Origin of the sequence: Halorubrum coriense DSM 10284, from assembly GCF_000337035.1 — an archaeon.
Lineage (GTDB): Archaea > Halobacteriota > Halobacteria > Halobacteriales > Haloferacaceae > Halorubrum > Halorubrum coriense.
On record NZ_AOJL01000043.1, the window covers coordinates 1 to 57,205 of the forward strand.

General features: G+C 70.1%; 54 protein-coding genes (1 of these 54 cut by a window edge). 26 read left to right on the plus strand and 28 right to left on the minus strand.

The genetic code is table 11. The features are described 5' to 3' along the window. Both C464_RS10560 and C464_RS10565 read left to right on the plus strand, forming a co-directional pair. On the plus strand, nt 1-2,168 hold a 2,168-nt coding region (locus tag C464_RS10560), incomplete at its 5' end, for an ATP-dependent helicase (protein ID WP_006113685.1). 1 nt (nt 2,169) lies between these two features. After that, nucleotides 2,170-2,958, plus strand: coding sequence for a CDP-alcohol phosphatidyltransferase family protein (locus C464_RS10565; protein ID WP_006113686.1), 789 nt, complete (start codon nt 2,170-2,172; stop codon nt 2,956-2,958). 107 nt (nt 2,959-3,065) lie between these two features. On the opposite strand, the gene C464_RS10570 is transcribed toward C464_RS10565, so the two are convergent. Next, nucleotides 3,066-3,446 (minus strand): hypothetical protein, encoded by a 381-nt coding sequence (locus C464_RS10570; RefSeq protein ID WP_006113687.1) that lies wholly within the window; start codon nt 3,444-3,446, stop codon nt 3,066-3,068. 166 nt (nt 3,447-3,612) lie between these two features. Here C464_RS10570 and C464_RS10575 point away from each other — a divergent pair, with 166 nt between their 5' ends. Genes C464_RS10575 through C464_RS10590 form a run of 4 tightly spaced genes read left to right on the plus strand, consistent with a single transcriptional unit; the run spans nt 3,613 to nt 7,019 of the window. After that, entirely contained in the window at nt 3,613-4,671 is a 1,059-nt protein-coding gene (locus C464_RS10575) for a zinc-dependent alcohol dehydrogenase (protein ID WP_006113688.1), read from the plus strand. Then, complete coding sequence (locus tag C464_RS10580; protein WP_006113689.1) at nt 4,659-5,030, plus strand: 6-pyruvoyl trahydropterin synthase family protein; 372 nt, start codon at nt 4,659-4,661, stop codon at nt 5,028-5,030. Before C464_RS10575 ends, C464_RS10580 begins: the two co-directional genes overlap by 13 nt. A gap of 7 nt (nt 5,031-5,037) precedes the next feature. Continuing rightward, a complete protein-coding gene (locus C464_RS10585) occupies nt 5,038-6,249 on the plus strand; it encodes a glycosyltransferase family 4 protein (RefSeq protein ID WP_006113690.1) in 1,212 nt (403 codons plus the stop codon). Then, nucleotides 6,246-7,019, plus strand: a complete 774-nt coding sequence (locus tag C464_RS10590) for a class I SAM-dependent methyltransferase (RefSeq protein WP_006113691.1) — start codon at nt 6,246-6,248, stop codon at nt 7,017-7,019. The genes C464_RS10585 and C464_RS10590 overlap by 4 nt, the downstream gene beginning before the upstream one ends. A 58-nt stretch (nt 7,020-7,077) precedes the next feature. On the opposite strand, the gene C464_RS10595 is transcribed toward C464_RS10590, so the two are convergent. Next, the gene (locus C464_RS10595) at nt 7,078-7,266 is read right to left on the minus strand and encodes a hypothetical protein (RefSeq protein ID WP_006113692.1); all 189 of its coding nucleotides are present in this window, start codon (nt 7,264-7,266) and stop codon (nt 7,078-7,080) included. Between the two features lie 68 nt (nt 7,267-7,334). Next, a complete protein-coding gene (locus tag C464_RS10600; protein ID WP_006113693.1) occupies nt 7,335-8,315 on the minus strand; it encodes a formyltetrahydrofolate deformylase in 981 nt (326 codons plus the stop codon). 180 nt (nt 8,316-8,495) lie between these two features. Here C464_RS10600 and purS point away from each other — a divergent pair, with 180 nt between their 5' ends. Further along, on the plus strand, nt 8,496-8,747 hold the full coding sequence (gene purS / locus C464_RS10605) for a phosphoribosylformylglycinamidine synthase subunit PurS (RefSeq protein ID WP_004595793.1): 252 nt from the start codon (nt 8,496-8,498) through the stop codon (nt 8,745-8,747). An 88-nt stretch (nt 8,748-8,835) separates the two neighbouring features. Continuing rightward, the gene (gene purQ, locus C464_RS10610) at nt 8,836-9,513 is read left to right on the plus strand and encodes a phosphoribosylformylglycinamidine synthase I (protein WP_006113694.1); all 678 of its coding nucleotides are present in this window, start codon (nt 8,836-8,838) and stop codon (nt 9,511-9,513) included. A 14-nt stretch (nt 9,514-9,527) separates the two neighbouring features. On the opposite strand, the gene C464_RS10615 is transcribed toward purQ, so the two are convergent. After that, nucleotides 9,528-9,899, minus strand: a complete 372-nt coding sequence (locus C464_RS10615; RefSeq protein WP_006113695.1) for an SHOCT domain-containing protein — start codon at nt 9,897-9,899, stop codon at nt 9,528-9,530. A gap of 153 nt (nt 9,900-10,052) precedes the next feature. Between C464_RS10615 and C464_RS10620 the strand changes: the two genes are divergently transcribed. Beyond that, nucleotides 10,053-10,445, plus strand: coding sequence for a VOC family protein (locus C464_RS10620; RefSeq protein WP_006113696.1), 393 nt, complete (start codon nt 10,053-10,055; stop codon nt 10,443-10,445). 32 nt (nt 10,446-10,477) lie between these two features. On the opposite strand, the gene aglF is transcribed toward C464_RS10620, so the two are convergent. Beyond that, a complete protein-coding gene (gene aglF / locus C464_RS10625) occupies nt 10,478-11,230 on the minus strand; it encodes a UTP--glucose-1-phosphate uridylyltransferase AglF (RefSeq protein ID WP_006113697.1) in 753 nt (250 codons plus the stop codon). Between the two features lie 193 nt (nt 11,231-11,423). After that, nucleotides 11,424-12,176, minus strand: coding sequence for a glycosyltransferase family 2 protein (locus C464_RS10630; protein ID WP_049911069.1), 753 nt, complete (start codon nt 12,174-12,176; stop codon nt 11,424-11,426). 382 nt (nt 12,177-12,558) lie between these two features. Here C464_RS10630 and C464_RS10635 point away from each other — a divergent pair, with 382 nt between their 5' ends. The 4 genes from C464_RS10635 (at nt 12,559) to C464_RS10650 (ending at nt 15,905) form a co-directional block, all read left to right on the plus strand. Then, a complete protein-coding gene (locus C464_RS10635) occupies nt 12,559-13,377 on the plus strand; it encodes an AAC(3) family N-acetyltransferase (RefSeq protein WP_006113699.1) in 819 nt (272 codons plus the stop codon). 178 nt (nt 13,378-13,555) lie between these two features. Next, nucleotides 13,556-14,740, plus strand: coding sequence for a glycosyltransferase family 4 protein (locus tag C464_RS10640; RefSeq protein WP_006113700.1), 1,185 nt, complete (start codon nt 13,556-13,558; stop codon nt 14,738-14,740). Nucleotides 14,741-14,850: 110 nt separating this feature from the next. Further along, nucleotides 14,851-15,378 carry an NUDIX hydrolase gene (locus C464_RS10645; protein WP_006113701.1) on the plus strand — a complete coding sequence of 176 codons (528 nt, stop codon included), beginning with the start codon at nt 14,851-14,853 and terminating at the stop codon, nt 15,376-15,378. Nucleotides 15,379-15,398: 20 nt separating this feature from the next. Further along, entirely contained in the window at nt 15,399-15,905 is a 507-nt protein-coding gene (locus C464_RS10650) for a DUF7344 domain-containing protein (protein WP_239640224.1), read from the plus strand. Nucleotides 15,906-15,966: 61 nt separating this feature from the next. On the opposite strand, the gene C464_RS10655 is transcribed toward C464_RS10650, so the two are convergent. Both C464_RS10655 and C464_RS10660 read right to left on the minus strand, forming a co-directional pair. Beyond that, nucleotides 15,967-16,536 (minus strand): metal-dependent hydrolase, encoded by a 570-nt coding sequence (locus tag C464_RS10655; protein WP_006113703.1) that lies wholly within the window; start codon nt 16,534-16,536, stop codon nt 15,967-15,969. Nucleotides 16,537-16,539: 3 nt separating this feature from the next. Continuing rightward, nucleotides 16,540-17,499, minus strand: coding sequence for a DUF1616 domain-containing protein (locus tag C464_RS10660; protein WP_006113704.1), 960 nt, complete (start codon nt 17,497-17,499; stop codon nt 16,540-16,542). 367 nt (nt 17,500-17,866) lie between these two features. Here C464_RS10660 and C464_RS10665 point away from each other — a divergent pair, with 367 nt between their 5' ends. Then, complete coding sequence (locus tag C464_RS10665) at nt 17,867-18,166, plus strand: helix-turn-helix domain-containing protein (protein ID WP_006113705.1); 300 nt, start codon at nt 17,867-17,869, stop codon at nt 18,164-18,166. On the opposite strand, the gene C464_RS10670 is transcribed toward C464_RS10665, so the two are convergent. Continuing rightward, on the minus strand, nt 18,100-20,280 hold the full coding sequence (locus C464_RS10670; RefSeq protein ID WP_006113706.1) for a hypothetical protein: 2,181 nt from the start codon (nt 20,278-20,280) through the stop codon (nt 18,100-18,102). The genes C464_RS10665 and C464_RS10670 overlap by 67 nt on opposite strands. Before the next feature lie 216 nt (nt 20,281-20,496). Between C464_RS10670 and C464_RS10675 the strand changes: the two genes are divergently transcribed. Continuing rightward, nucleotides 20,497-21,621: a DUF354 domain-containing protein gene (locus tag C464_RS10675; RefSeq protein WP_006113707.1), complete on the plus strand. Its 1,125-nt coding sequence runs from the start codon at nt 20,497-20,499 to the stop codon at nt 21,619-21,621. 281 nt (nt 21,622-21,902) lie between these two features. On the opposite strand, the gene wecB is transcribed toward C464_RS10675, so the two are convergent. Genes wecB through C464_RS10705 form a run of 6 tightly spaced genes read right to left on the minus strand, consistent with a single transcriptional unit; the run spans nt 21,903 to nt 28,404 of the window. After that, nucleotides 21,903-22,985 carry a non-hydrolyzing UDP-N-acetylglucosamine 2-epimerase gene (gene wecB, locus C464_RS10680; protein WP_006113708.1) on the minus strand — a complete coding sequence of 361 codons (1,083 nt, stop codon included), beginning with the start codon at nt 22,983-22,985 and terminating at the stop codon, nt 21,903-21,905. 3 nt (nt 22,986-22,988) lie between these two features. Next, nucleotides 22,989-24,290 carry a glycosyltransferase family 2 protein gene (locus tag C464_RS10685; RefSeq protein ID WP_006113709.1) on the minus strand — a complete coding sequence of 434 codons (1,302 nt, stop codon included), beginning with the start codon at nt 24,288-24,290 and terminating at the stop codon, nt 22,989-22,991. After that, on the minus strand, nt 24,290-25,684 hold the full coding sequence (locus C464_RS10690) for a nucleotide sugar dehydrogenase (RefSeq protein ID WP_006113710.1): 1,395 nt from the start codon (nt 25,682-25,684) through the stop codon (nt 24,290-24,292). The genes C464_RS10685 and C464_RS10690 overlap by 1 nt, the downstream gene beginning before the upstream one ends. Then, nucleotides 25,681-26,667, minus strand: a complete 987-nt coding sequence (locus C464_RS10695) for a Gfo/Idh/MocA family protein (protein WP_006113711.1) — start codon at nt 26,665-26,667, stop codon at nt 25,681-25,683. The genes C464_RS10690 and C464_RS10695 overlap by 4 nt, the downstream gene beginning before the upstream one ends. After that, complete coding sequence (locus C464_RS10700) at nt 26,660-27,787, minus strand: DegT/DnrJ/EryC1/StrS family aminotransferase (RefSeq protein ID WP_006113712.1); 1,128 nt, start codon at nt 27,785-27,787, stop codon at nt 26,660-26,662. The genes C464_RS10695 and C464_RS10700 overlap by 8 nt, the downstream gene beginning before the upstream one ends. Beyond that, nucleotides 27,784-28,404, minus strand: a complete 621-nt coding sequence (locus C464_RS10705) for an acyltransferase (RefSeq protein ID WP_006113713.1) — start codon at nt 28,402-28,404, stop codon at nt 27,784-27,786. Before C464_RS10705 ends, C464_RS10700 begins: the two co-directional genes overlap by 4 nt. A 345-nt stretch (nt 28,405-28,749) precedes the next feature. On the opposite strand from C464_RS10705, the gene C464_RS10710 reads away from it, so the two are divergent. Beyond that, nucleotides 28,750-30,522, plus strand: a complete 1,773-nt coding sequence (locus C464_RS10710; protein WP_006113714.1) for a COG1361 family protein — start codon at nt 28,750-28,752, stop codon at nt 30,520-30,522. Nucleotides 30,523-30,587: 65 nt separating this feature from the next. Here the strand turns inward: C464_RS10710 and C464_RS10715 are convergent, their stop codons facing one another. From C464_RS10715 to C464_RS10725, 3 genes are all read right to left on the minus strand, one after another. Further along, complete coding sequence (locus tag C464_RS10715) at nt 30,588-30,872, minus strand: hypothetical protein (RefSeq protein ID WP_006113715.1); 285 nt, start codon at nt 30,870-30,872, stop codon at nt 30,588-30,590. A 164-nt stretch (nt 30,873-31,036) separates the two neighbouring features. Continuing rightward, nucleotides 31,037-32,254: a hypothetical protein gene (locus tag C464_RS10720; RefSeq protein ID WP_006113716.1), complete on the minus strand. Its 1,218-nt coding sequence runs from the start codon at nt 32,252-32,254 to the stop codon at nt 31,037-31,039. A gap of 10 nt (nt 32,255-32,264) precedes the next feature. Further along, on the minus strand, nt 32,265-33,473 hold the full coding sequence (locus tag C464_RS10725) for a Gfo/Idh/MocA family protein (protein ID WP_006113717.1): 1,209 nt from the start codon (nt 33,471-33,473) through the stop codon (nt 32,265-32,267). Between the two features lie 170 nt (nt 33,474-33,643). On the opposite strand from C464_RS10725, the gene C464_RS10730 reads away from it, so the two are divergent. Then, nucleotides 33,644-34,654, plus strand: a complete 1,011-nt coding sequence (locus C464_RS10730) for a glycosyltransferase (RefSeq protein ID WP_006113718.1) — start codon at nt 33,644-33,646, stop codon at nt 34,652-34,654. A gap of 41 nt (nt 34,655-34,695) precedes the next feature. On the opposite strand, the gene C464_RS10735 is transcribed toward C464_RS10730, so the two are convergent. The 7 genes from C464_RS10735 to C464_RS10775 form a co-directional block, all read right to left on the minus strand. Continuing rightward, nucleotides 34,696-34,923, minus strand: a complete 228-nt coding sequence (locus C464_RS10735) for a hypothetical protein (protein ID WP_006113719.1) — start codon at nt 34,921-34,923, stop codon at nt 34,696-34,698. An 86-nt stretch (nt 34,924-35,009) separates the two neighbouring features. After that, complete coding sequence (locus tag C464_RS10740; RefSeq protein ID WP_006113720.1) at nt 35,010-35,228, minus strand: hypothetical protein; 219 nt, start codon at nt 35,226-35,228, stop codon at nt 35,010-35,012. A 3,212-nt stretch (nt 35,229-38,440) separates the two neighbouring features. Next, nucleotides 38,441-39,436 carry a hypothetical protein gene (locus tag C464_RS10750; protein ID WP_006113722.1) on the minus strand — a complete coding sequence of 332 codons (996 nt, stop codon included), beginning with the start codon at nt 39,434-39,436 and terminating at the stop codon, nt 38,441-38,443. A 955-nt stretch (nt 39,437-40,391) separates the two neighbouring features. Then, on the minus strand, nt 40,392-41,996 hold the full coding sequence (locus C464_RS10760) for an alkaline phosphatase family protein (protein ID WP_006113724.1): 1,605 nt from the start codon (nt 41,994-41,996) through the stop codon (nt 40,392-40,394). Between the two features lie 116 nt (nt 41,997-42,112). Further along, nucleotides 42,113-43,387, minus strand: a complete 1,275-nt coding sequence (locus C464_RS10765) for an alginate lyase family protein (RefSeq protein WP_006113725.1) — start codon at nt 43,385-43,387, stop codon at nt 42,113-42,115. Continuing rightward, nucleotides 43,384-44,556 carry an FG-GAP repeat domain-containing protein gene (locus C464_RS10770; protein ID WP_006113726.1) on the minus strand — a complete coding sequence of 391 codons (1,173 nt, stop codon included), beginning with the start codon at nt 44,554-44,556 and terminating at the stop codon, nt 43,384-43,386. The genes C464_RS10765 and C464_RS10770 overlap by 4 nt, the downstream gene beginning before the upstream one ends. 60 nt (nt 44,557-44,616) lie before the next feature. Next, a complete protein-coding gene (locus C464_RS10775) occupies nt 44,617-46,167 on the minus strand; it encodes a lipopolysaccharide biosynthesis protein (protein ID WP_006113727.1) in 1,551 nt (516 codons plus the stop codon). A 166-nt stretch (nt 46,168-46,333) separates the two neighbouring features. Between C464_RS10775 and C464_RS10780 the strand changes: the two genes are divergently transcribed. Then, nucleotides 46,334-47,320 (plus strand): glycosyltransferase family 2 protein, encoded by a 987-nt coding sequence (locus C464_RS10780; protein ID WP_006113728.1) that lies wholly within the window; start codon nt 46,334-46,336, stop codon nt 47,318-47,320. 11 nt (nt 47,321-47,331) lie between these two features. Here C464_RS10780 and glmS read toward each other — a convergent pair whose 3' ends face one another. After that, nucleotides 47,332-49,146: a glutamine--fructose-6-phosphate transaminase (isomerizing) gene (gene glmS / locus C464_RS10785; RefSeq protein ID WP_006113729.1), complete on the minus strand. Its 1,815-nt coding sequence runs from the start codon at nt 49,144-49,146 to the stop codon at nt 47,332-47,334. 516 nt (nt 49,147-49,662) lie between these two features. Between glmS and C464_RS10790 the strand changes: the two genes are divergently transcribed. The 6 genes from C464_RS10790 to C464_RS18965 all read left to right on the plus strand — a co-directional run bounded on the left by C464_RS10790 (nt 49,663) and on the right by C464_RS18965 (nt 52,558). Beyond that, nucleotides 49,663-50,244 (plus strand): DUF7344 domain-containing protein, encoded by a 582-nt coding sequence (locus tag C464_RS10790; protein WP_006113730.1) that lies wholly within the window; start codon nt 49,663-49,665, stop codon nt 50,242-50,244. 186 nt (nt 50,245-50,430) lie between these two features. Further along, nucleotides 50,431-50,985 carry a DUF7344 domain-containing protein gene (locus C464_RS10795; RefSeq protein ID WP_006113732.1) on the plus strand — a complete coding sequence of 185 codons (555 nt, stop codon included), beginning with the start codon at nt 50,431-50,433 and terminating at the stop codon, nt 50,983-50,985. A 185-nt stretch (nt 50,986-51,170) separates the two neighbouring features. Further along, nucleotides 51,171-51,434, plus strand: coding sequence for a HalOD1 output domain-containing protein (locus C464_RS10800; protein WP_049911075.1), 264 nt, complete (start codon nt 51,171-51,173; stop codon nt 51,432-51,434). Nucleotides 51,435-51,504: 70 nt separating this feature from the next. Beyond that, complete coding sequence (locus tag C464_RS10805; protein ID WP_049911077.1) at nt 51,505-51,816, plus strand: HalOD1 output domain-containing protein; 312 nt, start codon at nt 51,505-51,507, stop codon at nt 51,814-51,816. 176 nt (nt 51,817-51,992) lie between these two features. Further along, nucleotides 51,993-52,298, plus strand: coding sequence for a HalOD1 output domain-containing protein (locus C464_RS10810; RefSeq protein ID WP_006113735.1), 306 nt, complete (start codon nt 51,993-51,995; stop codon nt 52,296-52,298). Between the two features lie 83 nt (nt 52,299-52,381). Continuing rightward, nucleotides 52,382-52,558 (plus strand): DUF7511 domain-containing protein, encoded by a 177-nt coding sequence (locus C464_RS18965; protein WP_161781676.1) that lies wholly within the window; start codon nt 52,382-52,384, stop codon nt 52,556-52,558. A 393-nt stretch (nt 52,559-52,951) separates the two neighbouring features. On the opposite strand, the gene C464_RS10815 is transcribed toward C464_RS18965, so the two are convergent. Next, entirely contained in the window at nt 52,952-53,188 is a 237-nt protein-coding gene (locus tag C464_RS10815; protein ID WP_152420930.1) for a HalOD1 output domain-containing protein, read from the minus strand. 83 nt (nt 53,189-53,271) lie between these two features. Continuing rightward, nucleotides 53,272-54,069 (minus strand): TrmB family transcriptional regulator, encoded by a 798-nt coding sequence (locus C464_RS10820; protein WP_006113738.1) that lies wholly within the window; start codon nt 54,067-54,069, stop codon nt 53,272-53,274. Nucleotides 54,070-54,449: 380 nt separating this feature from the next. Between C464_RS10820 and C464_RS10825 the strand changes: the two genes are divergently transcribed. Together C464_RS10825 and ilvD are read left to right on the plus strand one after the other, a co-directional pair. Further along, entirely contained in the window at nt 54,450-55,250 is an 801-nt protein-coding gene (locus tag C464_RS10825; protein ID WP_006113739.1) for a TrmB family transcriptional regulator, read from the plus strand. 305 nt (nt 55,251-55,555) lie between these two features. Next, on the plus strand, nt 55,556-57,205 hold the 5' portion of the coding sequence (gene ilvD, locus C464_RS10830) for a dihydroxy-acid dehydratase (RefSeq protein WP_006113740.1). 138 nt of this gene lie beyond the right edge of the window; only the first 1,650 of its 1,788 coding nucleotides appear in the window; it begins with the start codon at nt 55,556-55,558; its stop codon lies off the right edge, out of view.

Consider the following 57,205-nt stretch of genomic DNA (forward strand, 5'->3'; position numbering starts at 1 on the left):
CCCGGATCGGCTGCTCGGCCACCGTCGAACCGCTCGATGGGATCGCCTCGTTCCTCGTGGGACGCGAGCGCGACGCGGGCGCGGTCGGCGAGTTCGAGGGGTTCGAGACGCGCCCCTGCGAGGTGGTCGACGCCCGGTTCGCCCGCGAGTTCGACCTCGAACTCCGGACGCCCGCGGCCGACCTCGTCCACACCCCGCGGTCGACGGTGACCGACCGGTTCTACGAGTCGCTTCACGACCTCGTCGAGGCCCACGAGAACACGCTCGTGTTCACCAACTCCCGGTCGGGGGCCGAGCGCACGCTCCAGGAGCTCCGCCGGCGGTTCGACTACGACGAGTCGGACTCGGGCGTCCACCACGGGAGCCTCGGCGAGGCGCAGCGAACGCGCGTCGAGGAGGGGCTGAAGTCGGGCGCGCTCGACGTGGTCACCACGTCAACGAGCCTCGAGCTCGGCATCGACATGCCCCACCTCGATCTGGTGGTCCAGGTCGGCTCGCCGAAGTCGGTCGCGGCGCTGCTCCAGCGCGTCGGCCGCGCGGGCCACAGCCCGGGCGAGACCGTCGAGGGGCGGGTGTTCGCGCTCGACCGCGACGAGCTGATCGAGTGCGCGACGCTGCTCGCCCGCGCCGAGGAGGGGTTCGTCGATCGGGTGTTCCCGCCCGAGGGGGCGTACGACGTCGCCGCCCAGCAGGTGTACGGGATGGCGATAAACCGGATCCGCCCCGACCGCGAGGTCCGGGAGGTGTTGCGCCGCGCGCACCCGTACCGCGGCTTCGACGACGAGGCGTACGAGCGGCTGTTCAGGTACCTCACCGGCGACTACGACGGTCTGGAGGAGAAGAACGTCTACCCGAAGGTGTGGCGCGACGACAACGACCCGCCCGACGGCGAGCACCACCACTCGGAGTTCCCGGTCGGCGAGACGCTCGTCGGGAAGCGCGGGCGGCTCGCGCGGGTCATCTACATGACGAACGTGGGGACGATCCCCGACTCGTTCACCTGCGACGTGTTCACGCGGAACGACGAGTGGGTCGGGACCCTCGACGAGTCGTACCTCGACACGCTGGAGTCGGGCGACGTGTTCGCGCTCGGCGGCGAGCGGTTCGCGTTCCGCTACCGCCGCGGCTCGAAGGTGTACGCCGACCGGACGAGCGAGCGCCCCACGGTCCCCTCGTGGTTCGCCGAGCGCCTCCCGCTCTCCGCGGACCTCGCCCGCGAGGTGTTGGCGTTCCAGGCCGAGCTGCTCGACCGGCTGGCCGGCGACGATCCGAGCGCCGGCCCCGCCGCGGTCCGCGCGTGGCTCCGCGAGTTCCCCTTAGACGGGAACGCCGTCCGCGCGCTCGCCCGGATGTACGACGAGCAGGTCAGGTACGCCGGCCCCGAGGCCGTCTCGACGCCCGACCGCCTCGTCGTCGAGGAGGAGCTCGACCGGAGCGAGTACAAGCGCCGCTTCTACGTCCACGCCACCTACGGCCGGCGGTTCAACGACGGGCTCTCGCGGCTCGTCGCCGCCGCGGTCGCCGACCGGACGGACGCCAACGTCGCGGTCGCGGTCGCGGACCGCGGCTTCAGCCTCGCGCTCCCGCTGAACCGCAAGGTCGACGTGGCGGGTATCCTCGCCGACCTCGGCCCGCAGACGGTCCGAGAGGACCTCCGCGAGGCCGTCCAGGGGACCGACCTGCTCCAGCGCTACTTCCGGATCAACGCCGGGCGCGCGCTGCTCATCCTGAAGCGGTACAAGGGCTACGAGAAGTCGGCGGCCGAACAGCAGGTCTCCGCCGAGATGCTGCTGTCGTTCGCGGCCGATCTGGAGGAGTTCGCCGTGTTGGAGGAGACGTACCGCGAGCTGTTGGAGGACCGCCTCGACGTCGCGGGGATCCGCGAGGTCGTCGGACGGATCGCGGGCGGCGACCTCGCGGTCGAACACCGCGTCGTCGACTCCCCGAGCCCGCTCGCGTTCGGCCTCGCGACGCTCGTCGACTCCGACACGGTCATCGCCGACGACGAGTCGGCCGTCCTCCGCGAGTTCCACGCCCGCGTCATGGAGGAGATCGGCGACGCGCCCCGGAGCGCCGAAGACGGCCGCGGCGGCGGGAGCGCTCCGCCCGAGGGCGACGGAGACGGCGACCGCGACCCCGAGTCGCCCGCGGACCGGGAGGGCGACTGAGATGGCGCGGTCCGGGTCGTCGACGGCGGCGTCCCCGCGCTCCCGGCTCCGCCTCCGGTTGGTCGGCGTCGCGGCCCTCGGCGCGCTCGGACTCGCCGCGCTGTGGCGCACGTTCGGGACCGCGTGGGTCCTCGCCGCGGCCGCGCCCGGCGCGTGTCTGGCGGGGTACGCGTGGATCAACCTCCCGGCGAACCATCGCCCCGGCGACGGCGCTCCGCAGCCGCGGCTCGGCCCGGCGAACGCGATCACGCTGTTCCGCGGCTGGCTCGCGTCGGTCCTCGCCGGCGCGCTGGCGGCCGCCCCGCCGCACCCGTGGGTCCCCGTCGCGCTGTTCGCGGGCGCGGTCGGCCTCGACGCGGTCGACGGGGCGGTCGCCCGCCGGACCCGGGAGACGGTCCTCGGCGCTCGCCTCGACGGCGCGACGGACGCGCTGGCCGTCCTCGTCGGGGCCGCGGTCGCCGTCGCGCTCGGGGCGCTCCCGGCGTGGTACCTCCTCGCCGGCGGCGTCTGGTACGCCTACGCCGGGTCGCTGTGGCGACGGCGGCGGACCGGCGCGCCGGTGTACGAACTCCCGCCGAGCCGGCTCCGCCCGTTCGTCGGCACCGCGCAGTTCCTCGTCGTCGCGGTCGCGCTCGTGCCGGGCGGCCCGGGCGGTTCGCCACCGCTCACCGCGGTCGCGGCGACCGCGCTCGCGGCGCTGCTGGCGAGCTTCGCCCGCGACTGGGCGGCCGCGACGGGGCGGCTCGGCCGCGACGACCCGCCGCTCGCTGCCGGCCGGAGCCGCGACTGACCGCACCTGTGACGCGGGGGACGGCGACGGACGCCGGGCGAGCGACGACGGCACCGACAGCGAGCGGCGAGTCACCGAGAATCTCCGCCGTCAGCGCGCGGAGGACCTCAGGACTCTCGGTACAACAGGACCGCGAGGACGGCGATCAACGCGACCTGCGCGACCTTGTCGACGGCGCCGTACACGCCGATGTCGGCCGGGAACGAGTAGGTACCGAAGACGAAGTTGATGAGGTACCACAGGACGATCTGCCCGGCGGTGAACGGGATTCCGAGCGCGTACACGAGCCGGCGGCGGTACCCCGAGACGATCGCCGTCACGCCCGCGCCGAATCCCAGGGTCGCGAAGAAGAACGAGGCTCCCAACGCCCCCCCGACCAGAAAGCCGAGAACGACGTGGACGATTCCGGACACGGTCGCGGCGAGGATCCCGATCCAGTGGAGGGGGGTCAGCGATTCGACGTCGACGCCGGCGTCGGTGCGTGCCATGAATGTCCGACCCACGGACTCGGTCGGCTTATGTCTACTCCCGGCCCCGAATCGACGGCCGACGGGAGGACGCCGGCCGTCGCCGCCGTGGGTTTATGACGGATCGGTCCGTGTAGTCGCCAATGCCACACCGTCTCAGTCGTCGACCGCGGACGGGTGAGTTCGCGTGAGCGACCGCGACGCCGGACGGGCGGTCGAGTTCGTCGGCCCGGAGCGCGTCGAGGTCGTCTCGACGGAGGATCCCGTCCCCGCCCCCGACGAGGTGGTCGTCGACGCGTCCGTCTCGGCCGTGAGCGCGGGGTCGGAGCTGCTGGCGTACCGCGGCGAACTCGACCCCGAGACGGTCGCCGACGAGGAACTGGCCGCGCTCGACGGGGACCTCTCGTACCCGCTCCGGTACGGCTACGCGGTCGTCGGCCGAGTGACCGCGGTCGGCGACGCGGTCGACCCGGCGTGGCGCGGCCGGACCGTCTTCGCGTTCAACCCCCACGAGAGCCGGTTCGCCGTCGCCCCGGACGCCCTCCGACCGGTTCCCGACGGGGTCGACCCGGAGGCCGCGACGCTGTTCGCGAACGCCGAGACCGCGGTCACGCTGACGCTCGACGCCGCCCCGCGGCTCGGCGAGCGCGTCGCGGTGTTCGGCGAGGGCGTGGTGGGGCTGCTCACCACCGCGCTGCTCGCGCGGAGCGGCGCGGAGACGGTCGTCGCGGTGGAACCGAGGGAGCGACGCCGGTCGCTCGCGGCCGAGTTCGGAGCCGACGCCGTCGTCGATCCGAGCCGGTACGACGGCCGGGCGGGCGTCGTCGACGCCGTGCGCGAGCACACCGGCGGCGTGGACCTCGCGGTCGAGGTGTCTGGCCACCCCGAGACGCTCGAGACCGCCGTCGAGACGACGCGGTTCGACGGGCGAGTCCTCGTCGGGTCGTGGTACGGGACCAAGCGCGCCGACCTCGGCTTCGGCGACCACTTCCACCGCGGACGGGTCACCGTCCGCAGCAGTCAGGTGTCCACCATCGCCCCGGAGCTCCGCGGGCGCTGGGACCACGAGCGCCGCCGCGAGACCGCGTGGCGCGAACTGCGCCGGCTCGACGACGACCTCGACGTGACGGACCGGCTCGTCACGGACCGCGTCCCGGTCGGTCAGGCGACGAGCGCGTACCGCCGGCTCGCCGACGAGACCGAACCGACCCTCCAGCTGCTCTTCACCTATCCATGTACGAACTGACCGTCACCGAGTCGTTCGTCGCACAGCACTACCTCACCGTCCCGAACCCGCCGGCCGACGAGGCGGAGCTCCACTCGCACGTCTTCACCGCGGAGGCGACGTTCCGCGGCCCCGAACTCGGCGAGTACGGCTACCTGCTCGACATCGACCTCGCGCTCGACGCCCTCGACGACGCGGCGGACCGCTACCGCGACGAGACGCTCAACGACCACTTGGAGGGCAATCCGAGCGCCGAGCGCCTCGCCCGGGCGCTGTTCGACGCGCTCGCGACCGTCGACGCCCCGTCCGCGACGGAACTGACGGTGAGCGTTCGGGAGGACGAGGTCGCGCGCGTCTCCTACACCGGCGAACTGCGGTGACCGTCCCGTGCGCGTCGCCCTCGTCCTCGCCGGCGACATCGAGTCCGAGTCCGGCGGCTTCTACTACGACCGCCGGCTCCGCGACCGCCTCCGCGAGCGCGGGCACGCGGTCGAGGTCGCCTCGCTCCCGCGGGGGTCGTACCGCCGCCGGCTCGCCCCGAACCTCCGCGCCCGACGGCTCGCGGAGCGGCTGTCGGGGTTCGACGTGGTCGTCGAAGACGGGCTGGCGCACCCGTCCGTGCTGCTCGCGAACCGGCGGATCGACGCGCCGGTCGTCGCGCTCGTCCACATGATCGCGTGGCGTGCGCGGGCGGCGACGGGGGAGAGCCCGGACGCGTCGGGCACCGTCGAGCGCGCCCGCTCGGGGCTCTCGCGTCGCTTGGCCGCGGCGGTCGAGCGACGGTTCCTCCGGAGCGTCGACGCCGCGGTGTACAACGCCGAGGAGACCCGCCGGGACGCGGCCGGGCTGGGCGGCCCGCGGCGGAGCGCGGTCGCGCCGCCGGCCGGCGACCGATTCGATCCGCTCGTCTCCGCCTCCGAGATCGAAGCGCGAGCGCGGGACGGCCCGCTCGAAGTGACGTTCCTCGGGAACGTCGTCCCGCGGAAGGGGCTCGACGTGCTCGTCGACGCCCTCGCGCGGCTCGACAGAAGCGAGAGCGACTGGCGGCTGACGGTCGTCGGCGACCGGACGATCGCGCCCGACCACGTCGAGCGCGTCGCAGACGCGGTCGCGGCGGCCGGGGTCGGCGACCGAGTCCGATTCGTCGGTCGACTCGACGACGACGCGGTCGCGACGCGGCTCCGAGAGACCCACGTGCTGGCGGTCCCGTCGCGCTACGAGCCGTTCGGCATGGTGTACCTGGAGGCGATGGGGTTCGGCTGCGTCCCGCTGGCGACGACCGCCGGCGGCGCGGGGGAGTTCGTCCGCGACGGTGAGTCGGGGGTCCTCGCGCCCCCGGGCGACTCGCGCGCCGTCGCCGCGGCGCTCCGGGACCTCGACGACCGAGACCGGCTGGCACGGATGGGCGTCGCCGCGCGGCGCGACTACGAGGCGCGACCGGGGTGGCCCGAGACGCTCGACCGCGCGATCGACTTCCTCGCGGCGGAGCACGCCCGGAGCGGGGACGGTGGGTGTCGCGGCGGCGACGGGAACGAGCGCCGCGGGGGCGACGGGAGCGACCGCCGCCGCGGCGGGGGCCGACGGGGTGAGCGGGCGTGACCGACCACGCGGCGTACCTCGACGCGAAGCGCGCGCTCGACGACCGCTCGCTCGACCGCGAGGTGCTCGACCGGTTCGCCGCCGAACTCCCGCCGGAACCGACGGTCCTCGAAGTCGGTGCCGGCACGGCGACGATGGTCGAACGCCTCGTCGACTGGGGCGTACTCGACGGCGGTCGCTGGGTCGCCGTCGACGCTCACGAGGCGGCGCTCGCGGCGGGCGAGGCGCGGATCGGCGACGCCTGCGGGGACGTCACCGTCGAGTACCGCGTCGCAGACGCCTTCGACTTCGCTGCGGAGGCGGCCGCCGCGGGCGAGCGGTTCGACGCGGTCGTGGGGTGCGCGTTCTTCGACGTGGTCGACGCGGCACCGGCGGTCGACGCCCTCGCGGACGTCGCCCCGGTCGCGTACGCACCGATCACCTACGACGGCGAGACGCGCTTCGCGCCCGCCGATCCTGACGACGAGGCCGTCCTCGACCGCTACCACCGGCACATGCGGGAGTTCAGGGCCGGGGGCCCCGACGGCGCGGCGGCCGTGGCCCGCGAGGCGACGGTGATCGCCGAGGGACCGTCGCCGTGGGTGATCGAACCGCCGTACGAGTCCGGGGAGCGGACGGTCCTCTCGCACCTCCTCGACACGGTCGCGGACGCGGTCGGCGAGACCGGACTCGACGCGAGCGGCTGGGCGGAGCGGCGACGGGAGGCGCTCGGCGACGGGCGGCTCCGCTACGAGGCCGCGAATCGGGACCTGCTGGTCCGCCTCGGGTGAGGGCGGCGGTCGACGGCGCGGGTCGGGGCCGCCGCGATCGCGCCGGCCGAGCGGCGGACTACGGGCCGATCGGTTCGGTCGGAAGCGGCTCCGGAAGGCCCCCCAGCACGAGCGTCGTGTAGTGGAGGAAGACCGCCAGCGCCGCGATCGATAACAGCAGCAGGAACAACAGGATCATCCGCTCGTCGCTGCGGACGAGCCCGGAGGTGTCCGCGAGGAATCGGGCCCAGACGCGGCGCTCGGTCATCGTCGAGACGTTGCGCCCGTGGTCGGTTAAAAGTAGCCGGCGGTCCGGGTCGGCGCGGTGCCGCCCGCTCAGTCGTCCGTGAGCGACGGGCGGGACCGGGTGAGCGGCTCGCCGTCGACGGGCTCGTCGGGGTTCGCGTCGACGGCGGCTCGGGAGAGCCCAAGCCGGGCGTCGACGGCGACATCCTCGCGCACGTGGACGGTGCCCCGGTGGACCGCGATCGCGTCCGCGAGGTGGAGCCGCACCGCGTCGAGTAACACCTCGGCCTCCAGCGGCTGGCCGCGGCGCTTGATCTCGTCCACGTCAGCCCCCGGCGGCACGTCGAAGGCGCGCTGGGCGATCACTGGCCCCTGGTCGAGGTCCGTCGTGACGTAGTGCGCGGTGACGCCCGCGACCCGGACGCCCGCGTCCTTCGCCTGCCGGTACGCCTCCGCGCCCGGGAACGCCGGGAGCAGAGACGGGTGGACGTTGACGATCCGGCCCTCGTACCGGAAGACGACCTCGGGCGAGAGGATGCGCATGTAGCGGGCCAAGGCGATCAGGTCGATCTCGTACTCGGCCAGCAGGTCGAGCAGGCGGTCCTCGTCGGTGTTGCCCTTGCCGTCGCCCACGTCGTAGAACGGCTTGTCGTAGCGCTCCGCGAGCGACCGGAGGTCGCCGCGGTTACCGATGACGACGGGGATCTCCGCCTCCGCGCCGTCGTCGGCCAGCTCCCCGCTGGCCTCGGCCTCCAAGAGCGCCTCCGGCGCGTGCGTCTCCTTCGTGACGAGGAGCGCGACGCGGCGCGCGTCGCGGTCGCTCGGGAACCGGACCTGGATGTCGACGTCGAGCTCGCGGCCGAGCTCGGCGAGCGCGCGGCGCAGCTCGCCGCGAGACGTCTCCATCTCCGCGGCGTCGACGCGGGTCGTCATCCGGAAGACGCCCTCGCGGACGGCCTGGTCGAGGTCCTCGATGTTGATCCCCCGCTCGAACAGCAGAGAGGTGACCCGGGCGATGAGTCCGGTCTTGTCTCCTCCGACGACCGTGATCTCGGTCAGTTCGCGGGTCATGCGACGATCACCTCCGCGGGTTCGAACGGCTGCATATACCGCTTTCAACAGCCGGAGGGGTTTGCCCCTTTCGTTCCGTGCGGTCCCTGCCTCCCGCACGAACGACCGATCTATATCCACGAATATGCGTATAAACGGCGTTCCAAAACGGTTTTTACACACGACTCCGCACCAACAGGCATGACCGCATACACGGCGACGGTGACGGTCCGGCTGAAGCGGGGCGTCCTCGACCCGGAGGCCGAGACGACCCAACAGGCGCTCGAACGGCTCGGGTTCGAGCTGTCGGACCTCCGGTCGGCCGACCGGTTCGAGGTCGACCTCGACGCCGCCGACGCCGACGAGGCGGCCGACCGCGCCGACGAGATGGCCGAGCGGCTGCTCGCGAACCCCACGATCCACGACTACGACGTGGCGGTCGCGGAGCGATGACGGTCGCCGTCCCCGAGACGACGCCGATCGTCACCGGCGCGCCCCGCCCAGACGCGTCGGTCGCGGCCGCCCCCGCGGGGTGGGCGGCGTGACGGTCGCCGTCGTCCAGTTCGGCGGCTCGAACTGTGACCGCGACGCGGTCCGCGCGCTCGACCACCTCGGCGTCGACGCCGAGCGCGTCTGGCACGCGGACGGCCTCCCGGCCGACACCGAGGGGATCGTCCTCCCCGGCGGGTTCTCCTACGGCGACTACCTCCGCGCCGGCGCGATGGCCGCCCGCGACCCGATCCTGAACGAGGTCCGCGACGCGGCCGAGGCCGGCGTCCCCGTGATCGGGGTCTGTAACGGCGCGCAGATCGGCTCGGAGTCCGGGCTCACGCCCGGCGCGTTCACCACCAACGCCTCCGCGCGCTTCCAGTGCGAGCCGGTCCACCTGCGCGTCGAGCGCGCCGACACGCCGTGGACCGCGGCCTACGACGAGGGAGACGTGATCGAGATCCCCATCGCGCACGGCGAGGGGCGCTTCGAGATCGGCGAGGACGCCCGCGCCGACCTCGTGGGCGACGACCGCGTCCTCTTCCGGTACTGCGACGCTCGGGGAAACGTCACCGACGCCGCGAACCCGAACGGGTCCACCGACAACGTCGCGGGCGTCCTCGGCGAGCGCGAGACGGTCGCCGTGCTCATGCCCCATCCCGAACGCGCCACGCTCCCGGACCTCGGTCGGAGCACGGACGGGGCGGGGATACTCGAAGCGTTCGCCTGACCGGATTCCCGAACCTACCGCGCCCGCTCCGCTTCCTTCGCCAGATCGGGCTCGCCGACTGGTCCCGTGCCGGTTTCGGTCGCCCCGTCGCTTCCTAGTTCGCGCTCCAGCGCCCGCTCGAACTCCGATTCCGTGAGTTCGCCCTCCGCGTACCGCCGCTGGAGGCGCTCGACCGCGGTCTCGGCCGGTTCCTTCGAGCTCCGTCTCTCTCCGGAGCCGCCGGCTAACGTCCAGATGCCGACGACGCCCCCGACGAGCAGCGCCGCGAGGGCGAGAACGGCGATGAATGGGACGAGGCCCATCGCGCCGCCCATGCCGCCCGCCATCTCCGGCCCCGCCATCCCGCCCGTGAGCGGTGTCGCCGCGAGGGGTTCGAGTACGAACATGCGTGAGTCTCACACGTCTACTCATAAGTGCGCCGCGGGCGTTCGCAGTTCGCAGGACCGCGTCGCGGTCGCAGGCCGCCCCGCCCCCGCTCGGACGCGAGCTGGCGACGCGCCGCCCAACGACTTTTGCGCCCGGCGGTCGAATCCCCGTCCGTGAAGGCACGCCACATCGACCACGTCAATCTCCGCATTCCCGAGGACGGTGCCGACGACGCCCGCGAGTTCTACGGCGAGGCGCTCGGGTTCGGCATCGAGGACGCGCTGTGGGCGGCCGGGGAGAAGCCCTTCTTCGACGTGCGGCTCTCGGCGACCGCGGTGATCCACCTCTGGCCGACCGACGAGTTCGAGCGGCCGACGAAAACGAACTACGACCACGTCGCGGTCGTCGTCGAGGAGTCGGTCCAGGCGATCGAAGCGGAGCTGGCCGACGCAGGCGTCGAAGTCGAGAAGACGCTCGACTCGCCGCTCGGCGCGACCGGCGAGGCGGGCGCGGTGTACGTCCGCGACCCCTTCGGCTATCGGGTGGAGCTGAAGGCCCGGGTGTGAGCCGCCGGCGACAGTTTGAACCGCGACCGCCGTCAGTCGCCGGACGGGTCGCTCTCCGTCACCGGCTGTTCGTCGTCGGCTCGGAGGCGGCGTTCGGCGCGGTCGCGGTCCTCGGGATAGCCGACGTCGATCCGCCAGCCGTCCATCGGGACCGCCTCGATCGTCCGGCCGGACTCGAGCAGGAGGTCGATGGTGTCCGGGAGTTCGTACTCGCCGCGGTCGGAGGGTTGGACGAGGTGACAGGCGTGAAATATTGCCGGCGAGAAGGCGTAAAAACCCGTCATCACGAGGTTCGAGGGCGGATCGTCCGGCTTCTCGACCACCTCGACGATCTCGCCGTCCGCGGTCGTCTCACAGACCCCGTACCGGGAGGCCTCCTCGATCGGGACTTCTTCGACGAGGAAGGCCGCGTCCACGTCGCCCCGACGTTGGCGATCGATGACGTCCTGTAAGTTGGCACTGAACACGTTGTCGCCGAGCATCAGTGCGAACTCCTCGTCGACGTACGGCTTGGCCTGTAAGAGCGCGTGAGCGAGGCCGAGCTGCTCGCGCTGGTGAGCGTACGTGATCGGCACGCCCCGGAAGCTGTCGCCGTAGCGGTCGATGATCTGGCCTTTCCGGTGGCCGACCACCACGACGAACTCCGAGATTCCCACCCCGATGAGCTGCTCGAAGACGTGCTCCAGCAGCGGTTGGCCGGCCACTTCGACAAGGGCTTTCGGGCGGTCGTCCGTCAGCGGTTTGAGTCGCGTTCCTTTGCCCGCCGCGAGTATGACTGCTTTCATACAGCCCCCTAGCCGGAACACGATCTAAAGTATGAGTAGCCTTACTCAACGGCTGCCGGGAGTAAGACGCTGTTAAAGCCGAATACCGTCGAGCCTCGACGCACACGCGGCGAGGGCTCCCCGCGGTCTCACGCGTCGCGACGAACGAGTCGCTTCGGACCTCGTTTCCCGCGGGTCGGCGTCTCGGTGCGCATTAGTCGGTCGGGGACGCGTGGTGGCGGCGCATCCCCCGAACGCGGCCGGCGATCCGGGCCAGCGTCCCGGCGGCGTAAACCAGGCTCGTTCGCAGCGGGAACCCGATGTAGTTCGTGGGCGTGATCGCGTCGCCGAGGATCGTCAGCCACTGCTCCCGCTCGCTCCGTCCCTCCTTGGTCCACAGGTACGGCTGCTGGACCTCCTGCTGGTATTTCTTCGTGAGGAAGTCCGACACCGAGTCCGCGTAGGGGTGATCGACCACCAGGTCCGGGTCGTAGTATATCGGTGAGGTGGTGAGGACCCGTTCCGCGAGTTCGACCTCCTCGTGGCCCCACGGTATCCCCTCGTCCCAGCCGCCGACCTCGTCGAACACCTCTCGTCTGACTCCCATGTTACAGCCCCAGAACCGCGTGACGTAGCGCGGCTCGTCGCCCCAATCGTAGTGGTTGGTGAGACTCCCGGAGAAGATGTCGTCGCGGGGGTGGACCGTCCTGCCCGCGACGGCCGACTCGTCTTCGAGCAGCTCGGATATCCGAGAGAGATACCCGTCGCGCGGTCGCGAGTCGTCGTCGAGGAACACCAGCTTGTCCGACTCCGCGCGCTCGATACCGGCGTTTCGGGCTGACGTCGCCGTGGGCTCGCTCTGGAGACAGACCTCGTAGTCGGAAAACGAGCCGGACTCCAAGTAGTCGATACACTCGACCTCGTCCCGAGGTTTCAGCGTGGGAATAATAACACTGACATCGGTCATACGCCTCAGAACGTGAGTTCTCAATTTCGTTATAGATTACTTACCACCCGTTTCGACGGGGCCCGCGGTCCCTCCGCTCCCGAACAAGCCGGGGCGCTCGACCCGCGTCGGAGTGGCGCGACGCCGACCGGATCGACTCGCGCGGTCGGTCCCGCAGGTCGTGCGGTCGTGCGGCTCGCGTTCGACGCGTCGCCGGCGCTCGCGGTCGCGTTTCGCGGCAGTAACGTCGCCTTACTCGCGGATATGTGGATCGTAACTAGGCAGTCGACCCCCGACGGCCCCGTATGATCGTCTTACGTGTCCCCCGGCGTCGGACCGGGAACACCGGAACTGAGGGACTTCGCCGGCCCGGCGAGGCGGACGGACCCGTCGGGAACTGACCATGTCGTTCGAACCGCTGTCGGACGCGAGCAGAGCCGCCAACCTGGTCAAACATCAGGCGCTCAAGCGGCTCAACCGGCGACGGAACGCCTTCCCCGTCCCGGCCGCGCGGTTCGAGGAACTGCTCGACCGCCACGGCGGCGGGCACTCGAAGGCGTTCGTCCACGTCGGGTTGAGCGACGTGAAACGGGCGTTCGAGACCGACCCGTACGCGTTCCTCCGGTCGACGCTGGGCGACCGCTTCCGGAGCGTGCTCGCGCCGGGGTTCACGGACTACTTCGCCACGTCCGGGGTGTATCACAAGGCGTACTCCCGACCGAAACACGGGACGTTCGGGACGTTGTTCCTCCGAGACGCGGACTACCGGACCGACGACGCGATGAAGTCGATCCTGGTCGAGGGGCCGTACCGCTTCGACGGCTGCCGCCACTCGGACAGCTATCACGAGGACGGCTGTTTCGCCCGCCTCGTCGAGGAGGACACCCTGATGCTGGACGTCGGAACGCCGTGGATCACCTGCTCGCACCTCCATTACTTCGAGAGCCGTCTGGGCCTGGACTACGTCGCCGAGGAGACCTTCGAGGGAGTGAGATGTACCGAAGAGGACGGCTGTGTGCCGGTCGAGCAGACCTGCGGGGTCCGGACCTCGCCGTTCTACTCGTGGAACAAGCCGAAACTGACCAGACGGCTGGAACGCGACGGCGTGCTCCACAGGTACGACCTGAACGGGCTCAAGGTCCTCTTTTTCACCTTGGGCGACCTGAAGTCCTCGCTCGTCCCCCGTCTGAAGGAAGACCCGCAGTACTTGGTGACGCTGTGACCGCGAGCCCTCGCGCTCGGTGCGCCCGGTCCGCGGCGACGGAAACGGTGCGGTCCGCGACGCCGAACCCGTCCGGCGGTCACCGGGGCGGCGACGTCGGTAGCCGACGGATAACAAAGCCGATCTCCGTGAAGGAAACCGACATGAACGGCGAAGCCGCGTCCGGTCGGGGGACGAGATGAGCGTCGTTGACGGGGCGGAAGCCGACGCCGGTGACGGCGACGGGGGGGCGGCGAAGGCGGCGACGTCACCCGCGGCGACGGTCCCCTCGTCGACGGCGGTCCTCGTCGTCGGTCCGGCGGGATACCGGACGGAGGGTACGGGCGGAATCGGTCGGTACATCGCCGAACAGCGGCGGTACCTCGAGGACCGAGTGTCGCTGAACGTCGTCGACACCGCCGTTCGAACCCCCGAGCGGCCGGTCGAGTACCTCCGGACCGCGGTGACCGTCCTCCTCGTGTGGCTCGGGTTCCTCGCACGCCGGCGGCCGGACGTCGTCCATGTCCACACCTCCCACTCGTTCTCGTTTTACCTCTCGGCGCCGTACGTCCTCGTCGCCCGTTTGCTGTGGCGGCGGCCGGTGATACTCCACGTCCACGGCTCGTCGTTCGACGCGTTCATCGAGGACGCCTCGGTGCCGGCCGCCCGCTTCCAACGAGCGGTGTTCGACGCCTGTACCGCGGTCGTCGCCCTCTCGGAACAGTGGCGCGAGGTCCTCTCGGCCCGCGTCCCGCCGGAGCGTATCGCCGTGATCCCGAACGCCGTCGACCCGGACCAGTACGACCCCGACCCCGTGGCCGACCCGCCGCACCTCGTGTTCGTCTCCAACCACATCCGGCGGAAGGGAATCGTCGAGGTGACGAGGGCCATCGGCGAGCTCCGAGACGCCGGGGTCTGGTTCCGAGCGACCATCGCCGGGAGCGGCCCGCTGTCGGACCACGCCGAGGCCGTCGCCGACGCGCACGACGGGGTGGAGTACGTCGGGTTCGTGTCCGAAGAGCGGAAGCGCGACCTCCTCAGTGAGGGGAGCGTCTACGTCCTCCCGACGAGCGCGGAGGGGCTGCCGATCGCCGTGCTCGAGGCGATGGCCGGCGCGAACGCGATCGTCTCGACCGACGTCGGGGGCATCCCCTCTATCGTCGACGAGGCGAACGGCGCGCTCGTCGCTCCCGGGGACGGCCGCACGCTGACGGACGCCCTCGGGACGCTGCTCGCGGACCCGGAGACGACCGAACGGATGGGGCGGGTCAGCCGCCGCCGCATCGAGGAGTCCTACGCGTGGCCCGACGTCGTCGAAGAGCTGCTCTCGCTGTACGCTCGCGCGCTGGACGGCGCCGCCGCGACCGCCGACGCCGACGGGTGAACCGTCCCTCTCCGGAGGCGCCGCGTCCGTCGAAAGTCCGGCCAGAAGGCTGTACCTGTGTCGGGGTATGAGCCGTATAATAATCAACACGGGTCCTGTCGGTAGGAGGTATGCGAAATCACCCTTCCGAGGGCGTCTTCCGGTGGGTACGCGACGAGCGAGGGACCCCGTCTCCTCCGAACCTGTCGGAGGGTGACTCCCAGCGTCGGGAGCTCCGGTTCGGAGCGAAAGCCCTCGTTACGAACGACGACGGGGTCCTTCTCGTCAGGGAACGCCACGACGACGGCTCGCCGTTCTGGACGCTCCCGGGCGGCGGCGTCGAGTCCGGGGAGTCGCTCACGGAGTGTCTCACCCGCGAGATCGACGAGGAGATCCGGTGTCGCGCGTCCGTCGGGAAGCGGATCGGTCGCTGCGTCTACCGCCACACGAGTCGGCCGGCGACGACCGTCTACGCCGTGTTCGATGCGACGCTCGAATCGGAGCCCGAGCCGAACCCGTCGGAGCGCATCTTCGACCACGCCTGGCTGAAACCCGCCGAGCTCATGTCGACGACTCTCGAGCCCGTCGAGCGGTTCATCGAACGGTCGGTGGCGGAGACGGACGGAGAACCGTGGCGCCGCCACCGAGCCACAAGATGACGGAAACTCGGGAAAACGAGTTGAGCCAAGACGAGCTGTTCAGTCTCCTTAGCAATCCGCGACGGCGGTTCATCCTTCAGTACCTGAACAAGAACCCGGAGAGCATCCGACTACAGGCCCTCGCGACCGAGGTCGCGGCGTGGGAGAACGAGACCGACCCCGAGGAGCTGACGGACAAAGAACAGAAACGGCTCTACGTCTCCCTCCACCAGACGCACATCCCGAAGCTCGAAGCGGCCGGCATCGTCGAGTACGACGGCGACACGGGCGAGATCCGGCTCACGGACCGCGGTAGCGACGTCAACCGCTACCTCGACGCCGGCGCGTCGAGCGGCGACGAATCGAGGCGCTGGGGACGATACTACCTCCTGATCGCGCTGTTCGGACTCTTGGTGTACGGACTGGTCACGCTCGGCGGCGGATCGGTCGACCAGACCGGGGTGATTCTGATCGGCGTCGCGTGGGTCCTGCTCGTCGCGATCGCGTTGTTCCAGTACGTCCAGACCGAGCGCCGCGGTCGGGACTGAGACGCCACCGCCGGAGGCCCGTCGGTCGCATCGAACGGCCGACCGCGCGAGGAACCGCCCGTCACTTCGAGCGCCGGAACGACCGGGGCACGGTGAATCCGGGCCTCCCGTCGCGGAGCCAGAGCGCCACGGTCCCGCACAGGAGGAGCGCCTGAAGCAGGAAGTACGTCCGCCCCATCTCGCCGCCGAGGAGGGCCTGACTGTCCAGCAGCAGTTGTACCGTCTTCGCGCCGAGGCCGGGGGCGTCCGAAACGGGCGTCGTGTAGACCGGCCAGAGGAACGAGGGGAGGACCGGTGGGCGACTGAACAGGACGGCGAAGAGGATGTCACCCAGCACGTGGCTCCCGTAGCCGATCGCGACGCCCGCGCCCAACTCCGGGAAGCCCTTGAACCGGAGGGCGACGGCGACGGCGAGCGCGACGGGGACGCCGACGATCAGGGAGTGTGCGACGCCGATGCCGTTGCTCAACAGTCCGAACTGCCAAGCGAGGGGCTTGTCGATGAGATCGGGGAGCTGCGTGGCGACCGCGAGGACGACCGCCGCCCGGTGGCTCGGTCGACGCCGCAACGCGACCCGGACGAACGCCGAGAACGCGACGTACCCGACTGCGAGGTGGCTCCACGGCCACATCGCTCACTCACCGCTCGCCGGGGACGGCTGGACGTCGAACCAGACGTAGGTCGTCCTGTAGGCCGTGTCCGCCGTCGGGTTCTCGGGCGGGTCTCCCCGGTAGAGGTGCGCCACGAAGCGCACGTTCTCGCCGGCGAGCGTCGCCCGGAACTCCTCGGACTCGCGCCAGCTCTCCCCCTGCGCCAGCTCGAAGCCGTGCTGGTCTATCCGGCGTTTGTCGGTGACGACGACGGAGCGACCGTCGAGCCGGACGCGTTGGAGCTCCGTGACGACCGTGTACTCGACCGACCGGTGCTCGTCGTTGGTCACGCCGACGGTGATGGCCGCCGACTCGTCCTGTGTCAGCGCGCTCGGGTACTCGTTCGCGACGAGTCGCCCCTCCTGTTCGGTCAGCAGGTGGAGATCCGTCGCCGTCTCCCCGTCGGCGGGGACGGTCACCGCCGCGCCCAGCGCTCCGACCGCGAGGATCATACTCACCGCGAGGACGGCGGTGAGCGGGGTCAGACTGCCGGGGAAGGGACCGGACGACGACCTCCCGGTACGGGATCTCGCCGGTCCGGCCCAGTGGTCGCTGCCCCCGGAGCGGCCGGCGCGACGCACGGTCGTGGCCCCGGCGACGACGACGACGTACCCGGCGACGAGCCCGACGAGCCCCCACGTAGTCAGCGCCCCGACCGCGAGGTAGACGACGATGGCGAGCAGGGGCAGTATCGCCAGACTGCCGCCGAGCGCGAGCGCGAACCGTTCGACGAGGGTGGTGAACGTCCACGGCTCGCGCTCGCGCTCGGCGTACGCGAACGCCGCGGTCACGTACCCGGGGAGCACGAGGAGGAGGAGAACGGCGGGCGGGAGCCGGACGACGCCGTTCGTGCCGACCGCGATGGTCACGACCGAGACCGCGACCAGTCCCCCGACGGCGAGGAGGTCGCGGCTCTCGAAGAGTTCGTCGGCTATCGAACTCATCGCTGCCCGGTGTGCGAGCGGCCGGTTCCGAGACGGGCGCTCCTTACGGCGACCGATGCGAGACGGCGAGCGTGCGACGCGGGGCGACCGCGCCGTGCGGGGTGACGGCCGCGCGACGGGGAGTCGCGGCCGCGCGAGACGGGGTGGCGATCACTCATTCGTGGTTCTCTCCGTCGGGTCGCCATATCGTTATGGAGAGCATATTCCGGCCCTCGGAGGCGCCGTCCGATCGCTCCGCGGACCGGTAAGCCCGCGTTACCGCCTGACTCCGCGCCGATTCGCGGCGGCCGGGCCGACGGTACCGCGGCGCTCCGGTCGCGGTGAACAATCTCCACGCCTTATGCCCGTACGGCAGGTAGTGCGTCCGATGGAGAACGAGCGGAACGAAGACCCCACTGACTGGGATCAGATCGGGTTCATCATCAGCTCGAAGTACCGAACGGCGGTGCTCGAACAGCTCGTCGACGGCCCGTCGATCCCCTCGTCTATCGCGTCCCGGACCAGTCTCCCGATCACGCACGTCTCGCGGGCGCTGCGCTCCCTCCGCGAGCGCTCGCTCGTCGAGCTGCTCGTCTCGAAGGAGAAGCGAAAGGGCCGCATCTACGGCGTCACCGAGGAGGGGAAGCGGCTCTGGGAACGGATCGAGGCCGAGGGGATGGTCGACTGAGCCCGGACGCGAGGCTCGACGCCGGTCGCCCCGCGCCACCCGCCGGAAGCGATCCGTTCGCGGTCGTCGGCCGCGTTCGCGGACGGGTCCGCCCCGCTGTCGACGAAGTAGATCGTTAGCTCGCCGTTGTCCCTGACTTTCCCGACGTCCGGCTGGGCCGCCACGGCCTCGAAGCTCTCCGCGGAGTACCGCAGTTCCCGGTACGCCCCGACCTCCCGCTGGCGGTCGGCCTCCGCGACCACGAAGTAGTGGTCGCGCCTGACGATCTCCTCCGGATGGTTCTCGTAGTACGCCGGCAACCCGTCCAACATCGCCTGCGCCGGCACCGGTGAGCTCTTCTTCGGAGACGGGTTCACCTGACGGTCCCACGGCGCCCCCGCCGCCCCGTACAGCGCGACCTCGTAGCGGTCGGACGTGTGACGCACCCCGCCGAACCACACCGGCGACCCGCCCGACTGGGTCGCGAACGCCCGCTCGTAGCCGTCCATCTCCCCCTCCGGGACGTGCGAGCCCGACAGGTAGACGAACGGGGAGGGGAAGGCCGTCGCCAGCGACAGCGACAGGACGAGCACGACGGCCGCGACCGCCGCCATCGTCTTGGCGTCGGGGAGCGACGCCGCGATCCGCCGTCCCGCCGACCGGCCCTGGGGTTCGGCCCACGGGTAATCGACGTCGCTCACGGACGACTCCTCGTCGAGCAGGTACCGGACGCCGACCGCCCCGAATATCGTGGCGAGCATCATGAGGAACCCGACGTGCCGGAAGAGGTACGTCGAGATGGACCCCACGAAGTGAGCCGCGAAGAACGGGAACAGGAGCAGACACCCGGCGAAGAACAGCGCGGTGACGTCCTTCGCGGTGTCGGGCGTGGACCGCATCGATCCGCCCCCGGCCAGCGGGCCGAGGTAGCCGGTCAGCCGCCCCACCACCACTCCCGCCGCGAGCACGGAGTAGATCGCCGCGACCCCGAACAGTTTGACGAACAGCTCTTGGATGCTCGCCCCGATCGACGACGCGGACTCGCCTTGCCTCTCCACGCGGGGCGTCGTGCTGCCGTCGCCGGTGACGAAGTCGCTCACCGACTCGATCATCGCCTCCGCCGTGTTGACGAACTGCCACTCGTGGGTGGCGATCCAGACCGCGAACGCCACCACGAGGAAGACCGTCTGGAGCGTGACCAACCGGTACCCGGCGAGCGAATGGTTCGGGCTGAACCGCCGGAAGGCGTGCTGTGCGACCGCTATCCCGGAGAGCAGGAACATGACGTTCAACGCGATCTGGGGGTGGACCAACACGATGGCGACCAAGACCGGCGGGAGGAGGTAGCTCGTCGGCACCGGTCGCCGCAGTTCCACGTCGAAGGCGGCGGTGTCGTCGAACCCCAGCCCGGCCCGGTCGATCGCGCCGCGTCCGTCGGCGACCCGCTCGACGAGCCGTTCGCGCCCGTCGCCGCCGATCAGGTGCGAGAACACGAGGTACAACACGAAGGGAACGAACAGCATCCCGATCGAGTACGTGTGGAAGTGGAGGTACGTGCTGACGTTGTTTACCGGGAGGAGGAGGAACGCGGAGAACGCGCCGACCCCGAGCGCCCGGCGATCGGGCACCAGAAACCAGACGCAGAGCGCGACGCTCGCGAAGAACAGGAGCGTGTACGCCCACATGACGAGCATCATGGCCCGAGGCACGTCCACGGCCGCGACCTTCGCGAGCCCGGTCGCGATGAGGTGGCTCCCCGGGTAAAACAGCTGAAGCGGGTCGTTTCCGACGCCGATCGAACGCGCGAGTCCGAGGTGGACGAGCGAGTCGCTCCGACCGTAGAAGTGGTAGCTCCGGATCAGCGGGAGCCCGGCGACCGTCGCGGCACCGAGTCCTCCGAGCAGCACCGCCGGTGCGAGGTATCGCTCGACGAACAGGAAGACGGTGACCGATATCACGGCCACGACGGCGAGCGCCGCCCACGTCGCCGCCGGCGTCGCCGCGTATATCGACAGCTCGTACCCCGTCGCCGGCGCGGTGTAGGAGGCGACGACCGCCGCCGCGAGCGCGAGGTAGCCGACCGCGAGTCCCGCTTCGGCGAACTGCTCGTCTCCCCACCGGATCGACGTCCTCACGCCGTCTCACTCCGTGTTCGGTCTCGCGGACCGCGACTCGTCCGCGTCGCCGCGGTCCTGACGCCCTGTTGAGCGAGCACTACCCTATCGAACCCTCTGGCGGCTATTGTTATACATCGGTTACCGGCCCCCGGACCCCCCCGTTTCCCCGACGGTCGGGGGCCGGGACGGTAAGCGAGCCATTACAATCAGATCAGGTCGCCGAACTCGGGGTACATGCGATTCGTCTTCTTCACGAACACGCCCGCCCACGTCCACCTGTACAAGCACGCCGTCGACCGGCTGGAACGGGGCGGTCACGACGTTCTCGTCTTGGGCCGGGACTACGGCTGTACGGTCGCGCTGCTCGACCGATACGACCTCCCGTATCGGCTCTACGGCTCCTGCGGAACGACGAAAGGGTCGCTGTTCCGGAACCTGCCCCGGCACTACGCCCGTATCGCTCCCGCGGTCCGGTCGTTCGACCCGGACGTGATATTCGGGGTCGGCGCGTACGCCGCCCACGCCGGACTGGTCGGCCGCGCTCCGGCGGTGTTGATCCTCGACTCGGAGCCGACGTCGCTCGATCACGCCGTCTCTCGACCGTTCGCCGCGGCGTTTCTCACGCCTCACGCCTTCGGAAAGGACCTCGGCGAGAACCACTACCAGTTCCGCGGCTTCTGCGAGACGGCGTACCTCCACCCGGACGCCTACCGGCCGAACCCCGCGATACGCGAGGACTTGGGTCTCGCCGACGACGAGGCGTTCGTCCTGTTGCGCTTCAACGCGTTCGGCTCGCACCACGACGTCGGCCAGTCGGGATTCACCCCCGACCAGCGCCGGCAATTGGTCGAGACGTTCGCGGACCACGCCACGGTGTTCGTCTCGGACGAGGGCGGGACGCTGGACCTCGACTCGCTGCCCGCCCGCGAGTTCGACATCCACCCCGCGCTGCTTCACGACGCCCTGTCGGCGGCGCGGCTCGTCGTCACCGACACGCAGACGGTCTGTACCGAGGCCGCCCTCCTCGGAACGCCGGTCGTCCGGTCGAACTCCTTCGTCGGCGACGAGGACATGGGGAACTTCACCGAGCTGGAGAGACGGGGACTGGTCGTCAACACCCCCGACTTCGAGGAGGTCGTCTCCACGGGCGTCGGCGTCCTGCTCGACGACTCGATCGGCGACGCGTGGCGACGTCGACGCGACGAGTACGTCGGCGGACTCGTCGACCTCACGGAGGTGATCGTCGCGGTCGCCGAAGCGGGCGGCGAGACGGCGGTCCCGGGCCTCGAACGGTGGCGCCGGGGGACCGAGCGGGCGACTCCCGATCGGTCGACGCCACTCACAGACAAGTCGACGTGACCGCGTCCGGCGTCGGGGGATGAACGTACGCCGACCCGCCGTCCGCCTCGCACCTCTCGACGGACGACCATCACAACGGGTTCGTGTCGGAGTCCCTCCGCCGATAACGGCGGTGACGGGCGGTATGCTACCGGAACGACCGGTCCGACACGCGACGGATCACGCTGATGCGCCGGTGTCAGTCGTGGACTGCGTTCGCGCTCGGCGAGTGCCGAAGGCCCGCGAGCGCGGGACCGAAGCGAGTGACGGCGGGCGGCGGCACGGCCGCGCGTCTCCTCGTGTCAGTCGTCCGCCGCGTCGGAGAGCGTCGTCTCGATGGCAGCCACGGTCAGATCGGCCGCGTTGCCACCGCCGTACAGTTCGGGCTTCGGCGGAAGCTCCGATCGGTCGAACAGCGCGCGGGAGATGCGCTCCGGGTCGCTCCCGACCAACACGTTCCACCCCGATTCGACGGTCTCGACCCACTCCGTCTCGTCGCGGAGTGTGACGCAGGGCGTGTCGAGGTAGAACGCTTCTTTCTGGACCCCGCCCGAGTCGGTGGCGACCTTCGACGCGTTCGCGAGCAGCTGGAGGAACTCGACGTAACCGACCGGATCGACGAGACGTATCTCCGCCGCGGCGCGGTCGTACAGGCCGTGCTCTCGGAGTGCGTTCTCCGTCCGCGGGTGGAGCGGCAGGACGACCGGGGCGTCGACCGCGGTCAGGCCGTCGAGGATGCCCGCCAACCGGCCCGGGTCGTCGGTGTTCGACGCCCGGTGGACCGTCGCCAAGGCGTACTCGCCGGGGTGGAGTCCGGGGATCGGGAGGGCGGTGTCCCCGTCGAGCACTCGGTCGCGAACGGCGAGGACGGCGTCGTACATCACGTCGCCGGTCACGACCACGTCGCCCCGGATCCCGTCGGCGCGGAGGGTCTCCGCGGCGTTCTCCCCGGGCGTCAACAGGAGGTCGGAGCAGTGGTCGGTGAGGACGCGGTTCACCTCCTCGGGCATCGACCACTTGCCGCTCCGGAGGCCGGCCTCGACGTGCGCGAGGACCGGGTCGCGTTTCGCCGCGACCAGCGCGGCCGCGAGCGTCGAGTTCGTGTCGCCGTAGACGAGCACGGCGTCCGGCGACTCCGCCTCGATCACCTCGTCTATCAGTCGCATCATCTCGGCCGTCTGCGGGGCGTGGTCCCCCGAGCCGACGCCGAGGTTGTACTCCGGTTCGGGGATGTCGAGCTCCTCGAAGAAGACCCCGGACAGCGACTCGTCGTAGTGCTGCCCGGTGTGGATCAGCACCTCCTCGTGGTCCGCGCGGAGCCGCCGGGAGACCGGGAACGCTTTGACGAACTGCGGGCGCGCGCCGACCACCGAACAGACCCGCACGGGTCAGTCCTCCCGCCCGGCCGCGTCGTCCGTCGTCGCGATCCCCGACCGCTCGTCTCCGGTCGCGCCGTCGGCCGCGGCGAGGTCGAACTCTCCGGGGAGGTCGGCGGGTTCGACGCGGACCTCCAGGTCTGCGTCGGCTCGCCGCTCGGCCGCGACGCCCGTGAGGAACGACGCGAGCCCGAACAGCGCGAGGACGCCGCCGGCGGCGACCGCGCCGGCCGACCCCGCGAGGACCGACCCGGTCGCGAGCGCGACCCCCCCGACGAGCAGCCCCATTCCGAGCAGCTGCGCGACGGACCGGGGCGCTCCGATCCCGCGGTCGCCGTCGTCGAGCAGGCGACCGAGGTAGCTCCGGAACAGGAGCACCGAGAGCGTCGGGACGAACGAGCCGTACCGGATGTGGCTGGTCTCGTCGCCGTACACCGCCCGCATCGGCACGTCGGCGATGCGAAGTCCGCGCTTGTTCAGGCGAACGAGCAGGTGGTTACAGAACCCGTAGTCCTCGTACAGCGACTCGAACTCGACGCGGTCGAGCGCCCGCCGGGAGATCGCGGTGTACCCGTTCTGGGGATCCAACATCCGCCAGTACCCGCTGGCGATCCGGGTGAGCCCCGTGAGGAGGACGTTGCCGAACGTCCGCCACGTCGACATCTGTCGCCGGTACTCCGCGTGTCGCAGGCGGTTCCCCTTGGCGTAGTCGGCCTCGCCGCGGACGACGGGGCCGATGATCCGGTCGAGTATCGCCGGGTCCATCTGCCCGTCGCCGTTCATCACCGCCACGACGTCGATGTCGGCGTCGTCGGCCATCGCGTTGCGGTAGCCCGTCTTTATCGCGCCGCCCACCCCGGTGTTCTCGCGGTGTCGCAGTCCGACGACGATCCGGTCGGGCAGCGCGGTCCCGGTGCGCGCGTCGCGGGCGACGATTCGGTCTCTCCAGGCCGGCCCCGCACCGTCGCTGGCCGCGGCGGCGCCGGCCACAGAGCCGGACCCGTCCGTCACCGACCCCGATCCCCCCGCGGGCGACTCCGATCCGTCCGCGACCGATCCCGCGGCGCTCGTGACCGGCCCCTCGGTTGTCGACCGCGACCCGCCGGCGGTCGGTCGCAGGCTCCCGCCCGGTCGCTCCGATCCCTCGAGCCCGGCGAGCGTCTCGCGTATCTCCGCCCACGTGTCGTCGGTCGATCGGTCGTCGACCACGTACACGCGGTCGACGAACCCGGGGACGGTCTCGACGACCTCGCCGACGAACCCCTCCTCGTTGTACGCGGGGATCACGGCGGCGACCGTCGCGCCTTCGAACATCAGTCCCACCCCCGTCCGACGGTGTAGACGTCATGTGCCGTCTCCGAGAGGTCCAGCGCCTGCCGCCCGTCGACGACGGGGACGCCGCGTCGGCTCCCGTCCGCCCCCTCGCGTTCGAGGGCGCTCCAGTCGACGCGCCGGAACTCGTCGTGCGCGGTGACCAGGACGGCGGCGTCGACGTCGCGGTCCGGTATCTCGTCGATCGCGACGCGCTCCGCCGGCATCGCCGGCAGTTCGTCGAGGACCGGGTCCACCGCGAGGACGGTCGCCCCGAGCCGGTCCAACCGGCGAGCGATGTCGACGGCGGGCGAGGCCCGCGTCTCGGGAACGCCCGCGCGGTACGCCACGCCGAACAGCGCGACCGTCGCGCCCTCGATCGGTCGGTCGGCCGCCAGCCCGTCGACCAGCGTCTCGACGACGAACCCGGGCATCCGCTCGTTGACGGACCTCGCCGTCCGGATCAGCGGTGCGGGGTCCGTCACCCCGTCGAGCAGGAAGTACGGGTAGTACGGGATACAGTGGCCGCCGACCCCCGCACCCGGGGTGAGGATGTCGCAGTACGGCTGCGTGTTCGCGGCCTCGATGGTCTCGATCACGTCGACGCCGAACGCGCCGGTGAGCGTCGCCAGCTCGTTGGCGAGCGCGATGTTGACGTCCCGGTAGACGCCCTCGAAGAGCTTGACGCACTCCGCGGTCCTCGCGTCGCTGGTCCGAACGACCTCGTTGTCGGTCAACTCGCCGTAGACGAGCGCCGCCACCCGTCCGCTCTCCGCGTCGACCCCGCCGACGACCTTCGGGTACGACCCGCGGATGTCCCGGAGCGCGCGGCCGCTGGCGGTTCGTTCGGGCGCGTGCGCGAGTCCGAACTCGCCCGGCTCCCGGTCGCCGGCGGTGAGGATCGGCTCGACGACGTCAGCGCAGGTCCCCGGGGGAACGGTCGACTCCACGAACACCGTGTCGCCCGGATCGAGGCCCGACCGGACGGTCTCGACGGCCGCCTCGAGCGCGGAGAGGTCCGGATCGCTGTCGCCGTCGATCACGGTCGGAACCACGATCACGTGGACCCGGGCCGCCGCCGCCGCGGCCTCGCCGTCGGTCGTGGCGGCGAACCGGTCGTCTGCGACCAGTTCCGGTAGCAGCGATGACACGCCCGGCTCGTGATCGAGTGGATTGGTCCCGTCCGTCAGCGCCGCGACGCGGTCGGGGTCGACGTCGACGCCGGTCACCGCGCCGGTCGTCTCAGCGTACACCAACGACAGCGGCAGCCCGATCTTTCCCATCCCGTACACCGCGACGGGGACGCGCCCCTCGCGGAAGGCCGCCCGCTGCTCGTCCGGAGACGCGTCGGTTCCGTACAGCCCGATCGTCTCCGTCGCGGAGGCGTTCCGGGTCATCGGCTCCCCGTCTTCGCGACCGCCGCCTCGGGACCGTCGAGCGCCTCGCCGATCTCGCGGACCAGCTCGATCACCCGGAGCCCGTCGTGACCGGATACCTCGGGAGGGATCCCCTCGTTCACGGCCGAAACGAACGATTCGATCTCGCCGCGGAGCGGCTCGCCGCTGTTGACCTGCGGTCGCTCGACGACGCTCTCGGAGCGATACCGGACGTCGCCGTTCGACTCGACGTAGCCGGGCAGCGAGTGCCGGTGAATCTTCACCGACTGCGTCAGGTAGTTCACCGTCACCCGACACTCCCGGCCGGTGACCGCGAGTTCGCGGACCTTCTGGTGGGTGATCCGGCTCGCCGTCAGCGTCCCCAACACGCCGTTGTCGAGCTTGAGCGTCGCCGTGACGTGGGGGTCGCCGTCGATCCCCGCCGCGTACGTCTCGTCGACCCCGGCGTCGAACAGCGACAGGAGGATGTCGAGGTCGTGGATCATCAGGTCCTCGACCACGCCGTCGGTGTTCTCGCGGTCCACCGGGGGGCCGAGCCGGCGGGCGTCGACCGCGAGGACGTCCATCTCCGGCAGGACGTCCGAGAGGGCCCGTACCGCCGGATTGAACCGCTCGATGTGGCCGACCTGGAGCCGGAGGTCCTTCCGGTCGGCGAGCGCGATCAGGTCCCGCCCGGTCGCCGGGTCGTCGACGAACGGCTTCTCGACCAGCACGTGCGTGTCGGCCTCCAGCGCCTCCCGCACGACCGGCGCGTGGAACTGCGTCGGGACGACGACCGAGACGGCGTCGACCGCCTGAAGCAGCGTGCCCCGGTTGAGCGCGCGCGTCCCGTGCTTCTCGGCGATCTCCGTCGCCCGGTCCCAGTCGTCGTCGGCGACGCCGACCAGGTCCACCGCGGACGAGCCGGCGTACACGCGGGCGTGGTGTGCGCCCATGCTCCCGACGCCGATGACCCCGACGCGGAGCGCCGCGTCGTCAGTCATTCGCGGGCACCTCCGCCTCCGGCAGCCCGTAGTGATCGCGCACGGCGTCGGCGATCCGGTCGAGCTCCTCGTCGACGAGCCCGGGGTGGACCGGCAGCGACACGACCTCGTCGACGAGACGACGCGCCGTCGGGACCGACGCCTCGTACCCGTCGTAGGCGGGCTGGTCCGGGATCAGCGTCGGGTAGTAGACGGCCGTGTCGACGCCGCGCTCGTCGAGGTGGTCCCGGAGCGCAGCCCGGTCCGGACAGCGGACCGTGTACTGGTGGTAGACGTGCCGGCGCTCCGGCGGCTCCACCGGCAGCGTCAGCTCCGAGACGTCTTCGAGCGCCGCCGAGAGCCGCGCCGCGTTCTCGCGGCGGCGCGCGTTGTACGACGGGAGCTTCCGGAGCTGTTCCACCCCGATAGCGGCCGAGAGGCTCGTCAGCCGGAGGTTGTGGCCGACGGACACGTGGTCGTAGCCGCGGTCGGCCGCGTCCGACCGCCCGTGGTTGACGAAGCGGGCGGCGCGCTCGGCGACCCCCCCGTCGTCGGTGACGACCATCCCGCCCTCGCCGGTCGTCATGTTCTTCGTCGGGTAGAACGAGAAGCAGCCGGCGTCGCCGAAGGTGCCCACCGGCGTCCCCTCGTAGGCCGCCCCGTGTGCCTGCGCCGCGTCCTCTATCAGCGCGACGTCGTGCTCCTCGGCGATCGCGGTCAGCCGGTCCATCTCCGCGGGCAGCCCGTACAGGTGGACCGGAAGGATCGCGGCCACGTCGTCCGTCGCCTCGATCGCCGCCTCGACCGCGTCGGGGTCCAGCGTGTACGTCGCCGGGTCGACGTCGGCGAACACCGGGCGCGCCCCGCAGAGCCGGACCGCGTTCGCGCTCGCGACGAACGAGAACGGCGTCGTGACGACCGCGTCGCCCTCGCCGATCCCGACGGCTTCGAGCGCGGTCTGTAGGGCGGCGGTCCCGTTGGCGGCCGCGACCCCGCGATCGGCGCCGCAGAACGCCGCGAACTCCCGTTCGAACTCGCGGACGACCGGGCCGTCCGCCAGTCGACCGCTCTCCAGCACCTCGCGGACCCGTTCGAGCTCCCGTTCGCCGACGTCGGGGTCGGCGATGGCGACCCGGCTCATGCTATCGTGTTCGAGCCGTCGAGCGGCTCCGGGAGCTCGCGGTGTTCGGCGGGGACGCCGGCGGCGAGCGTCTCGGGCGGGACGTCGTCGGTGACGACGGCGCCGGCGGCCACGAACGCCCGCTCGCCGACGGAGACGCCGGGGAGGACGGTCGCGTTGGCGCCGACGGAGACCGAGTCGGCGAGCGTGGGGCCCTCGAGGTCGACGTCCTGACGGACGGGATAGGCGTCGTTCGTCAACACCGCCCCCGGTCCGACGAACACGTCGTCGCCTATCGCGGTCTCCCGGGGGACGTACACGTTCGTCTGGAGGCTCACGTTCGAGCCCACCGTCGTCGCCCCGTCGATGACGCTGTTGGTGCCGACGAGGACGTCGTCCCCCAGATCGGTGCGCTCCCTGACGAGGGCGTTGTGTCCGGTCGTGAACCCGTCTCCCGCGCGCACGTCCGCGTAGACGATCGACCCCGCCCGGACCGTCGCGTCGGCGCCGAGGACGGTCGCACCGGCGTCCTCGGCGTACTCGTATCCGACCGTCGCGCGTTCGCTCACCGTCGCCCGCGCACCGAGTTCGACGTCCGCGACCGTCGAGGCCGGAGCGTTCCGTTGTAAGTCTCCCATGTCTGATTCGTGTAGCGATGGGGCCGGTCCGAACATTGTTATGGAGATGCTTGTCACGGTACGATCGGCATACTCGGGCGTCTCGCCCCGGCGAGCGGGGTCGGCACGCCCGACCGCGGCCACGGGGCGACGGACGCACCCGGAAGGGGGGTCCGCGATCTCGGCGGCGGAGTAAGGAGAGGTTCCCCGACTTTCGCCTCCCGTTACTCGTCTCGTGGCTCGCGTTACTCGCCCCGCGTCCGCGACGGGTCCGTTGTCGGGGCGCTAGCGCCGATCGGTCCGTTCCGGGGCTCTCCCCCGAGGTATGCTCATCGTAACAAAGTCGATAATCGCGAACGTCCACGTATGCAGATAACCGGCATACACGCGGTGGTCGCGGTGCTGCTCGTCGTCAGCGGGACCGTCGGTGCCGCGTCCGTCGCCGACCTCGGCGGCGGCGCGTCCGTGACCGTCGAGAGGACGGAGACGGTGAAGCCGAGCACCGGCGACGCCGCCTTCGAGGTACGGGCGACGCTCAACAACAGCGACGCCGCGAACGCGACGCGGTCGTTCGACCTGGTCGTCGAAGGCGAGGACGGCTCCTCGGTCACCGTCGACGAGCGGACGCTGACGCTGTCGGCCGGAGAGGCGCGACGGGTCACGCTCTCGGCATCGAGGGACGCGTTGGCGCCGGGGCGGTACAACTACACGCTCGGCGACGACTCGGGGGCGCTAGCGACGGGTACCGTCACCCTCGATCCGCCCGCGTTCGCCCTCTCCGACGCCCGCGCGGACCGGGTCGTTCGGGGAGACACGGGGACCGTCGCCGTGACCGTCCGCAACGACGGCGACTTCCGCGGGCTGCGGAACGTCGACCTCTACGTCGACCGGGACGGCGACGGCGCGTACGACGCCGACGAAGCGGTCGCCGCGAGTGCGCCGATGCTGGAGGCCGGAACCGACGCCGCGGTGACGTTCCCCGTCGAGACCGGCGGGCTCGAACCGGGGACCTACGACTACCGCGTCGAGGCGTCGTCGAGCGCGCGGGAGGGGACGCTGGTCGTCCTCCGCCCGGCGACGGTCCGGGTCGCGGGGTCGACGATGACCACCGACGCCGTCAGGGGCGACCGGTTCAACGGGTCGGTGACGCTGACGAACGTCGGCGACGTCCCCGGCACGGAGACGGTCCGGCTCGACGGCCCGGCCGAGTCGTTCGACTGGAACCGGTCGGTGACGCTCGGCGGGAACGAGACGGCGACGTTCGAGTTCGACGCGCGGACGGCGAACCTCACTCGCGGGAACTACTCGGTCGCCGTCTCGACGGCGAACGACTCGGCCACGGCGGCGCTCCGCGTCCGCGAGAGCTTCCTCAAGATCGACGAACTCGACGGACCGCGGTCGGCCGACGTGGACGACGACGTCGAGTTCGCCGCGCGGGTGTCGAACATCGGCGACGCGGCCGCGAACGAGACCGTCCAACACCGCATCGATCTGGACGGCGACGACGACCCGGAGACGGTGACAACGAACCGGACCGTGACCCTCGCGCCGGGCGAGCGGACGACCGTCGAGTTCGTGCTTCCGGCCGACGACCGCGACCGGTTCACCGACGGCGACCTGCTCGGCACGCACGTCTACGGCGTGTACAGCGGGGACACCAACGCGACCGGCGTCGTGGTCGTCCGGGACTACCGCTCGGGCGGTGGCGGCTCCTCGTCGTCCTCGTCGGACGACGAGCCGGAGACGGTCTCGAAGGACGTGATCACGCAGGAGAAGTACGGGACCGACTACGACGAAGTCAGCGGGGAGACGCAGTCGCAGGTCGACGAGATCCACGAGCGGCAGCCGTTCGCGGACGGGCTCGCGATCACCGAGGTCCTGACCCGCGAGGAGATCGCGCGACAGGAGTTCGGGCTCGACGTCGGGCGGAACGACGCGTTCAACTTCACCGCCATCGACGTCGAGACCCAACAGGAGATCGAGGCCGCCTTCGACGACCAGTTCGAGTCGCAGGACGGCGACCGGATCGAATCGTGGGACGAACTGGCTCGGGAGGAGTTCGACAGCGAGTACGAGGCGCTCGACGGGGAGCAGAAAGAGACGATCCGCGAGCGGTACCGGGCGCAGTTCGACTCCTGAAGCCGCCGTCTCGGCGTCTTCGTCGTCGCGTCGAACCGCCCCGTCTCCCCGCTCCTGACGCCGAGTCAGATCCTATTGGGGTCCACGCCGCCGTCGGGCATGTCGGCCCGGACCGACGCCGTACAGACCATCGACGTCTCGCCGGGTTCGATCACATCGGGACCGTCGTCGGTCTGCCGCCGGGCGTCCGCGGGCGATGCCCGTTCGCCGTCGGGTCCGTCGGCGACCGTCGCTCCGTCACCGAGGTCCGCGGAGCCGGTCGTCTCGTGGACGACGGCGACGATCCCGCCGAGCGCTAGCAGGCAGGCGGCGATCAGTACGACGAGCAGCTTCGTTGGTCTCCCGGACATGAGTTGGCGGACACGTGACCGCATCAACACGTTGTAATTCGGGACGTAGCGAGGGTAATACCCCCGTAGCGCGATCGACCGAGCGGTACCCACGCCTTACTCGCCCGCCGACGGTCGAACGCGACCCGCCGGTCGGAGTCGGCCGCCGAGCCCGGGTTCGCTCGTCACCGATCGGGAGCCGACGCGTCCACCGCGGACGCCTCGTCGGCGAGCCGGGGCAGCGCCTCGGGCGGGACGCGGATCACCGACCCGGCGTCGCTGCGCGCGTTGAACGGGTTGACGAACAGTCCCAGCCGCTCGTCGGCGGCGAGGAACACGTACGCGCTGGCGGTCGGGACGCCCGGGAGGCGCTCCCCCAGCGGCCGGCGGCGACGGAACGCGGCCAGCTCGTACCACGTCTCGTACGACGACGCCGAGGAGGCGACCAAGACCCGCGCCGCGTCGCCGCTGCGGTTCCCCCGTCCCGCGGGAGCGGTGCTGTCCTCGCCGACCTCCGCCGCGGTCGCGACGGCGACCCAGAGCTCGCCGTCGACCGGCAGTGTCGCCGCGTAGTACGCCGACGCGTCGGTGCGCCCGACCGTCTCCGGCTCGGCGGGGCCGCCGCGTCGCAGCCGCAGGAGCTCCACGCTGGCCGCGTACGAGCAGTCCATCCCCCACAGCACGGCCGTCGGCGTGAACGCGAGTCCGACCGCCCGCCACCGCTGGCTCCCGCTCCCGGCGCGGACGAACTCGCCGTCGGCGAGCCGGCCGACCGCGCTCTCGTCGTCGGCGTCGCCGGCCGTCGCCCACACCACGTCCCGGTAGGGGTCGCGGAAGACGCCGTGGAAGTGACGGACTGCGGTCGTCTCGACGTGCGTCTCCCACGTCCGACCGTCGTCCTCGCTCCGGAGGATCCGAGCCGGGTCGTCACCGAGCGTGTACTCCGCGAGGTAGACGTCGCCGCCGTGGAGACAGACGGAGGTCGGGAGCGTCCCCATCGGCCCCGACGAGTCCGGGAGCCGACGGACCGGCGCCCACGACCGGCCGTGGTCGCCGGACCGGAACACCCGCCGTCCGACCGTCGCGAGCAGCGTGCCGTCGCGCAGCGGCCAGAGGTTCGTCGTCGTCCACGAGCCGACGACGGGACGCAGGGCCGCCTTCGCGAACCGGCCGTGTCGCAGGCGAAAGGCTGCGTCCGGGCGCTCGTCTCCCGGCGTCGGGAGCGTGCCGAGCGCGACCCGTCCCCCGGACGGCGTCCAGAAGCCGACCGTCCGCCCGCGCGTCCAGTAGAGGCGTCCATCTCTGACCCCGCCGATCCGCGCCTCCGGACCGAGGTCGAGCGGGTCGCCCCGCGCCCCGCTAACGCCGCGTTCGGTCGCCCGATCGGGGTGGCGTCGGGTCATCGAGGGCGCGTCACCGGTCGGGGGCCGACCCGTCGTCGGCCCCGTTTCCGGGGGCGGCGGCGGACGCCGCGCGGTCGGCCGCGGGGCCCAGCCACCCGGCGTCGATCATCGCGACGAGCGGGTTGTCGTCGACGTCGAGCGGGAGGTCGATCCGCCCCCGACGCCTGGCCGACTCCCAGGCGGCGAAGACCACCTCCGTCGCGCGGAGCGCGTTCCGGCCGGACAGCTCCGGCTCCGCCCCCGTCTTCAGCCCCTCGACCGCGTCCGCGATCGCCCGCTCGATGAACACCGGCGCCGCTCGGTCCTCGGTCGAGCGCAGCGGCAGTCGCCGCCGGACCGTCCGGAGCGCGGCGCCGAGGTAGCCGGGGGACTCGAAGCCGTGGAGGTTCTCGCCGTCCGTGCCGACGGATCTCCAGCCGCCGTCGGCCGTGCGATACCGGAGCGTCGCCCCGCCGTCGACGCCGAGTTCGATGTCGCCGTCCGCGCCGGCCAACCGGAGGTAACACGCCCCTTCGGGCCTCGACTCGCCGGTGGTGGCGAGCCCCACCGTCCCGTCGGCGTAGCGCCACTGGACGAGCGCCTGCGTGGCGTTCGGCGTCCCGAACCACCGGTTCTCCTCGCGGTAGTCGACCTGCGCCAGCACCCACTCGACGTCGGCGCCGTCGGTGAAGTACCGGGCGAGGTCGACCTGATGGATCCCGGCGTCGAACAGCGTCTCGTTCGCGAACTCGATCCGCCTGAGCGACCCGATCGCCCCGTCGTCGAGCAGCTCCTTGGCCTTCCGGAACGGCGCGCCGAACCGGCGCTGGTGGTTGATGGTGAGCTGGACCCGGTTCCGGTCGCAGGTCCGAACCATCGACCGGCAGTCGCCCCAGGTGTCGGCCATCGGCTTCTCGCAGTGGATCGCCGAGACGCTCCCGCTCTCGGCGCAGTCCTCGACGATATCGGCGTGGATCCCCGGCGGAACGCAGACGCTCACGAGGTCCGGCTCGACCGCGGCGAGCATCGTCTCGTAGTCCTCGTAGGCGGTGCCCTCGCGCAGGTCGAACTCGCGGGCGAACGCTCGCCCGTTCTCGAGGACGATGTCCGCGCACGCGACCAGTTCGCAGTCCTCGTTGCTCTCGTAAGCGTGCCCGTGGCGGTACCCCATCGCGTACCCGTCCCGATCGGGATCGGAGGGGTCGGGGCCCGTGCCGATGACCGCGACGTCGTAGACCATCTCGGGCGGAAGAGGCCACCCCCGACAGAAGGGTATAAACCGCCTACTTCACGCGACCGAGCCGGACCGGGGGCGGCGAGCCGCCCCTCGCGGCGCGTTCCGAACGGCCGTCGAGCGAAGCCGCCGGTACGCTTCCAATAACAATAGCTCCGCTCTCGGATACCACGGTCGTGGCCCCCAACCCGAGCCCGGCGACCGGCGATACCCGCCCCGAGGAGTCGAGCGACAGCGCCGACGCCGCCGGAGACGGACTACCGCTCGTCTCGGTCGTGGTCCCCGTGTACAACGACCCGGACGGGATCGAGGCGACGCTCGACGCGCTCAGGAGACAGACCGCGCCCGGCGAGCGGTACGAGGTGATCGTCGTGGACAACGGCTCGACCGACGAGACGCGCGACGTCGTCCGCGAACACCTCGCCGGCGGGACGTTCGACGGGCTCCGGCTGTTCGTCGAGGACGACGTACAGAGCTCGTACGCCGCCCGGAACGCGGGCATCTCCGCCGCGTCGGGGTCGGTGGTCGCCTTCGTCGACGCCGACATGGTCGTCGATCCGGGGTGGGTCGAGACCGTGGCGCGGGAGATGGCCGCGACAGACGCGGAGTACCTCGCCTGCGACGTGCAGCTGTTCACGACCGGCGAAGAGGGGACGGTGGCCAAGTACAACCGGCTGAAGGACCTCAACGTCGAGCGGCTCGTCGAGGAACTCTCTTTCGGACCGACGTGCTCGCTGGTCGTCACCCGAGCGCTCCTCGAGGACGTCGGCGGATTCGACGCGCGGATTCAGTCGAGCGGAGACCTCGAGTTCGGGAACCGCGTCGCGGCGAGCGGTCGCGAACTCCGATACACGACGGACGTCGTCGCGTATCACCCGACTCGCACGACGCTCGGTGCGCTCCTGCGGAAGTCCAGACGGCTCGGACGCGGGAAAACCCAGCTCCGACGATACCACCCCGAGCGCTACGGGCGGCCGATCCTCGCCGCGCTCAACCCCGCCGCCTTCCTGCCGCCGCGGCCGAGTTTCATGCGCCGGTCGGTGCGCGACTGGACGGAGCTCCCCGTCCGCCAGCAGGTCGTGTTCCTCCTCTTGAGCTACGTCGCGTCGCTCGCGAAGGCGTACGGGCAACTGCTCGAACTCGCGTCGCCGACGGACACGGGCGCAGACGAGCCATCTCACGACTGACGCGCTCGGGGCGAGCTACGACCGACGGGGCCGCCGCCGTCTCAGGACTCGTCGGCCTCCTCGAACGCCTCGACCCCCGGGAGGTCGGAGACGCCCTCGTGTTGGCCGACGTACGCCGCCGACCCCGTCGCCGTCTCGAAGGTCTCCTCGTCCGGGTACTCGCGGACGGTCAGCACGCGACCGTCGTCGACGGCGAACACGATCTCCACGGACCCGTCGTCATGTCGGTACTGTGCGGCCTTCGTCGGCGAGTCGCCAGAGTCTGCCATTCGACTCTGTTCGGGTTTCAGGGGCTTACCCGTTTCGCCCGTGATCGGGACGTGAACCGGTCTGCGACCGCGAACTCGGCCGGTCCCTACCTGTTTTCGAGCAGGTCCGCGACGGCCGTCGGCGCGGCGACGACGAACGCTTCCTTCCGGAGCAGGTCCTCGTCGTCCGGGAGGTACAGGAACCGCTCCGATTCGGCTCCCGTCGCCCGTATCCGTTCCCAGTCGCCGAGGTCGTACCCGAGGTCGTCGCTCGCCGGGTCGTCGGGCTGTGCCTCCCACTCGACCTCGAGCGAACTCCGGGTCATGCTCCCCCCGCCGGGCGGTCGGCTGCGGTCGCGACGGACGCGGCGTGCCGGTGTCCCGGCCCGACCGACGGCCTGTCGAGAGTCGTGCGGTGTGGCGCCATCAGTTCACCTCCGGAAGCTGAGCGACGCGTCGCCGTCGATCTGTAGCCGCGAGACGTCGCCGGAGAAGCCGAAGGTGTCGCGGTCGCCCGAGACGGTCCCGCTGGCGACGCCGCCCGTCGCGGCGTCCGACGCCTCGGCGCCCCAGCCGCCGGCGCGCTTCGCGACCGAGCCGGTCGTCTCGACGAGGTAGCTCGCCTCGGCGCCGTCGCCGTCGACGACGAGCTCGTGGGGCAGGTCGTGGCCCCCGTCCAAGGTCGCCGGGTCGACGGTCTCGCCGTCCACGCGGACGGTGACGTCACCCTCGACTTGGAAGTTCGTGAACTCGCCGGTGACGAGGAACGAGTCGATCCCGCCCTCGACCTGTCCGGAGACGGTCGCGCCGTCGATCTCGTCGTTGGGGTTCGCCTGCGGACCGGGCTCGACGCTCCCGTCCACCGTGAACGTGTACGCGAGCAGGTCGGCCGTGTGGCTGCCGTCGACCTCGACCGTGCGGGTGGGGTCGACGACGAGCTCGGACGGCTCGACGGTCTCGCCGTCCAGGCGGACCGCGGCGTCGCCGTCGAGTTGGAAGTCGGTGAACTCGCCGGTGACGAAGAACGAGTCGATCCCGCCCTCGACCTGNCCGTCCAGGCGGACCGCGGCGTCGCCGTCGAGTTGGAAGTCGGTGAACTCGCCGGTGACGAAGAACGAGTCGATCCCGCCCTCGACCTGCCCGGAGACGGTCGTTCCGTCGATCTCGTCGTCGGGGTTCGCCCGCGGACCGGGCTCGACGCTCCCGTCCACCGTGAACGTGTACGCGAGCCGGTCGGCCGTGTGGCTGCCGTCGACGACGAGCTCTTTCTGTCCGTCGGCGGCGGTCGAGTCAGTATTGTCGGTGCCGTCCGTCGAGTCGGTGCTGTCGGTGCCGTCCGTCGAGTCGGTGCTGTCGGTGCTATCCGTCGAGTCGGTGCTGTCGGTGCTGTCCGTCGAGTCGGTCGTCTCCGAGACGACCAGTTCGGACGGCTCGACGGTCTCGCCGTCCAGGCGGACCGCGGCGTCGCCGTCGAGTTGGAAGTCGGTGAACTCGCCGGTGACGAAGAACGAGTCGATCCCGCCCTCGACCTGTCCGGAGACGGTCGTTCCGTCGATCTCGTCGTCGGGGTTCGCCCGCGGACCGGGCTCGACGCTCCCGTCTACCGTGAAGGTGTACGTGAGCCGGTCGGGGGTGTGACTGCCGTCGACGACGAGCTCTTTCTGTCCGTCGGTGGCGGTCGAATCGGTGCTGTCGGTGCTGTCCGTCGATCCAGAGGACGCCGACTCCGGGTTCGGGAACGGACACGAGCCGTCCTTGGTTATCGACGAGCTCGAGGCCGTCGAGTTCTCGAGGGTGATCTCCCTGCCGGTCACGTCGATGGTCGAGTCCTCGACGACGCCGCCGCTCGAATCGACGAAGTTGACGCCGTCGCGGTTCGATCCCGACTGGTGGATACAGCAGTTCCGGACGACCGAGTCGTCCGCCTCGACGAGGCGGACCGCCTCGCGACCGGACGCCGACCCGGTGATGCTGACGTTCTCCATCCGGATCCAGTGGGGTTTCGGCGCGGTCTGCTGCCACTCGCGCCAGGAGATGGTGCCGGGGCGCCCCCGACGGACGGCGTACATGTCGTCGATGTCGACCCGCACGCGAGTGTTCTCGACGCGCAGGCTCCGCCCCTGCGGCGAGAGGTTGATCATGGCGATGCCGTTCGGGGCGTCCGCGCCGACGAGCTCGCAGTCACGGACCTCCGCGCCCGCCGGGATCGGGTCCGCGCCCTCGAGCTGGACACCCTGTTCGATCTGGATGCCGCGCATCCCGAAGCCCGTCGAGATGTCGCCGAGCGACGGGCCGGTGTACTTGTCGAAGTCGATCTCGACCGTACAGTTCTCGATGTAGCTCCCGTCCCCGCCGATGCGGACGTTCGCGGCGTTGTTGTTGAGGAAGTAGCTGTCGACGATCTCGACCTGGCCGGGCGTCCGGGAGGTGTAGGTGCCGTTGTTGCCGAACTCGCGGAAGTCGCACCCCTCGATGCGGACGGTTCCCTTGTTCGACCAGCCGACCCACACGCCGATCCGCCCGTTGCCCCTCGCGTACCCGTCTATCCGGGAGCCCTTCTTCGCCACCGCGTCCCGCAGGACACCCCGACCGTTCTCGTTCGTGATCCCGAGCAGGAAGGCGCTGACCTGACCGGAGTTATCCGTGAGCCCGCGGCCGAGGAACTCGACGTCCTCGATGTGGAAGCGGTTCCGGCACCGGAGCCGAATCCCCGTCGTCGTGTCGTCAGCCCGCATGTCGACGTCGACGCTCTCGATGAGCACGTCGTCCGGCACCGGGTCGTAGTTGAACAGGAGCCCCGAGTACCCCCTCGGCGGAACGAACCGCACGTCGCCCTCGCCGAGCACGCCGACGCGGTCGGCGTCGATCTCGATCCCGCCGTTGAACGCGTACTCGCCCTCGGGGAACCGGACCAGCGTCCCGTCCGAGAGCGCGTCCTCGAGCCGGGCGTTCACCGCGTCGTTCCCGTTCGGATCCAGCCCCAGATCGTCGACCGCGTCCAGCACCCGATCGAAGTCGATCCCGTGGCGGGTCGTTCCCCCCGCGGCGGCGCCGCCGGTCGAGACGGTGGCGACCGTGGCGGCGGCCACGCCCGCCATCTTCAGGTAGCCGCGCCGGTCGAGCAGCGACGCGTCGTCGTTCTCCTCCGTCTCGCCCTCGCGTCCGTCGGCTGCTCCCGTTTCGGACTCGTAGCCGGACCCTACTGATTGATCATCATGGTAATCGGTATCTACTGACTCGTCGTCGGGTGTCCGTTTCTTGGACATATCCGCGCATTCCGGAGTTACTGTGATATTCGTTTTCGCCAGTAACTAGCCGGGTGCGTGCGGATAGATTCGCTTGGTTACCAGAAGCCTCCCGATTGGTGACGATGCGGTTCATCTCACCGTAGGAAGATCTTACTTTCATGATTTTACAGCATAAATACGATAACTGAAGAGTACTGTCGGTAGGAGGTCCTTACCGGCCGAAACGGTGGACAGATCGTCGTGGCCCGTGATCGGGGGTCGGCTGGCGCGCGGACAGACGCGACCGAGCGTCAGGGTCGATCGAGGACCCGACCGATCGGCACGTCGTCCTCCAGCACGTCGACGCTGATCCGGAGGGAGTTCGAGACCGACTCGGCGCTCGGGAGGGACGACGTGGGTCCGAGCCCGAGGCAGACGCGCTCGGACTCGGTGCTGCGGGCGAGCGCCTGAAGAGCGGGCACGGCCGTCGTGAGCTCGACGCCGGACCCGTCGTCGCCGAACCGTTCCAAGACCGTGTCCGCGCCGAGACACAGGAGGTGATCGTCGAGCGGCGTCGTCAGGTCGGCGTCGACGACGATCGGGTGGCCGTCCGTCCGGATCGTGCTCCCGCTCACCGTGCTCCGCGGCGAGAGATCTAAGAGCACACCGTCCCGATCCGCTCCCGGGCAGTGGATGTCGCAGTCGATCACGGCCGATTCGGGCGCCAGCCTGAGGTCGACCGCGACGCCGCCGGCCGCGTCCCCGTCGACGGTGACGTTCTGTAGCTTCGTCCAGTGCGGCGGCGGCGGGCGCCGCCGGTCCGGGCGGTACGGGAGCGCCCCCACCGGGCCGCGGCGCACCGCCGGCGTCCCGTCGATGTCACACCGGATCTCCGTGTCGCGGACGACGAGGCTCCGCGCCACCGGCGACTGTTCGACGACCGACTGCGACCGCGGGGAAGAGCGAGCCAAGAGCGTGCAGCCGCGGATCTCCGCGCCCCCCGGGAGCGGCGGCGCACCCCGGCGCTGGACGCCCTGTTCGACGACGATCGCCCGCGTGTTGAACTCGGTCGAGGTGTCCACCGGGCCGCCGGTGTACTTGTCGAGGTCGATCTCGACGGTACTGTCCTCGACGTAGCTCCCGGCCCCGCCGATGCGTGCGCCCGCGGCGTTGTTGTTGAGGAAGTAGCAATCGACGATTTCTACCTGGCCGGGCGTCCGAGAGGTGTAGGTGCCGTTGTTGCCGAACTCGCGGAAGTCGCACCCCTCGATGCGGACGGTTCCCTTGTTCGACCAGCCGACCCACACGCCGATCCGCCCGTTGCCCCTCGCGTACNGTAGCAATCGACGATTTCTACCTGGCCGGGCGTCCGAGAGGTGTAGGTGCCGTTGTTGCCGAACTCGCGGAAGTCGCCCCCCTCGATGCGGACGGTTCCCTTGTTCGACCAGCCGACCCACACGCCGATCCGCCCGTTGCCTCCCTCGTACCCGTCTATCCGGGAGCCCTTCTTCGCCACCGCGTCCCGCAGGACACCCCGTCCGTCCTCGTCGCGGATCGCGAGGACGAAGGCGCTCGTCGTTCCGCCTTCGGACTCGCTCGCCCCGCGACCGAGGAACTCGACGTCCTCGATGTGGAAGCGGTTCCGGCACCGGAGCCGAATTCCCGTCGTCGTGTCGTCCGCCCGGATGTCGACGTCGACGCCCTTGATGAGCACGTCGTCCGGCACCGGGTCGTAGTTGAACAGGAACCGGGTGTAGCCGTCCGGGGGGACGAACCGCACGTCGCCCTCGCCGAGCACGCCGACGCGGTCGGCGCTGATGACGAGCTCGCCGTCGAAGGCGTACTCGCCCTCGGGGAACCGGACCAGCGTCCCGTCCGAGAGCGCGTCCTCGAGCCAGGCGTTCACCGCGTCGCTCCCGGTCGGGTCGAGGCCGAGGTCGTCGACCGCGTCCAGCACCCGATCGAACTCGATCCCGTGACGCGTTCCGCGGTCTTCGCCCCCGGATCCGTCGTTGGGCTCGTCCCCCGACGGATCGTCGTCCCCGTCCGGGTCGGCGGGCTCGTCCGTCGCCGCCTCGTCCGACCCGAGGCCGAGGCAGCCGGCCGCCGAGGCCATCGCGGCGCCGAGCGCCCCGAGATACGGGCGCCTGCCACGGGCTCCGGACCGGTCGCCGGCTCCGCGCGAGCCGTCGGTCCGGCTCGACCCGCCGTCGTCCGAGTCGTCGCCGTCGGCGGACCGACTGCCGTCGCCCGGACCCGCCGTCATAGGTAGCCGAGGCCGCGCAGGCGCTCTTCGACCGCCTCGTCGCTCCCGCGACCGTTCGTCGCCGCGTCCGAGGAGCCGTGGTCCCGTTCGAACACCTCCCGCGTCGCCGGCGGCGACCCGGGCTCGAACAGCTCCGTCAGCACGCGTCCCTGGGCGGCGGCGGGAACGGGCTCGCCGAGCCCGTGGAGCAGCGTCGGCGCCACGTCGACGACCGTCGCTCCCTCGACCGCGACGTCGGCCGCTATCGAGGGGCCGCGGGCGAAGAGGACGCCCTCCGGGCGGTGGTAGCCGGCGATACCGTCGGCGTCGGTGACGGCCTCGTCCGCGAGCCCGGGCTTGACGTGATACCCCTCGACGCCCTCGACGACCACGTCGGGGGCGAACTCGTCTTCCGGGTTGACCTCGTCGCCGTCGTGGACCGAGAGCACCCGCTCGCCGGTCTCGGGGTCGGTCAGCCTCCTGAGCGCGGTCATCACCGCCGCTTTGACACGGTCGCGCTCGTCGGGGTCGACGGCCCCCTCGTCGAACCGGGCGGTGTCGTTGACGTAGACGCTGCCGAGCCCGTGGAGGAACGCCCGCGTTCGCTCGGAGTCGACGTCGTAGAGGGCGTGGTCGCCGGGCACCGCCCGCGCGACGCTGTCGACGACCGACGCCGGGAGCCGCTCGACGAGCGTCTCGTCGTCGATGCCGATCCGTGCTAACGCGTTCAACACGACCGACTTCGACACTCCGACGCGCGAGAGCACGCCTCGGGCCCCGGTCGAGCGCTTCGGCGTCAACAGCCCCGCGTCCGCCAGCGCCCGGTTGACGTTGACGACCCGCGAGATCGGCCCGAACCCGTGGTCCGAGACGACGTACAGCGTCGCGCCGAGTCGGTCGCAGTAGCGCATCACCTCGGCGAGGACCGCGTCCAGCTCCCGGTAGTGCTTCAGTATCACCTCCTCGTCCCAGATCAGGTGCTGAAGCCTGTCGGGCGCCGTGAACGTGAAGAAGAACAGCCGCCAGTCCTCCCGCTCCATGAGCGACCGCAACAGCTCGCGGCGCGCCTCGAACAGCGACGCGAAGTCCGCGAGGAACTCGTCGCGTCGGTCCTCGCCGTACTCGTGCCACTTGAGGCCGACCCGGTACGCCGGGATCCGGTCGCGGATCTCCGCGGCCAGTTCCGGCGGCTGCGTGAACCCCGCCGCGTCGGTCGAGTGCGTCATCATCCCGGCGACCATCGCCCCGTCCTCGCCGACCCCGCCCGCCGGGTAGGTCATCGGTACGTTCGCGACGACGGCGGGCGAGAGCAGCTCCCACAGCGGCGGCCGTCGGAGGTCCTCGCGGTCGTATGGCCGTTGGCTGTAGTCGCTCTCCAGTTTCATGAACTCGTAGAGGCCGTGTCTGTCGGGCCAGGTGCCGGTCGCGATGGAGGGCCACGCGACCGGGGTGTTCGCGGGGGTCGTGCTCCGGAGCGGACCGGCGGCCCCATCCCCGACGAGTTCGGCGAACGCGGGGAGGTCGCCCGCTTCGATCCACGGGCGGATGAGCGGCCACGGGACGCCGTCGAGTCCGAGAACGAACGCGCGGTCGCCGTCGTCGCTCACCGGGACCGCCCCCATCGACGCCGCTCGATCCGAATCATCTTGCCTCTGTTTGTGGAGGTACCCGGTTTGTTATGGCTGCCGTACCCGAGTAAGGCGCGATTACCGCTTGAGAACGCGACCCGCGACCGGTCTCAGTCGATGTCGAGTGCGAACCGATCGGCGTGCGTCAGCGTCGTCCACCCGAGGATCCGCCGGTCGTACAGCGGTCGTCCGATCGACTCGACCACCGCCCGGAACTCGGACCGATCCCACCGAGAGTGGGCGAGTTCGTACACCGAACCCGCCGCCGTTCGGTCCGCGTCGGTGTATCCGTTCTCGCCGGTGCCCCACTCCCACTCCGCCGCGTCGGTGACGTACGGGCGATTGCCCTCGAAGGCCCGCAGCAGCGCGCTCACGTCGTCGCCGGGGAGGGCGTAGCCGTAGAGGTCGACGCCGTAGTGCCGGGCGATCTCCGCGGTGAACGCGAGCGCCTTCAGTCCGTACACCGAGTACTCCAGACCGTCGACCCGCTGCCGCTCGTGTTTCAGGAGGCCGCTCGGTTCGAGTTGGTCGAGGGCGTGCGCGCGCCAGTCGTCGAACGCGCGCGTCAGCGCGTCGCGGTCGTCGAGGTACGCCGCCGCGGTCGCCCTCGCGAGGATCCACCAGGCGTAGATGTTGTTCTTCACCACGCCGGTGTACCGCTGTTTTCCCCGGCCGTCCTCGAGGTCCGCGAGGTACGTCTCGACCCACGCGCGCAGTTCCTCTCGGTCCGCTTCGACGGTCGACCAGCGGGGGGAGTCGCGGACGAGCGCGGCGCCGTAGATGAGCGTCGGCAGCGTAATGTGGAGTTCGATGGAGAAGTACGTCTCGCCGAAGTTCCGACCGGAGGGGTACATCCGCGTCTCGGGGGCGAGGAACCAGTGTTCGAGCAGCCGGATCGCCGCGCTGGCGAACCGCTCCCGACCGGTGAAGACGTATCCGATTCCCAGGTCCCGGACCCACGTTCCCATCTCGATAGCGGCTCGGTAGTCGGGTCGGTCTTCGCCCGTGGCGAACCGATGCTCGTCGACGCCCGGGGGAGACCCGTCGTCGACGACGCTCGACGGCGTCGCCGCCACGGCCCGGTTCGCGTCACGGATCTGGGCGTCGTAGGCGGTTTTCCACGGCTCCTCGTCGTTCTCCACTCGCTCGCGGATCGCGACGACCTCGTTGCCGTCGAGGAACCCGGCGTACACGGCGGGGTCCGCCCGCGTCTCCCGCGGTGCCCCGGAGTTCTCCGGGTCCGACTCGGCGGCGCAGCCGGCGAGGACCCCGGCGAGCCCGAGTGACGCCGCGCTTCGCAGGACGTCGCGCCGGCTCGTCCCGTCGTCGCGCCCGACGCCCGCCGCCGCACGGCCGCTCGGTCGGGACGACCGGCGGCGCGTCACCGTTCGCCGCCCCCCTCGTTGTGCCAGACGTCGACGTGGTGGTCCGGCGTGTACGACTTCCCGACCACGTCCGGGAGGCCGTTCCCCGAGAGGTCGACCGCCTCGGCCTCGTGAGTCTCGACCCCCTCCGCGACGACGGTCCGCTCGAACCGACCGTCGCCCTCGTTCCTGAACAGGTAGTGGCGCGGGACCTCGTTCTCGCCGAGGCTCATCTCCGCCGCGTACACGTCGAGTCGCCCGTTCCCGTCGAAGTCGGCGAGCTGGAGCGTATGCGGACAGAACAGGTCGTCGGCGAGCACGGTCTCCGCCCAGCCGTCATCTCGACGGTCGAACACCCCGACTCGGCCGGGGTGAGTGCCGTACGTGGGGGAGTCACCCTCCGCCAGCACGACCTCGCGTTCGCCGTCGCCGTCGACGTCGCCGACCGCGACGCGGACGTCGTCCCAACCGGTGGCGATCGGTTCGCGGGCCCACTCGTGAGTCCCCTCGCGACGCCGGTAGACGTCCGTGCCGACCACGAGTTCGGTCCGACCGTCCCCGTCGACGTCGCCGATCCACACGCCCTCGGCGTCGCTGTCGCCGTCGACGACGTGACAGTTCTCGTCGGGCCAGGGGCCGCCGGTCGGGTCGGCGGGGACGTCGTAGTAGAACACCGCCCCGGACCGCTGCGACAGCCCGACCACCTCGGGCTCGCCGTCGTCGTCCACGTCGCCGAAGGCGAGGTCGTGATACTTCTCGAAGCGCTCGGTCACCAGGTGCGGCTCCCACCGCGACCGCGGGTCAGCCGGCTGTTCGAACCAGTACACTCCGTTGTAGTGGATGCCCTGTCCGGCGAGGACGTCGACCCGGCCGTCGCCGTCGACGTCGCCGAGCGCGCAGCCGATCCCGAGCTGGGGAACGTCGGCGATCGCGTGCCGCTCCCAGCCGGGGTTCTCGTACCAGAACAGCGTCGGGCCGGCGAGCCCCGCCGCCCGCTTGATCCCCTCCACGCTCGGGAGTCGAGTCCGGCCGCCGCCCACGAACAGCTTCGTCTCCGGGCCGGTCCCGCCGACGATGACGTCCGGACGCCCGTTGCCGGTGAGGTCGGTCGTCAGGCAGATCCCGAGCTTCGTCGTCGGGGGGGTAGGGTCGATGACCTCGTGGCGAAAGCGGGGTCGCTGTGTCTGCATGGATCCACTCTGCGCGGTGGGCGGCTTTGTTATCGATCGCTTACGCCGCCGGCTCGGCGGTCAGATCGCTCCGGCGAAGTTCCGGAGCGTCTCGCGGAGCTCCCAGTTCAGTTGCGTCTCCAGCACCAGGACGGCGGCCCCGTACACGGCGCCCCCGACCGCGACGAGGACGACCAGCTCGAGGAACACCCACCGGAGCGACAGCGTCGCCTGTAGCCAGAGGACGACGCCGCCCATCAGGAGGCTCGCGATGGCCGGGTACGACATCTCTCGGAGCAGCCGGCCGAGGCTCGTCTCGACCGAGTCGATCACGAGGTACACGTCGATGGGCATCACCGGGAAGACGTAGACGCCGAGGACGGCAGCGGCGGCCCCGACGATCCCGAACTCGCGGGTGGCGGGGACGATCAGTATCGCGGTCAACACGAGCCGGAAGGCGCCGATCTTCGCCATATAGTCCGGGCGACCGAGGGCCTTCCACACCGGGGAGTACGCGGACCCGAGCGCGATGAGGAGCCCGTACACCGCGACCAGCTGCATCACCGGCACCATGGGCAGCCAGTCGGTGCCGAAGACGGCCTCGACGAAGGTGGGGGCGACCGTCGCGATGCCGACCGAGGCGGGAAAGGCGATCACCATCGTCACCTGGAGCGTTCGGTAGAACGCCGACCGGAGGGCGGGGATGTCGTCTTGGAGCTTCGAGTAGGCCGGATAGGCGACGCTCGAGATGATCTGCGAGATCTCCGTCGCCGGCGCCTTGGCGAACTGGTAGGCGACCTGATACAGCCCGAGCGACGCGGCCGACAGCAGCCACCCGATGACCGCGTCGTCGCCCTGATTGATGAGGAAGTAGATGCTCTCCGAGCCGGTGATCCACTTCCCGAACCCGAACAGGTCGCGGGCGATGTCGAGGTCGAAGTCCGGCCACGGGCGATAACCGTGGACCGCGTACGACGACAGCGTGCGGGCGGCGTCGGAGGCGACGTAGCCGAGCACGAGCGCCCAGACGCTCTGCGTCGCGAGCGCGACGGCGAGCGCGACGACGAAGTTCGTCACCGACCCGCTCATCGTGTAGACGAACTGCTTGTGGAACTCGAGGTTCTTTTTGAAGTAGACGATGCCGGGGTTCCGCAACCCGAGGAGCAGCGGCGTGAGCGCGATAACCCGGAGGATCGGGGTCGCGCGCGGTTCGTCGAAGAACCCGGCGACGAAGGGCGCGACGAGTACGAGGATCCCGGCCAACAGGAGGCCGCGGAGGATCTCGATGCTCCAGTAGGTGTTGAGGTAGTCGTCGACGTTGCCGGACGCCTTCTGGATGAGCGCCTGGTCGAACCCGATGTTAGAGAAGCGTTTGAACGCCGTCAGCGTCAGCAGGGCGATACCGAGCAGGCCGAAGTCGGCCGGCGTGAGCATCCGGGCGAGGATCGCGATCATCAGCAGCTGGAGGGCGCGGTCGAGGATGTTCGTGATCGTGGCCCAGATACCGCTTTTTACCGTCTGTTCGGTGAGATCGCCGCCCGGAGTCAGGCGGACGAGGAGTCGACGAAACGAGGAGAGAACGGACATGGTGTGGAGCGTGGTCTCGTCTCGGGAGAGCCGTGTTTCGGGCATTGTTATGTACGCGTTACCGGTCGGCGGCGGCGACGCTACTCGCGTCCCGCCCCGACTGCCGCGCGGTCGCGGCGGGGCTCGACGCGGGCGAACCGCCGTAACGACCGTCCTAACAATACCGCTTCGGGGGCACTTCCATCCGATGGAGCCACCGGACCGGCCCCTAGTGAGCGCGGTCGTCATAACCCGCGACCGGCCGGGGAAACTCGAGGACGCGCTCGCCAGCGTCCGGACGCAGACGTACCCGAACCTCGAACTCGTCGTCGTCGACGGCTCCGGGGAGCCGGTCGAGTCGCTCGTGCGTCGCCTCGCCGGGGACCGGCCGGTCACGTACCGCCGCGACGACGGCGAGGGACCGGGCGCCGCGCGGAACATCGGGATCCGCGCCGCGAACGGGGAGTACGTCGCGTTCCTCGACGACGACGACAGGTGGCTCCCCGAGAAGATCGAGCGGCAGGTGGCGGCGTTCGAGCCCGGCGTCGCCGTCGTTTACACCGGACAGTTCGCCGTGCGCGACGGCGAGCGCGTCGGCGGGCGCTCCCCCTCGCTGTCCGGCGACGTCACCGAGGCGCTCCTCCGCGGGGCCGCGTGCGCGCCGACCTCGACGGTCATGGTGCGGCGGGCGGCGATAGCCGACGCGGGGGCGTTCGACGAGGGGCTCCCGATCTGGGAGGACCGCGAGTGGTACGTTCGACTCTCGGAGCACGGACGGTTCAGGCCGGTGCCCGCCGAACTGGTCGAGCGGGGGTTCGGAGAGTATGACCAACTCACCGACGACTTCGAGGCCGCCCGCGACGTCGCCTATCCGCGGTTCCTCGACGCGCACCGGGAGCGGGCCGCCGAGTACGGCTCCGGCTGCGAGGGGATGTTCGTCGCGTCGCTCTCGCGGAAGGTCGGCGCGACCGCGATGAAGAACGGGCGCTACGGGGAGGCGCGTCGCTGGCTGGCGCGCTCGCTCCGTCACCGGCCCCGACAGCGACGGACGTGGATCTACCTGCTACTCTCGCTCGGCGGAGCGACGGCGTGGCGGGGCGTGCGACGCCTCCGGCGGACCTACGAGTCGCTCGCGAGCCGGCGGACCGCGACGGAGTCCTCGGCGTCGTCGGGGGCTCGCGTCGGCTCGGACCGGACGGACGAGGGAGGACGCGACTGACCGCGCGGCCCTCAGACCGTGACGCTCTTCGCGAGGTTGCGCGGCTTGTCGATGGACCGCCCCCGGCGCTTGGCGGCGTGGTACGCGACGAGCTGGAGCTGGACGTTGGCGAGGACCCCGACGAGTTCCGGGTGCGTCGACGGCACCGACAGGACGCGGTCCGCAGTCTCTTCGAGGTCGGGGGTCTCCCCGCTCGCCACCGCGACGACCGGGCCGCCGCGCGCCCGGATCTCCGTGGCGTTGCCGAGCGTCTCCGTGTCGTCCGCCCCGCCGTTGAACACCGCGAACACCGGCGTCTCCTCCGTAACGAGCGCGAGCGGACCGTGTTTCAGCTCGGCGGCGGTGAACCCCTCGGCGTGCTCGTAGGTGATCTCCTTGAACTTCAGCGCCCCCTCCAGCGCGACCGCGTGACCCGGACCGCGCCCGATGAAGAAGTACGACTCCGAGTCGGCGAACGCGTCGGCGACCCGCTCGGCCGCGTCGCTCTCGACGACCTGCCGGACGTGGTCGGGCAGGTCCGTCAACGCGGACAGGAACTCTTCTGCGTCCGGCGACGGCTCGCCGATCACGTCTCGGCGGATCCGCTCCGAGAGCAGCGACAGCGTCGCGACCTGTGAGGAGAAGGACTTCGTCGCGGCGACGCCGATCTCCGGGCCGGCGCGGACCAGGAGCGTGTCGTCGCACTCCCTCGTCAGCGACGAGCCGACGACGTTCGTCGCCACCATCGTCCGCTCCGCGCGGGCGGCCCTGACGGCCGCGATCGTGTCCGCGGTCTCGCCGCTCTGCGAGATCGCTATCACGAGCGTCCCGTCCTCCTCGGGGGGCGGGGACCCCGCGTATTCGGAGGACATGTACGCGCGTGCGGGAACGCCCCGGCGCGCCAGGAGCGATTCCGTGTACATCGCCGCGTGATACGAAGTCCCCATCGCGACGAGGTGGACCCGTTCGATCCCGTCGAAGGCGCCGGGCGGGAACCCGTCGAGGGTGACCTCCCCGCGGGCCGAGTCAGTCCGACCGCTGACGGACCGCCCGAGGGCGGTCGGCTGCTCGCTGATCTCCTTGAGCATGTAGTGTTCGTACTCGCCCTTGCCGGTGTCTTTCGGGTCCCACTCGACGGTCTCGGTCGCGCGGCGGACGCGCTCGCCGCGCTCGTCGGTGACCGTGAAGCCGGTCGGCGTGACCCGGACGACGTCACCGTCTTCGAGGTACGCCACGCGGTCGGTGAACTCCAGGAAGGCGGGCACGTCGCTCGCGAGGTACTGCGTCGAATCGCCCGCGCCGACCACCAGCGGCGAGTCCTTCCGGGCCGCGTACACCGCCTCCCTGCCGCCGACGACCGCGGCGACGGCGTAGCTGCCCTCGATCCGGTCGACAGCCGCGCGGAACGCCGTCGCCGGGGCGGCCCCGTCCGCGACCGCCGACTCGATGAGGTGCGGGATGACTTCGGTGTCCGTGTCGCTCTCGAAGACGTGCCCCGCCCGAGAGAGCTCGCTGCGGAGCTCTTGGTAGTTCTCGATGATCCCGTTGTGAACGACGGCGACGCCGCCCCCACAGTCCGTGTGCGGGTGCGCGTTGTCGTCGGTCGGGGGCCCGTGGGTGCTCCACCGCGTGTGACCGATCCCGACGGACCCGTTCGCGGGGTCCGTCGCGAGCGCGTTCCGGAGGCCGTCGATGCCGCCCGCACGCTTGCGAACGTCCACGTCGCAGCCGCTCTGGACGGCGACCCCGGCCGAGTCGTAACCGCGGTACTCGAGGTTGTCCAGCCCCGCGACCAGCTCTTCGACCGCGTCGTCGCTCTCTCCGATCCGGGCCACGATGCCGCACATTACGCCACCACCCCGTCGCCCTCGTCGTCCGCGCTCGGCGTCCCGCGTCGGCGGAACGCACCGATCGTGGTCGCTGCGGGATCGATCTCCATGCCCACCCCATTCCGAGAGGAGTACTTTGTTATAGACCGGATTTCCCCGCCCGGTACCGGTAAGTTGCTGGTACCGCCGATCGGTCGTCCCGCCTGTATCGCCCCGTAGCGGCCGTCACGTCGGTTTGGACGCGGACGACGGTGTCGTCGCGCGCAGGTGGAACCGAGAGCAAAAACTGTCGGTTCATTTAAGAGTGTTTTCTCCCGCATGACGCGGTAACGACGGCGTTTTCTCAATTATTCAATACACAACCATTCTGTGAAGATGTAGTAGAGTTAAGTAGGCGACATGAATGAATCCGATAAGAACAGTCATCTCCTGACCAGCCGAAGAAGTGACACAAACCAAAACTAATCCGAGAATAATGAACGACAAAGAGACGAAAACAAGTGATTCTGTGACAGGTCGGGAGGGTGGTGTGCGATGATCGCCAAGCCGGGGGCGAAAGCGGGCGACCCGGAGTCTCCGGGACCGGAGCCCGCCGGTTCGGAGGTCGAGCCTGCGGAGATCGAGCGGGCCCAGATCGGGTTCGATCAGCTGTTCGAGATCCTGAAGAACAAGCGACGCAGGCGCGTGCTCCGGTACCTGCTGGAGGGCGAGGAGGAGGTGACGTTGGATGAACTGGCCGAGGCGATCGCCGCGCGCGAGACGGGCAAGGACGTCAAACAGATCACCTCGCAGGAACGCAAGCGCGTGTACGTCGGTCTCTATCAGTGCCACCTACCGAAGATGGACGACTACGGCGCGGTCTCGTACAACAAGCCGCGCGGACGGATCGCGACCGCGGAGCACACAGATCTCTTCGAGCGCTACCTCTCCGCCGACGTCGAGGCGGAGGACTCCGACTGGACGCGGTACCACTCGATGCTCTCGCTCGCCGCCGCCGCCGTCCTCGTCGTTCCCGTCGTCCTCGGGGCGATCGGGTCGAACGTGACGCTACAGGTGGTGACCGCCCTCCTCGTCGGAGCGCTCGTCGGCGTGTCCGCGTTCCGATACTTCGCGTGACGGCGTACCGGCGTCCCCCGTCTTTCCGGCCGGGCGCGCGGTTTTTTTGAGAGACGCGGCCGCGGTGGAAACGCCCATTAGGAGCGTCCTAAGTGCGGATAAGCCGGTCCATAACTATGTCCCGTTTGCGAAAGAAACTGGTATGAAGGGAGACAGGACCAACGGACGGGACCGATACTCCTGGCGATGAGTTCTGCCGAAGCGGATCCGCTGTCGCCCGACGGCGTCTTCGAGCTACTGAGCAACCACCGGCGCCGCATGGTGTTGTACTACCTCCGGACGAACGGCGGAGCAGTCGACGTACAGGAGCTCGCCACGGAGATCGCGGCGATGGAGAACGACGTCCCGGCGGACGAGCTGACCAGCCAACAGCGCAAGCGCGTCTACGTGTCGCTGTATCAGACGCACCTCCCGAAGATGGCGGAGATGAACACCATCGAGTACGACAAGGACGGCGGAACCGTCCGGCTCGCAGACAGAGCCGACGACATCGACGAGTACCTCACGACCGAGGACCGGCCGACGTACCCGTGGCGCTTCCACTACCTCCTGCTCACGGTCATCGGGGCGACCGCACTGTCCCTGTCGGCGCTGAGCGCCCCCGTCTTCGGCGCCGTCCCGTTGCCGGTGTTGGGCGTCGCGATAGTGGTCGTGTTCTCCCTCTCGGTCGTCTGGCAGTACTGGCAGGCCCAGAACCGTACGGAGCCGGTCCCCGTCGAACTGAGCCGATACGACCAGTGAGGCGTCGGGAGGCGGTCACGGGGATCGGTCTCGGCGGCGGTGACGCGCGCCCCCGTTCGTGACGCCGGTAACTTTCAGCTGTCATAAATGTAAGGGCAGACACACGAACGGGGCGGTTCGAGTAAGCACGATGGGATTCGAATATGTACAGTATTATTAATTATTTCCGGGGCGTGCGTCCGTCTATGAGTGGGGCTCGCAAGGAGATCTGTGTGACGGTGAGCGAGACCGTCTCCGACGCGCTCGGCGAACCAGTGGACGCGCTCCCGCCCCTGTCGGACGCGATCGACACCGACGGGCTCGACGCGGTGATGACGGGGGACTCCTCGCACGACGTAACGGTCGCGTTCTCGTACGCCGGGATGACCGTGTTCGTCTACGACGACTCCACCGTCTACGTCTGTCCGGAACGGATTCACGAGGATGGTCCGACGGACGCACGCGTGTGAGCCCCCTGAGCGTCCCGTTTCACCTGTATAATCACAACAAATTTATACGCCGGGGCTCGCTGCGACGCGTATGGAGCGGACCGACGCGGTAACCAGTAAAACGGTGGAGGCACACGAGCGCTACGACTGGTCGCTCACGAGGCCGTCGGACGCCGTCGTCGAGGTCGTCGCGGACCAGGTGAACGGTAGTTCGACCTCGTTCGGCCCGCTGTACGACCGCATCGACCCCGACGCGTTGGACGCCATCTTCCGAACGGACGGGAGTGACCGGCCGGGTGACGGAACCAGGGTCTCGTTTCGCCTCGCCGAACGGTTCGTCTCTGTCCACGCCACCGGAGAGGTCGTCGTCCGCAGACCGGTTCGGGACGGCACCGACGGGTGACGAGCGAGGTTCACGACAGGCGAGTAACACGACTTCGATAGGCGTGTGCGAAGGGCCGATCACGCCGTCCCCGTCGCCGCCCGGTCCCCGAAAAACGGCGATCCCGTCGTGTTACGGCCGACATTGTTCGAATTCACAAGATTTAGGGGCGCGTTTCACATATCGAAGGTAACCAAATGAGCGAACCGGACCGAGACTTCTCTAAGCAGATAGCCACCGGGAGCCGCGAGTTCCGAGAGACGTTCGACTGGGAATCAACGCCACCGAGCACCGGCGTGGTCGAAGTGGTGTCGGACGCGACCGGCCGCGAACCGCTGGCGCTTCCGCAGCTCTACGGCGTCGTCGACTCGGACGCGATGGACTCGCTGTTCCGTTCGAGCGACGCCGACCCGTCTCTCACGTTCGCGTTCGCCGACTGCGAGGTGACCGTCTCGGGCGACGGTGAGGTCGTCGTGAGACCGGACGTCGACTCGGCACAGTAGCTTCGATATCTCACCGAGCGCCGCTTCCTCTGCGCGTAGGACGTTCATAACAATACCGCTCGCCGCGGGTTCGTTCGTATCCGATGGACACGGACTCACCGACTCCGCGATACGAGGCGTTCGAAGCGGCCGTCGTCGGGGACGACAAGCGGACGACCGAATGTACGATATTCCCGAGGGACGTCGACGACGACCGCCGGACGACCGCGTGGATCACCGCTCGGGAGGAGGCCTACTGCTCGGCGGCCTCCATGCGGTGACCGCGCGCTCGGGACGCCGAGCCGACCGCCCTTTCTCCGTTTCGGGCCCGAAGACCGACACCGCTCCGTCCGACGGGTCGCGACCGCCGATCCGACCGGGCACGGGAGCACCGACCCGACCGATACCCGCCGCGTACCCCTCTCGCTCCCGCACGCGGATCCGCGACAGCTCCCGGCCCCTGCCATCGAAGCCGAGTATTCGCCGGCTACCGTCCGGAACGGTCTAATTACTCAAGTTACCTCGGCTTAACGACCGGGTATGGAAAGTTCCATCACGGAAGACGACGAGCGGCGAATCGCGACGTTCGTGTCGGCCCCGAAGTACAAACGAGACCCCGAGATGCTCGTTCCCGACGACGAGTAACATCGTCGTTCGGAGTCGAAGGTCGGCGTTTACCGGGGCGGTCGGACCTGCTCACCGTCGACGAAGATCCGTTCGGTTCCCGTGACCTCGACGACGTGATCCGGCGTCTCGAACAGGAGACGCCACGAGTCGCTGTCGTGGGTCGCGAGGCCGCGGACCGCGTCGGTGGAGACGTGGTTCTCGATGGAGATGTCGAGTTCGTCTGGTTCCACCGATTCGACGTCGGCGAGAGCCCTCACTATCTGTCCGCTGAGCGGGGGGGTCACGTCCAGCTACTTCGTTGGTTATAATCAAAAGTTTGTCCGTCCACCGGGCCTCTGGTTCGAGGGCGTGGCGCACGGCCCGTCGGTCACTCCGCGCCCTCGGCCGCCGAGTTCCCAGTGAATATCGCCTGTAGCACGACGGAGAGGCTGTTCGTTTCGCCTTGCCCCCAGACGGCCGTCTCCGATCGCGGCTCGGACGGGGACGCGTCCGCACCGCCGACGAGCGCGCTGACGAGCGTCTTCCGACCGTCGATCACCAGCAGTCGGCCCGCCGCCGCGTCCGACCAGACCCATAGGGGCTCGAACGTCGACGCCTCGGGGACGTCGTCTCGGATGCGCTCTCGGACGGTCGCCGAGACGCCGCCGAGTCTGACCGAGACGCCGCGCGCCGCGGCGTCGCTCAGCCCGTCTATCACCTCGTCGGTGAGGAGGTCGTCGACGGTCACGAAGACGATCTCCTCGTCCGCGTCCGCGACGAACTCGACGACCCGCTTCGAGACCGCCTGGCGTCCGTCGACCGTCCAGACGCCCTGCTGTCGGGTTCCCCGTTCGGCGGGTCCGAGTTCGCTCAGCGCGGTCTGGAGGAGGCCGACGCGGTGTCGAAGCTCGTGTTCGAGCGTCCGACCCGCGGTTTCGGCCGATATCGCACGGAATCGTTTCGGCGACGACTGGAGGACGTCGACGAGTCCCCTGTCGCGGAGTTCGTCTATCGCGTCGTACACCCGCGTCCGCGGGACCGACGACACGCGACTCACGTCCCTGGCAGTCCCCGACTCCAGCGCGGAGAGCGCGACGAACGTCCGGGCGGCGTACTCCGTCAGTCCGAACTCCGTTAGCTGCTCGACGGCTGTGGATTGTGGGTCCGCTGTTGGCTCGTCGTTCATCGATGTCGTTGAGTTTCGAACGGCCGGTCGCCTCGGAGCGAGGTGACCGAACCGGCTACGCAGTGGTTCGGTGGGTCACTCAACTGGTCTGCGTGAGGATAGCGAGGGTTCCCAGCCGGTTACCTTTTTTGTGATTAACTGAATTACTCACTCCGCATATACGTGACAGCGTTCGAAGGGCTGACCGCGCTCCGAGTAAGTAGTCACTGCGAGCCTCACAACGATCAAGGACGGTGGCCGCCCGAAACCCGCCCTCGATTCCGTACCGAGCGGACGGCGTCGCGAACGGCTTTCGTCGTTATCCTAGAAGTGACAATACATATCCGTCCCCGGGGTGAACGCGTAGACGAATTCCGGGAGATCCCGAGAGGGTGGGACACATGGATAAATCAAAAAACGTCGAGGAAGCGATCGAGATCCTCAAGCAACTCGGATTAAAGGAGTACGAGGCCCGATGCTTCGTCGGATTGGCTCGGCTCAACACCGGGACCGCGAAGAAACTCAGCGAGATCACGGAGGTCCCGCGGACGCGGGTGTACGACGCGATACGAGTGCTGGAGGCGCAGGGGTTGGTCGAAATCCAGCACTCGAGCCCGCAGCAGTTCCGGGCGGTTCCGCTGGAGGAGGCGACCGAGACGCTTCGCGACCAGTACGAGGAGCGCGTGGGACGGCTGCAGAGCGCGCTCGCCACGGTCGACACCGTGGACGACGTCGAGGAGTCTCCGGTGCAGGAGATCTGGGCGATGGCCGGTCGAGACGCGATCGAGAACCGAACGGATCAGCTCATCGCCGCGGCGGACGAGGAGATCGTCCTCGTCATCGGCGACGGGTCGCTCCTGACCGACGACCTCGTCGAGGCGCTCAACGGGGTCGAGGGGAACATCGATCTGGTCGTCGGGACCTTGTCCGAGTCGCTTCGAGAGGAGTTCCAAACGGCCGTCCCGGGGGCCGAGACGTTCGTCTCGGGGCTCGAGTGGTTACACGGCCACGACATGATCGAGGACGAGGCGGCGATCGGCCGGCTCCTCCTGATCGACCGCTCGACGATCCTCGTGAGTTCGATCATCCCCGACAACAAAGAGGAGCAGGCGATCTTCGGCGAGGGGTTCGGGAACGGCCTCGTCGTGATCGCTCGGCGACTCATGGCGCAGGGGCTGATCCCCGACCGCGACCCGCGGTAGGACTCCGTACCGTCGCCGCCGAGATGGCCGTTCAGAGTCCCACCGAATCGCGTACTCCGCCTGAACGGGCGCTGCCGGCGACAGCGGCCGCCGTCTCGACCGTCGAGGGCACGAGCGCGAAAGTCGACGGGAAGGAGGCGCGATGCCGCGGCGGACGGCTGACGCTTCGGGACGCCGCGAGCACCGGTCGGTCGAACCCGGTTGTCGCGGGCGACGTTCCGCGGGCCACTCCCGAACTCGTTCGCCCGCCGAGCAACCATCGCCCCGTTGCGGCCGTTTAATACCCCCGAGCGACAGGGTCGGGTATGAGCGAACAGCAGTCGCGGTCCGACGACGAGGAGCGCCGGCGTCGCCGGGAAGACACGGAGCGGTTCGCCGGGGCGAAAGACGCGGACCTGCCGAGCCGCGAGGTGACCGAGGGGCCGGACAAGGCCCCGCACCGCGCGATGTTCCGCGCGATGGGGTTCGACGACGAGGACCTCTCGTCGCCGATCGTCGGCGTGCCGAACCCGGCGGCCGACATCACGCCGTGTAACGTCCACCTCGACGACGTGGCGGACGCCGCGCTCGACGGCATCGACGCCGCAGGCGGGATGCCCATCGAGTTCGGGACGATCACCATCTCCGACGCCATCTCGATGGGGACGGAGGGGATGAAGGCGAGCCTGATCTCGCGGGAGGTCATCGCCGACTCCGTCGAGCTCGTCTCGTTCGGGGAACGCATGGACGCCCTCGTGACCGTCGCGGGCTGCGACAAGAACCTCCCCGGGATGATGATGGCCGCCATCCGGACGGACCTCCCCAGCGTCTTCCTCTACGGCGGCTCGATCATGCCCGGGCAACACGACGGGCGCGACGTGACGATCGTCCAGGTGTTCGAGGGCGTCGGCACGTACGCGCAGGGCGACATGGACGCCGACGAGCTCGACGAGCTGGAGCGGCACGCCTGCCCCGGCGCGGGCTCCTGCGGCGGCATGTTCACCGCGAACACGATGGCGTCGCTCTCGGAGGCGCTCGGGCTCGCACCCCTCGGCTCGGCCTCCCCGCCCGCCGAGGACGAGGAGCGCTACGCGGTCGCGGCGCGCGCCGGCGAGCTGGCGATGGACTGTATCGCGAACGACCGCCGTCCCTCCGACATCCTCTCGCGGGAGTCGTTCGAGAACGCGATCGCGGCCCAGACCGCGATGGGCGGCTCGACGAACGCGGTCCTCCACCTGCTCGCGCTCGCGGCCGAGGCCGACGTCGACCTCTCCATCGAGGACTTCGACGAGATCTCGCGGCGCACCCCGAAGATCGCGAACCTCCAGCCCGGCGGGAGCCGCGTCATGAACGACCTCCACGAGATCGGCGGCGTGCCGGTCGTGCTCCGCCGGCTGCTGGAGGCCGACCTGCTCCACGGCGACGCGATGACCGTGACGGGCCGGACGCTCGCCGAGGAGATCGCCGAACTGGAAGCGTCCGGCGCGCTGCCGGACGACGAGGACATCGAGGCCGACTTCCTCTACACCGTCGACGACCCGAAGGAGGAGGAGGGCGCGATCAAGATCCTCGACGGGAACCTCGCGCCGGACGGCTCGGTGCTGAAGGTGACCGGCGACGACGAGTTCTACCACGAGGGCCCCGCCCGCGTGTTCGAGAACGAGGAGGACGCGATGGAGTACGTCCAGTCGGGCGAGATCGAGTCCGACGACGTGATCGTCATCCGCAACGAGGGCCCCCGCGGCGGCCCCGGCATGCGCGAAATGCTCGGCGTCACCGCCGCCGTCGTCGGCGCGGGCCACGAGGACGACGTGGCGCTGCTCACTGACGGCCGGTTCTCGGGCGGGACCCGCGGCCCGATGATCGGCCACGTCGCCCCCGAGGCCGCCGTCGGCGGCCCGATCGGGCTGATCGAGGATGGCGACCACGTCACCGTCGACATCCCCGAACGCGACCTGACGGTGGACCTCTCCGAG

Coding starts and splice junctions, on each gene's coding strand:
- C464_RS18965 (WP_161781676.1), top strand. CDS start 52,382: ATGGACACGGACTCACCGACTCCGCGATACGAGGCGTTCGAAGCGGCC.
- C464_RS10770 (WP_006113726.1), bottom strand. CDS start 44,556: ATGCAGACACAGCGACCCCGCTTTCGCCACGAGGTCATCGACCCTACC.
- C464_RS10740 (WP_006113720.1), bottom strand. CDS start 35,228: ATGACCCGGAGTTCGCTCGAGGTCGAGTGGGAGGCACAGCCCGACGAC.
- C464_RS10810 (WP_006113735.1), top strand. CDS start 51,993: ATGAGCGAACCGGACCGAGACTTCTCTAAGCAGATAGCCACCGGGAGC.
- aglF (WP_006113697.1), bottom strand. CDS start 11,230: ATGAAAGCAGTCATACTCGCGGCGGGCAAAGGAACGCGACTCAAACCG.
- C464_RS10700 (WP_006113712.1), bottom strand. CDS start 27,787: ATGAGCCGGGTCGCCATCGCCGACCCCGACGTCGGCGAACGGGAGCTC.
- C464_RS10640 (WP_006113700.1), top strand. CDS start 13,556: ATGAGCGTCGTTGACGGGGCGGAAGCCGACGCCGGTGACGGCGACGGG.
- C464_RS10655 (WP_006113703.1), bottom strand. CDS start 16,536: ATGTGGCCGTGGAGCCACCTCGCAGTCGGGTACGTCGCGTTCTCGGCG.
- C464_RS10720 (WP_006113716.1), bottom strand. CDS start 32,254: ATGACCCGACGCCACCCCGATCGGGCGACCGAACGCGGCGTTAGCGGG.
- C464_RS10760 (WP_006113724.1), bottom strand. CDS start 41,996: ATGGGGGCGGTCCCGGTGAGCGACGACGGCGACCGCGCGTTCGTTCTC.
- C464_RS10820 (WP_006113738.1), bottom strand. CDS start 54,069: ATGAACGACGAGCCAACAGCGGACCCACAATCCACAGCCGTCGAGCAG.
- C464_RS10615 (WP_006113695.1), bottom strand. CDS start 9,899: ATGTTCGTACTCGAACCCCTCGCGGCGACACCGCTCACGGGCGGGATG.
- C464_RS10800 (WP_049911075.1), top strand. CDS start 51,171: ATGAGTGGGGCTCGCAAGGAGATCTGTGTGACGGTGAGCGAGACCGTC.
- C464_RS10710 (WP_006113714.1), top strand. CDS start 28,750: ATGCAGATAACCGGCATACACGCGGTGGTCGCGGTGCTGCTCGTCGTC.
- C464_RS10645 (WP_006113701.1), top strand. CDS start 14,851: ATGCGAAATCACCCTTCCGAGGGCGTCTTCCGGTGGGTACGCGACGAG.
- C464_RS10580 (WP_006113689.1), top strand. CDS start 4,659: ATGTACGAACTGACCGTCACCGAGTCGTTCGTCGCACAGCACTACCTC.
- C464_RS10715 (WP_006113715.1), bottom strand. CDS start 30,872: ATGTCCGGGAGACCAACGAAGCTGCTCGTCGTACTGATCGCCGCCTGC.
- C464_RS10595 (WP_006113692.1), bottom strand. CDS start 7,266: ATGACCGAGCGCCGCGTCTGGGCCCGATTCCTCGCGGACACCTCCGGG.
- C464_RS10775 (WP_006113727.1), bottom strand. CDS start 46,167: ATGCCCGAAACACGGCTCTCCCGAGACGAGACCACGCTCCACACCATG.
- C464_RS10705 (WP_006113713.1), bottom strand. CDS start 28,404: ATGGGAGACTTACAACGGAACGCTCCGGCCTCGACGGTCGCGGACGTC.
- C464_RS10665 (WP_006113705.1), top strand. CDS start 17,867: ATGGAGAACGAGCGGAACGAAGACCCCACTGACTGGGATCAGATCGGG.
- C464_RS10600 (WP_006113693.1), bottom strand. CDS start 8,315: ATGACCCGCGAACTGACCGAGATCACGGTCGTCGGAGGAGACAAGACC.
- C464_RS10635 (WP_006113699.1), top strand. CDS start 12,559: ATGTCGTTCGAACCGCTGTCGGACGCGAGCAGAGCCGCCAACCTGGTC.
- C464_RS10685 (WP_006113709.1), bottom strand. CDS start 24,290: ATGTTCGAAGGCGCGACGGTCGCCGCCGTGATCCCCGCGTACAACGAG.
- C464_RS10570 (WP_006113687.1), bottom strand. CDS start 3,446: ATGGCACGCACCGACGCCGGCGTCGACGTCGAATCGCTGACCCCCCTC.
- C464_RS10725 (WP_006113717.1), bottom strand. CDS start 33,473: ATGGTCTACGACGTCGCGGTCATCGGCACGGGCCCCGACCCCTCCGAT.
- C464_RS10690 (WP_006113710.1), bottom strand. CDS start 25,684: ATGACCCGGAACGCCTCCGCGACGGAGACGATCGGGCTGTACGGAACC.
- C464_RS10825 (WP_006113739.1), top strand. CDS start 54,450: ATGGATAAATCAAAAAACGTCGAGGAAGCGATCGAGATCCTCAAGCAA.
- C464_RS10565 (WP_006113686.1), top strand. CDS start 2,170: ATGGCGCGGTCCGGGTCGTCGACGGCGGCGTCCCCGCGCTCCCGGCTC.
- C464_RS10660 (WP_006113704.1), bottom strand. CDS start 17,499: ATGAGTTCGATAGCCGACGAACTCTTCGAGAGCCGCGACCTCCTCGCC.
- C464_RS10735 (WP_006113719.1), bottom strand. CDS start 34,923: ATGGCAGACTCTGGCGACTCGCCGACGAAGGCCGCACAGTACCGACAT.
- C464_RS10805 (WP_049911077.1), top strand. CDS start 51,505: ATGGAGCGGACCGACGCGGTAACCAGTAAAACGGTGGAGGCACACGAG.
- glmS (WP_006113729.1), bottom strand. CDS start 49,146: ATGTGCGGCATCGTGGCCCGGATCGGAGAGAGCGACGACGCGGTCGAA.
- purS (WP_004595793.1), top strand. CDS start 8,496: ATGACCGCATACACGGCGACGGTGACGGTCCGGCTGAAGCGGGGCGTC.
- C464_RS10675 (WP_006113707.1), top strand. CDS start 20,497: ATGCGATTCGTCTTCTTCACGAACACGCCCGCCCACGTCCACCTGTAC.
- C464_RS10795 (WP_006113732.1), top strand. CDS start 50,431: ATGAGTTCTGCCGAAGCGGATCCGCTGTCGCCCGACGGCGTCTTCGAG.
- C464_RS10790 (WP_006113730.1), top strand. CDS start 49,663: ATGATCGCCAAGCCGGGGGCGAAAGCGGGCGACCCGGAGTCTCCGGGA.
- C464_RS10630 (WP_049911069.1), bottom strand. CDS start 12,176: ATGACCGATGTCAGTGTTATTATTCCCACGCTGAAACCTCGGGACGAG.
- C464_RS10695 (WP_006113711.1), bottom strand. CDS start 26,667: ATGACTGACGACGCGGCGCTCCGCGTCGGGGTCATCGGCGTCGGGAGC.